52 protein-coding genes (1 of these 52 only partly in view) are annotated in these 56,892 nt (G+C 71.5%); 31 read left to right on the forward strand and 21 right to left on the reverse strand.

The genetic code is table 11. The features are described from left to right. From ACFVTC_RS37845 to ACFVTC_RS37885, 9 genes are all read left to right on the forward strand, one after another. Positions 1-3,405: HAMP domain-containing protein (locus tag ACFVTC_RS37845; protein ID WP_390133567.1), on the forward strand; the 3,405-nt coding region annotated here is incomplete at its 5' end. 301 nt (positions 3,406-3,706) lie between these two features. Beyond that, entirely contained in the window at positions 3,707-4,390 is a 684-nt protein-coding gene (locus ACFVTC_RS37850; protein ID WP_168530517.1) for a two-component system response regulator, read from the forward strand. A 213-nt stretch (positions 4,391-4,603) separates the two neighbouring features. Next, on the forward strand, positions 4,604-7,342 hold the full coding sequence (locus ACFVTC_RS37855) for a DNA translocase FtsK (protein WP_390133571.1): 2,739 nt from the start codon (positions 4,604-4,606) through the stop codon (positions 7,340-7,342). A gap of 278 nt (positions 7,343-7,620) precedes the next feature. After that, complete coding sequence (locus ACFVTC_RS37860; RefSeq protein ID WP_390133573.1) at positions 7,621-8,475, forward strand: helix-turn-helix domain-containing protein; 855 nt, start codon at positions 7,621-7,623, stop codon at positions 8,473-8,475. Between the two features lie 91 nt (positions 8,476-8,566). After that, complete coding sequence (gene rimO / locus ACFVTC_RS37865; protein WP_390133575.1) at positions 8,567-10,042, forward strand: 30S ribosomal protein S12 methylthiotransferase RimO; 1,476 nt, start codon at positions 8,567-8,569, stop codon at positions 10,040-10,042. Next, positions 10,039-10,752: a CDP-diacylglycerol--glycerol-3-phosphate 3-phosphatidyltransferase gene (gene pgsA / locus ACFVTC_RS37870; protein ID WP_390133577.1), complete on the forward strand. Its 714-nt coding sequence runs from the start codon at positions 10,039-10,041 to the stop codon at positions 10,750-10,752. Before rimO ends, pgsA begins: the two co-directional genes overlap by 4 nt. Then, positions 10,749-11,294 (forward strand): CinA family protein, encoded by a 546-nt coding sequence (locus tag ACFVTC_RS37875; RefSeq protein ID WP_390133579.1) that lies wholly within the window; start codon positions 10,749-10,751, stop codon positions 11,292-11,294. Before pgsA ends, ACFVTC_RS37875 begins: the two co-directional genes overlap by 4 nt. Before the next feature lie 109 nt (positions 11,295-11,403). After that, a complete protein-coding gene (locus tag ACFVTC_RS37880; protein ID WP_148010798.1) occupies positions 11,404-11,781 on the forward strand; it encodes a helix-turn-helix domain-containing protein in 378 nt (125 codons plus the stop codon). A gap of 190 nt (positions 11,782-11,971) precedes the next feature. Next, positions 11,972-12,442 carry a Dps family protein gene (locus ACFVTC_RS37885; RefSeq protein ID WP_390133581.1) on the forward strand — a complete coding sequence of 157 codons (471 nt, stop codon included), beginning with the start codon at positions 11,972-11,974 and terminating at the stop codon, positions 12,440-12,442. A 351-nt stretch (positions 12,443-12,793) separates the two neighbouring features. Here the strand turns inward: ACFVTC_RS37885 and ACFVTC_RS37890 are convergent, their stop codons facing one another. The 3 genes from ACFVTC_RS37890 to ACFVTC_RS37900 form a co-directional block, all read right to left on the reverse strand. Beyond that, positions 12,794-13,555, reverse strand: a complete 762-nt coding sequence (locus ACFVTC_RS37890; RefSeq protein ID WP_390133583.1) for an SDR family NAD(P)-dependent oxidoreductase — start codon at positions 13,553-13,555, stop codon at positions 12,794-12,796. 32 nt (positions 13,556-13,587) lie between these two features. Next, on the reverse strand, positions 13,588-14,496 hold the full coding sequence (locus ACFVTC_RS37895; RefSeq protein WP_390133585.1) for an Fpg/Nei family DNA glycosylase: 909 nt from the start codon (positions 14,494-14,496) through the stop codon (positions 13,588-13,590). A gap of 140 nt (positions 14,497-14,636) precedes the next feature. Beyond that, complete coding sequence (locus ACFVTC_RS37900; protein WP_390133588.1) at positions 14,637-19,556, reverse strand: ATP-dependent helicase; 4,920 nt, start codon at positions 19,554-19,556, stop codon at positions 14,637-14,639. Between the two features lie 145 nt (positions 19,557-19,701). On the opposite strand from ACFVTC_RS37900, the gene ACFVTC_RS37905 reads away from it, so the two are divergent. The 3 genes from ACFVTC_RS37905 to ACFVTC_RS37915 are packed head-to-tail and all read left to right on the forward strand — an operon-like array spanning position 19,702 to position 21,658. After that, a complete protein-coding gene (locus ACFVTC_RS37905) occupies positions 19,702-20,697 on the forward strand; it encodes an AraC family transcriptional regulator (protein ID WP_390133590.1) in 996 nt (331 codons plus the stop codon). Then, the gene (locus ACFVTC_RS37910; protein ID WP_390133592.1) at positions 20,694-21,353 is read left to right on the forward strand and encodes an AzlC family ABC transporter permease; all 660 of its coding nucleotides are present in this window, start codon (positions 20,694-20,696) and stop codon (positions 21,351-21,353) included. The genes ACFVTC_RS37905 and ACFVTC_RS37910 overlap by 4 nt, the downstream gene beginning before the upstream one ends. Next, the gene (locus ACFVTC_RS37915) at positions 21,350-21,658 is read left to right on the forward strand and encodes an AzlD domain-containing protein (protein ID WP_390133594.1); all 309 of its coding nucleotides are present in this window, start codon (positions 21,350-21,352) and stop codon (positions 21,656-21,658) included. Before ACFVTC_RS37910 ends, ACFVTC_RS37915 begins: the two co-directional genes overlap by 4 nt. A gap of 88 nt (positions 21,659-21,746) precedes the next feature. Here the strand turns inward: ACFVTC_RS37915 and ACFVTC_RS37920 are convergent, their stop codons facing one another. Further along, positions 21,747-22,703, reverse strand: coding sequence for a hypothetical protein (locus ACFVTC_RS37920; RefSeq protein ID WP_390133596.1), 957 nt, complete (start codon positions 22,701-22,703; stop codon positions 21,747-21,749). Between the two features lie 80 nt (positions 22,704-22,783). Here ACFVTC_RS37920 and ACFVTC_RS37925 point away from each other — a divergent pair, with 80 nt between their 5' ends. Both ACFVTC_RS37925 and ACFVTC_RS37930 read left to right on the forward strand, forming a co-directional pair. Continuing rightward, entirely contained in the window at positions 22,784-22,978 is a 195-nt protein-coding gene (locus tag ACFVTC_RS37925) for a DUF3046 domain-containing protein (protein WP_168530529.1), read from the forward strand. A gap of 92 nt (positions 22,979-23,070) precedes the next feature. Further along, positions 23,071-24,285, forward strand: coding sequence for an AI-2E family transporter (locus ACFVTC_RS37930; protein ID WP_390133599.1), 1,215 nt, complete (start codon positions 23,071-23,073; stop codon positions 24,283-24,285). A 60-nt stretch (positions 24,286-24,345) separates the two neighbouring features. On the opposite strand, the gene ACFVTC_RS37935 is transcribed toward ACFVTC_RS37930, so the two are convergent. Next, positions 24,346-25,215, reverse strand: coding sequence for a hypothetical protein (locus ACFVTC_RS37935; protein WP_390133601.1), 870 nt, complete (start codon positions 25,213-25,215; stop codon positions 24,346-24,348). 402 nt (positions 25,216-25,617) lie between these two features. Here ACFVTC_RS37935 and recA point away from each other — a divergent pair, with 402 nt between their 5' ends. Further along, complete coding sequence (gene recA / locus ACFVTC_RS37940; protein ID WP_390133603.1) at positions 25,618-26,742, forward strand: recombinase RecA; 1,125 nt, start codon at positions 25,618-25,620, stop codon at positions 26,740-26,742. A 3-nt stretch (positions 26,743-26,745) separates the two neighbouring features. Continuing rightward, positions 26,746-27,669 carry a recombination regulator RecX gene (gene recX / locus ACFVTC_RS37945; RefSeq protein WP_390133605.1) on the forward strand — a complete coding sequence of 308 codons (924 nt, stop codon included), beginning with the start codon at positions 26,746-26,748 and terminating at the stop codon, positions 27,667-27,669. Between the two features lie 133 nt (positions 27,670-27,802). On the opposite strand, the gene ACFVTC_RS37950 is transcribed toward recX, so the two are convergent. The 9 genes from ACFVTC_RS37950 to ACFVTC_RS37990 form a co-directional block, all read right to left on the reverse strand. Further along, entirely contained in the window at positions 27,803-27,979 is a 177-nt protein-coding gene (locus ACFVTC_RS37950) for a hypothetical protein (protein ID WP_390133607.1), read from the reverse strand. Positions 27,980-27,984: 5 nt separating this feature from the next. After that, a complete protein-coding gene (locus ACFVTC_RS37955) occupies positions 27,985-28,395 on the reverse strand; it encodes a rhodanese-like domain-containing protein (RefSeq protein ID WP_390133609.1) in 411 nt (136 codons plus the stop codon). Beyond that, a complete protein-coding gene (locus ACFVTC_RS37960; protein WP_390133611.1) occupies positions 28,392-28,919 on the reverse strand; it encodes a cysteine dioxygenase in 528 nt (175 codons plus the stop codon). Before ACFVTC_RS37960 ends, ACFVTC_RS37955 begins: the two co-directional genes overlap by 4 nt. Positions 28,920-28,992: 73 nt before the next feature. After that, positions 28,993-29,079: a putative leader peptide gene (locus tag ACFVTC_RS37965; protein WP_348772510.1), complete on the reverse strand. Its 87-nt coding sequence runs from the start codon at positions 29,077-29,079 to the stop codon at positions 28,993-28,995. Between the two features lie 486 nt (positions 29,080-29,565). Further along, positions 29,566-31,248: an FAD-dependent monooxygenase gene (locus ACFVTC_RS37970; RefSeq protein ID WP_390133613.1), complete on the reverse strand. Its 1,683-nt coding sequence runs from the start codon at positions 31,246-31,248 to the stop codon at positions 29,566-29,568. A 175-nt stretch (positions 31,249-31,423) separates the two neighbouring features. After that, on the reverse strand, positions 31,424-32,317 hold the full coding sequence (locus ACFVTC_RS37975) for an amino acid ABC transporter permease (RefSeq protein WP_390133615.1): 894 nt from the start codon (positions 32,315-32,317) through the stop codon (positions 31,424-31,426). Then, on the reverse strand, positions 32,314-32,979 hold the full coding sequence (locus ACFVTC_RS37980) for an amino acid ABC transporter permease (RefSeq protein WP_390133617.1): 666 nt from the start codon (positions 32,977-32,979) through the stop codon (positions 32,314-32,316). The genes ACFVTC_RS37975 and ACFVTC_RS37980 overlap by 4 nt, the downstream gene beginning before the upstream one ends. A 75-nt stretch (positions 32,980-33,054) precedes the next feature. Beyond that, positions 33,055-33,888, reverse strand: coding sequence for a glutamate ABC transporter substrate-binding protein (locus ACFVTC_RS37985; RefSeq protein ID WP_390133619.1), 834 nt, complete (start codon positions 33,886-33,888; stop codon positions 33,055-33,057). A gap of 131 nt (positions 33,889-34,019) precedes the next feature. Further along, a complete protein-coding gene (locus ACFVTC_RS37990; protein WP_390133621.1) occupies positions 34,020-34,796 on the reverse strand; it encodes an amino acid ABC transporter ATP-binding protein in 777 nt (258 codons plus the stop codon). 435 nt (positions 34,797-35,231) lie between these two features. On the opposite strand from ACFVTC_RS37990, the gene ACFVTC_RS37995 reads away from it, so the two are divergent. Together ACFVTC_RS37995 and ACFVTC_RS38000 are read left to right on the forward strand one after the other, a co-directional pair. After that, the gene (locus ACFVTC_RS37995) at positions 35,232-35,918 is read left to right on the forward strand and encodes a response regulator transcription factor (RefSeq protein ID WP_390133623.1); all 687 of its coding nucleotides are present in this window, start codon (positions 35,232-35,234) and stop codon (positions 35,916-35,918) included. Between the two features lie 8 nt (positions 35,919-35,926). After that, positions 35,927-37,333: an ATP-binding protein gene (locus tag ACFVTC_RS38000; protein WP_390133626.1), complete on the forward strand. Its 1,407-nt coding sequence runs from the start codon at positions 35,927-35,929 to the stop codon at positions 37,331-37,333. A 104-nt stretch (positions 37,334-37,437) separates the two neighbouring features. Here ACFVTC_RS38000 and ACFVTC_RS38005 read toward each other — a convergent pair whose 3' ends face one another. After that, positions 37,438-38,436: a TAXI family TRAP transporter solute-binding subunit gene (locus tag ACFVTC_RS38005; protein ID WP_390133628.1), complete on the reverse strand. Its 999-nt coding sequence runs from the start codon at positions 38,434-38,436 to the stop codon at positions 37,438-37,440. A gap of 65 nt (positions 38,437-38,501) precedes the next feature. On the opposite strand from ACFVTC_RS38005, the gene ACFVTC_RS38010 reads away from it, so the two are divergent. Further along, a complete protein-coding gene (locus tag ACFVTC_RS38010; protein WP_390133631.1) occupies positions 38,502-38,957 on the forward strand; it encodes a MazG nucleotide pyrophosphohydrolase domain-containing protein in 456 nt (151 codons plus the stop codon). Positions 38,958-39,009: 52 nt separating this feature from the next. On the opposite strand, the gene ACFVTC_RS38015 is transcribed toward ACFVTC_RS38010, so the two are convergent. Both ACFVTC_RS38015 and ACFVTC_RS38020 read right to left on the reverse strand, forming a co-directional pair. Continuing rightward, positions 39,010-40,290, reverse strand: coding sequence for a cation:proton antiporter (locus ACFVTC_RS38015; RefSeq protein WP_390133633.1), 1,281 nt, complete (start codon positions 40,288-40,290; stop codon positions 39,010-39,012). Between the two features lie 4 nt (positions 40,291-40,294). Continuing rightward, entirely contained in the window at positions 40,295-40,780 is a 486-nt protein-coding gene (locus tag ACFVTC_RS38020; protein WP_390133635.1) for a cation:proton antiporter regulatory subunit, read from the reverse strand. A gap of 269 nt (positions 40,781-41,049) precedes the next feature. Between ACFVTC_RS38020 and ACFVTC_RS38025 the strand changes: the two genes are divergently transcribed. The 3 genes from ACFVTC_RS38025 (at position 41,050) to ACFVTC_RS38035 (ending at position 43,283) form a co-directional block, all read left to right on the forward strand. Then, positions 41,050-42,093 carry a histidine kinase gene (locus tag ACFVTC_RS38025; RefSeq protein ID WP_390133638.1) on the forward strand — a complete coding sequence of 348 codons (1,044 nt, stop codon included), beginning with the start codon at positions 41,050-41,052 and terminating at the stop codon, positions 42,091-42,093. Then, on the forward strand, positions 42,093-42,758 hold the full coding sequence (locus ACFVTC_RS38030; RefSeq protein WP_390133639.1) for a response regulator: 666 nt from the start codon (positions 42,093-42,095) through the stop codon (positions 42,756-42,758). The genes ACFVTC_RS38025 and ACFVTC_RS38030 overlap by 1 nt, the downstream gene beginning before the upstream one ends. Positions 42,759-42,854: 96 nt before the next feature. Next, positions 42,855-43,283 (forward strand): DUF6234 family protein, encoded by a 429-nt coding sequence (locus tag ACFVTC_RS38035; protein ID WP_390133641.1) that lies wholly within the window; start codon positions 42,855-42,857, stop codon positions 43,281-43,283. Between the two features lie 77 nt (positions 43,284-43,360). Here the strand turns inward: ACFVTC_RS38035 and ACFVTC_RS38040 are convergent, their stop codons facing one another. Both ACFVTC_RS38040 and ACFVTC_RS38045 read right to left on the reverse strand, forming a co-directional pair. Beyond that, positions 43,361-44,395, reverse strand: a complete 1,035-nt coding sequence (locus ACFVTC_RS38040; RefSeq protein WP_390133643.1) for an MBL fold metallo-hydrolase — start codon at positions 44,393-44,395, stop codon at positions 43,361-43,363. A gap of 83 nt (positions 44,396-44,478) precedes the next feature. Continuing rightward, positions 44,479-45,438: a serine hydrolase gene (locus ACFVTC_RS38045; RefSeq protein WP_390133645.1), complete on the reverse strand. Its 960-nt coding sequence runs from the start codon at positions 45,436-45,438 to the stop codon at positions 44,479-44,481. Between the two features lie 44 nt (positions 45,439-45,482). Here ACFVTC_RS38045 and ACFVTC_RS38050 point away from each other — a divergent pair, with 44 nt between their 5' ends. From ACFVTC_RS38050 to ACFVTC_RS38060, 3 genes are all read left to right on the forward strand, one after another. Further along, the gene (locus tag ACFVTC_RS38050) at positions 45,483-46,442 is read left to right on the forward strand and encodes a LysR family transcriptional regulator (protein WP_390133717.1); all 960 of its coding nucleotides are present in this window, start codon (positions 45,483-45,485) and stop codon (positions 46,440-46,442) included. A gap of 151 nt (positions 46,443-46,593) precedes the next feature. Continuing rightward, positions 46,594-48,126 (forward strand): tRNA (N6-isopentenyl adenosine(37)-C2)-methylthiotransferase MiaB, encoded by a 1,533-nt coding sequence (gene miaB / locus ACFVTC_RS38055; protein ID WP_390133647.1) that lies wholly within the window; start codon positions 46,594-46,596, stop codon positions 48,124-48,126. Between the two features lie 35 nt (positions 48,127-48,161). After that, entirely contained in the window at positions 48,162-48,881 is a 720-nt protein-coding gene (locus ACFVTC_RS38060; protein ID WP_390133649.1) for a class III extradiol dioxygenase subunit B-like domain-containing protein, read from the forward strand. A gap of 88 nt (positions 48,882-48,969) precedes the next feature. On the opposite strand, the gene ACFVTC_RS38065 is transcribed toward ACFVTC_RS38060, so the two are convergent. Beyond that, on the reverse strand, positions 48,970-49,230 hold the full coding sequence (locus tag ACFVTC_RS38065) for an antitoxin (RefSeq protein ID WP_168530545.1): 261 nt from the start codon (positions 49,228-49,230) through the stop codon (positions 48,970-48,972). A gap of 24 nt (positions 49,231-49,254) precedes the next feature. Next, entirely contained in the window at positions 49,255-49,638 is a 384-nt protein-coding gene (locus ACFVTC_RS38070; protein ID WP_390133652.1) for a hypothetical protein, read from the reverse strand. A 182-nt stretch (positions 49,639-49,820) separates the two neighbouring features. Here ACFVTC_RS38070 and miaA point away from each other — a divergent pair, with 182 nt between their 5' ends. The 6 genes from miaA to hflX form a co-directional block, all read left to right on the forward strand. Then, positions 49,821-50,759 (forward strand): tRNA (adenosine(37)-N6)-dimethylallyltransferase MiaA, encoded by a 939-nt coding sequence (gene miaA / locus ACFVTC_RS38075; RefSeq protein ID WP_390133654.1) that lies wholly within the window; start codon positions 49,821-49,823, stop codon positions 50,757-50,759. A 108-nt stretch (positions 50,760-50,867) separates the two neighbouring features. Continuing rightward, the gene (locus ACFVTC_RS38080) at positions 50,868-51,434 is read left to right on the forward strand and encodes a hypothetical protein (RefSeq protein ID WP_390133719.1); all 567 of its coding nucleotides are present in this window, start codon (positions 50,868-50,870) and stop codon (positions 51,432-51,434) included. A gap of 61 nt (positions 51,435-51,495) precedes the next feature. Continuing rightward, a complete protein-coding gene (gene dapF, locus ACFVTC_RS38085) occupies positions 51,496-52,365 on the forward strand; it encodes a diaminopimelate epimerase (RefSeq protein ID WP_390133655.1) in 870 nt (289 codons plus the stop codon). Positions 52,366-52,769: 404 nt separating this feature from the next. Continuing rightward, complete coding sequence (locus tag ACFVTC_RS38090; RefSeq protein ID WP_390133657.1) at positions 52,770-54,944, forward strand: RelA/SpoT family protein; 2,175 nt, start codon at positions 52,770-52,772, stop codon at positions 54,942-54,944. Between the two features lie 67 nt (positions 54,945-55,011). Next, a complete protein-coding gene (locus tag ACFVTC_RS38095; protein ID WP_390133659.1) occupies positions 55,012-56,580 on the forward strand; it encodes a M1 family metallopeptidase in 1,569 nt (522 codons plus the stop codon). Positions 56,581-56,771: 191 nt separating this feature from the next. Continuing rightward, positions 56,772-56,892 carry the 5' end (the start) of a GTPase HflX gene (gene hflX / locus ACFVTC_RS38100; RefSeq protein WP_390133661.1) on the forward strand. Its footprint extends 1,373 nt past the window's final position, so only the first 121 of its 1,494 coding nucleotides appear in the window; it begins with the start codon at positions 56,772-56,774; the stop codon falls past the right edge of the window.

Raw genomic sequence — 56,892 nt, forward strand, 5'->3', positions numbered from 1 at the left:
ACGGCGGTGGCGCGGGGTGACCTGTCGCAGAAGATCGACGTGGACGCGCGCGGCGAGATCCTGGAGCTGAAGAACACCCTCAACACGATGGTGGACCAGCTCTCGAACTTCGCCGAGCAGGTGACGCGGGTGGCGCGTGAGGTGGGTACGGAGGGCCGGCTCGGCGGGCAGGCCGAGGTGCAGGGGGTCTCCGGCACCTGGAAGGACCTCACGCAGTCCGTGAACTTCATGGCGAACAACCTGACCATCCAGGTGCGCAACATCGCCGAGGTGACCACCGCCGTCGCCATGGGCGACCTGTCCAAGAAGATCACCGTCGACGCCAAGGGCGAGATCCTCGAACTGGTCACCACCGTCAACACGATGGTCGACCAGCTGTCCTCGTTCGCCGAGCAGGTGACCCGGGTGGCCCGTGAGGTGGGCACCGAGGGCCAGTTGGGCGGTCAGGCGCGGGTGCCCGGGGTCACGGGCATCTGGAAGGACCTGAGCGACAACGTCAACCTGATGGCCTACAACCTCACGATGCAGGTGCGGAACATCTCGCAGGTGGCGGCGGCCGTCGCCAACGGCGACCTGACCCGGACGGTGACGATCGAGGCGCGCGGCGAGGTCGCGCAGCTCGCCGACACCTTCAACACCATGGTGAAGACGCTGAGTTCGTTCGCCGAGCAGGTCACCAAGGTGGCCCGCGAGGTAGGTACGGACGGCATCCTGGGCGGCCAGGCGCACGTTCCGGGAGTCGCCGGTACGTGGAAGGACCTCACGGAGTCCGTGAACGGGATGGCGTCCAACCTGACCGGCCAGGTGCGCAACATCGCGATGGTCACCACGGCCATCGCCAAGGGCGACCTGACGAAGAAGATCGACATCGACGCCCGCGGTGAGATCCTCGAACTGAAGACCACCATCAACACGATGGTCGACCAGCTGTCGTCCTTCGCGGAGGAGGTCACCCGGGTGGCCCGCGAGGTGGGCACCGAGGGTCAGTTGGGCGGTCAGGCGCGGGTCCGCGACGTCGACGGGACCTGGCGCGACCTCACCGAGTCGGTGAACGAGATGGCCGGGAACCTGACCCGGCAGGTGCGTGCCATCGCGCGCGTGGCGACCGCGGTGACCCGCGGTGACCTGAACCTGAAGATCGACGTGGACGCCTCGGGCGAGATCCAGGAACTTCAGGACTACATCAACAAGATGATCGCCAATCTGCGTGACACCACCATCGCCAACAAGGAACAGGACTGGCTCAAGGGCAACCTGGCCCGGATCTCCGCGCTGATGCAGGGGCGCCGGGACCTCGACGACGTGGCCTCGCTGATCATGAGCGAGCTGACGCCGGTGGTCTCCGCGCAGCACGGCGCGTTCTTCCTGTCGATGCCGCTGGTCGACGGGAGGGACGCGAGCGCCGAGGACGAGGAGGCGTACGAGCTGCGCATGCTCGGGTCGTACGGCTACTCGATGGGCTCGATGCCGACGTCGTTCCGGCCCGGCGAGGCGCTCATCGGGACGGCCGCGCAGGAGAAGCGCACGATCCTGGTGGAGAACGCGCCGAGCGGCTATCTGAAGATCTCCTCGGGGCTCGGCGAGGCGCCCCCGGCGCAGGTCATCGTCCTTCCGGTGCTCTTCGAGGGGACCGTGCTCGGTGTGATCGAGCTGGCCTCCTTCACGCCGTTCACGCAGATCCAGAAGGACTTCCTGAACCAGATCGCCGAGATGATCGCGACGAGCGTCAACACCATCTCCGTCAACACCAAGACGGAGGTGCTGCTCAAGCAGTCGCAGGAGCTGACCGAGCAGCTCCGGGAGCGGTCGGCGGAGCTGGAGAACCGGCAGAAGGCCCTTCAGGACTCCAATGCGGAACTGGAGGAGAAGGCCGAGCTGCTGGCTCAGCAGAACCGCGACATCGAGGTCAAGAACACCGAGATCGAGGAGGCCCGCCAGGTCCTGGAGGAGCGTGCCGAGCAGCTCGCGGTGTCCATGCGCTACAAGAGCGAGTTCCTGGCGAACATGTCGCACGAGCTGCGGACACCGCTCAACTCCCTGCTGATCCTGGCCAAGTTGCTCGCCGACAACGCGGAGTCGAACCTCACCCCGAAGCAGGTCGAGTTCGCCGAGACGATCCACGGCGCGGGGTCCGACCTGCTCCAGCTGATCAACGACATCCTGGACCTGTCGAAGGTCGAGGCCGGGAAGATGGACGTGTCGCCGACGCGTATCGCGCTGGTGCAGCTCGTCGACTACGTGGAGGCGACGTTCCGTCCGCTGACCGCGGAGAAGGGTCTCGACTTCTCGGTCCGGGTGTCGCCGGAACTGCCCGCCACGCTGCACACCGACGAACAGCGGCTCCTGCAGGTGCTGCGCAACCTGCTGTCCAACGCGGTGAAGTTCACCGACTCCGGAGCGGTCGAGCTGGTGATCCGGCCCGCGGGCGCGGATGTGCCGGTGGCCATCCGGGAGCAGCTTCTGGAGGCGGGTTCGCTGCGGGACGCCGACGCCGATCTGATCGCGTTCTCCGTGACCGACACGGGCATCGGGATCGCCGCCAGCAAGATGCGGGTGATTTTCGAGGCCTTCAAGCAGGCGGACGGCACGACGAGCAGGAAGTACGGCGGTACGGGACTGGGGCTGTCCATCTCGCGGGAGATCGCGCGTCTGCTGGGCGGTGAGATCCACGCCCAGAGCGAGCCGGGACGCGGTTCGACGTTCACGCTGTACCTGCCGCTGCACCCGAGCGAACTGCCTCCGCAGGGCTACGGGCAGCTGGCGCCCACGCTGGGGGCGGGGGAGCTGCTCGCGTCCGAGGCGGAGCGGGCCGGGGCGGACATCGGGACGCCGGCCGAGGTGAAGTCGTACCAGGAGACCCAGAACGGGCCCGCCGCGCTCTTCAGGAGGCGCCGCAGGGCACTGCCGGTGGCCGAGTCGCGTCCCGGGCTGACGGCGCAGCCGAACGGGGCGGGCGGCCCCGTTCAGGAACAGTGGCCGGTCGCGGCGCAGCAGGAGACGGCGTCGCAGGCGCGTGGAGGCATCCGGTTCGAGGGTGAGAAGGTGCTGATCGTCGACGACGACATCCGCAACGTGTTCGCGCTCACCAGCGTCCTGGAGCAGCACGGTCTCTCGGTGCTGTACGCCGAGAACGGCCGTGAGGGTATCGAGGTTCTGGAGCAGCACGACGATGTGACGGTTGTCCTGATGGACATCATGATGCCCGAGATGGACGGCTATGCGACGACCACGGCGATTCGTCGGATGCCGCAGTTCGCCGGACTGCCGATCATCGCGCTCACGGCGAAGGCGATGAAGGGCGACCGGGAGAAGGCCCTCGAGTCCGGTGCGTCCGACTACGTCACCAAGCCCGTCGATCCCGATCACCTGCTCTCCGTGATGGAGCAGTGGATGCGCGGGGAGTGAACGGGGTGCGGATCACTGTACGGTTGCCGCGTCCAGGACGCGGCGGTGTGCGCGTCGGCGGCTCGCCGCGGCACGCCCGACGTCGGACAACCGGCTGTGGGCGAAGCCGTGTAGAAGCGCTGGATTCGGGGAACCTTCTGGTCCCCCACTACGTTTCTGCTACGTGCACAGTGACATCGCGGTGACAGGGTGTGGCGACAGGCGGGGTGCGGCTACCATGACCGGCACAAGGACGGACGGCGCAAGGGAGCCGTCCCCTGGGGCGGCGCCCGGTGCACTGCCGGGACGAGGAGGGCGGGCCATGGTGCAGAAGGCCAAGATCCTCCTGGTCGATGACCGGCCGGAGAATCTGCTGGCGCTGGAGGCGATCCTCTCCGCGCTCGATCAGACACTGGTGCGGGCATCGTCCGGGGAGGAAGCGCTCAAAGCACTACTCACGGACGACTTCGCGGTCATTCTGCTGGACGTACAGATGCCGGGCATGGACGGATTCGAAACCGCCGCGCACATCAAGCGGCGAGAACGGACCCGGGACATCCCGATCATCTTCCTCACCGCGATCAATCACGGTCCGCATCACACCTTCCGGGGGTACGCGGCGGGCGCGGTGGACTACATCTCCAAGCCGTTCGACCCGTGGGTGCTGCGCGCGAAGGTCTCGGTCTTCGTCGAGCTCTACATGAAGAACTGCCAACTGCGTGAGCAGGCCGCGCTGCTGCGGCTCCAGCTGGAGGGCGGCGGCAAGGTGGCGCTCGGCAGCGCCAAGGAGCCGGCCGGTCTCCTCGCCGAACTCTCGGCGCGGCTCGCGGCCGTCGAGGAGCAGGCCGAGGCGCTGTCCAAGCAACTCGACGACGACTCGGCGGACGCGGCGGCGGTGGCGACCGCCGCCCATCTCGAGCGCAAACTCACCGGACTGCGCCGGGCGCTGGACGCGTTGGAGCCGGGCACGGGCAACGGCGCGGCGTCGGTTCCCTCGCAGAGCTGACCTCCGGTCCCGCGCCGGGCGTACGGCGAACCGGCCTTCGGGCCCGCGAGGTGAGGCGGGCGAAACGCGGAGGCGCCGTCCGGTGGACGAGCGTTCGGGGGCGACGGCGCGCGGTGATCCGGCGTCAGTTCCGTGCCCCGGCAAGGGCGACACGATCGGGTGAAGCTGTGGGCACACGTGTCCCTTGTCGTCTCCACCGGTAACCTCACACCCATGGCCTCACGTCAGTCCGCAGCCCAGAAGCCGCCCGCGAAGAAGGCGGCCGCTCCGACGAAGGCCGCGCTGAAGAAGGCCCCCGCGAAAAAAGCGGTCGCCAAGAAGGCGCCCGCCAAGAAGGCCGCGGCGAAGAAGCCCGTACCCGCGCCGGCGCCCAGCCCGACCACGGGTGTGTACAGGCTCGTACGCGCCGTGTGGCTGGGCCTCGCGCATGCCGTCGGGGCGATGTTCCGCGGCATAGGGCGAGGCGCGAAGGGGCTCGACCCGGCCCATCGCAAGGACGGCCTCGCGCTCCTGCTGCTCGGTCTCGCGCTGATCGTCGCGGCGGGCACGTGGTCGAATCTGCGCGGGCCCGTCGGCGACCTCGTCGAGATGCTGGTGACCGGTGCCTTCGGCCGGCTCGACCTGCTCGTCCCGATACTCCTCGCCGTCATTGCCGTCCGCTTCATCCGGCACCCCGAGAGGCCCGAGGCCAACGGCCGCATCGTGATCGGTCTGTCCGCGCTCGTCATCGGCGTGCTCGGACAGGTCCACATCGCCTGCGGGGCGCCCGCGCGCAGCGACGGCATGCAGGCGATAAGGGACGCCGGCGGCCTCATCGGCTGGGGTGCGTCCACCCCGCTGACGTACACCATGGGCGACGTCCTCGCCGTACCGCTCCTGGTCCTGCTCACGGTCTTCGGTCTGCTGGTCGTCACGGCCACGCCCGTCAACGCGATCCCGCAGCGGCTGCGGCTGCTCGGACAGCGGCTCGGCATCGTCCAGGGCGACCCGGACGAGAGGTTCTTCGACGAGGACGACGAGCGCTACGACGAGCAGTGGCGTGAGGCGCTCCCCGCGCGCTCCCGCAGAGGCCCGGGCGGCCCCGGCGAGTACGACCCCGAAGGCGCCGAGGAAGAGGCGCTCACCAAGCGCCGTGGCCGCCCCCGGCGGGCTCCAGCGCGCCAGCACGACCCGAACCGGCCGATGGACGCGGTGGACGTCGCCGCGGCGGCCGCCGCGGCGCTCGACGGCGCCGTGATGCACGGCATGCCGCCCTCCCCGCTGGTCGCCGACCTGACGCACGGCGTCACCGTGGAACGCGACGGGTACGAGGAGACGACTCCGGTGCCGGCCGCCCGCGCCAAGGCCGTTCCGGGAGCCAAGCGGCCCCGGCAGGAGTCGCCGGCCGTCGACTCCGTCGTGCCCGACCTCACCAAGTCGGCGCCCGAGGCGCCGCGCGACCTGCCGCCGCGCGCCGAGCAGCTCCAGCTCTCCGGCGACATCACCTACTCCCTGCCGTCACTCGACCTCCTGGAGCGCGGCGGCCCCGGCAAGACCCGCAGCGCCGCCAACGACGCGGTGGTCGCCTCGCTCCAGAACGTCTTCATGGAGTTCAAGGTCGACGCCGCCGTCACCGGCTTCACCCGCGGTCCGACGGTCACCCGCTACGAGGTCGAGCTCGGCCCGGCCGTGAAGGTCGAGCGGATCACCGCGCTCACCAAGAACATCGCGTACGCCGTCGCCAGCCCCGACGTGCGGATCATCAGCCCGATCCCCGGCAAGTCGGCGGTCGGCATCGAGATCCCGAACACCGACCGCGAGATGGTCAACCTCGGCGACGTGCTGCGCCTCGCGGACGCGGCCGAGGACGACCACCCGATGCTCGTCGCGCTCGGCAAGGACGTCGAGGGCGGCTACGTGATGGCCAACCTGGCCAAGATGCCGCACGTACTCGTCGCCGGAGCCACCGGTTCCGGTAAGTCCTCCTGCATCAACTGCCTGATCACCTCCGTGATGGTCCGCGCGACCCCCGAGGACGTCCGGATGGTCCTCGTGGACCCCAAGCGGGTCGAGCTGACCGCGTACGAGGGCATCCCGCACCTGATCACGCCGATCATCACCAACCCGAAGCGGGCCGCCGAGGCCCTGCAGTGGGTCGTGCGGGAGATGGACCTGCGCTACGACGACCTCGCGGCGTTCGGCTACCGGCACATCGACGACTTCAACCAGGCCATCCGCGACGGCAAGCTGAAGACGCCCGAGGGCAGCGAGCGGGAGCTGAAGACCTACCCGTACCTGCTGGTGATCGTCGACGAGCTGGCCGACCTGATGATGGTCGCGCCGCGGGACGTCGAGGACTCCATCGTGCGCATCACCCAGCTCGCGCGCGCGGCCGGCATCCACCTGGTGCTCGCCACACAGCGGCCGTCGGTGGACGTCGTCACCGGTCTGATCAAGGCGAACGTGCCGTCGCGGCTCGCCTTCGCCACCTCCTCGCTCGCCGACAGCCGCGTCATCCTCGACCAGCCGGGCGCGGAGAAGCTGATCGGCAAGGGCGACGGGCTCTTCCTGCCGATGGGCGCGAACAAACCCACCCGTATGCAGGGCGCCTTCGTCACCGAGGACGAGGTCGCCGCGATCGTGCAGCACTGCAAGGACCAGATGGCGCCGGTCTTCCGGGACGACGTCACGGTGGGCACCAAGCAGAAGAAGGAGATCGACGAGGACATCGGTGACGACCTCGACCTGCTGTGCGCCGCCGCCGAGCTGGTCGTCACGTCGCAGTTCGGGTCCACCTCGATGCTCCAGCGCAAGCTGCGTGTCGGTTTCGCCAAGGCGGGACGGCTGATGGACCTCATGGAGTCGCGCGGCATCGTGGGGCCGAGCGAGGGATCCAAGGCACGTGACGTGCTGGTGAAGGGCGACGAGCTCGACGGCGTGCTCGCGGTGATGCGCGGGGAAGCGGAAGCGTGAGCCGATGCGGCCCGGGAAACCGGGACGCATCGGTCATCGGACCAGGGGGTACACGACATGTTGATATTCGAACGTGACTCACCCGTAAGGAGCCGCAGGGCAACCGTTTCCCTTCGGCGAACGTCAAGTTGAGCGAGGGGACAGGTACATGTCCCGCATCAGGATGACCGGCCATTCTGATGGCGTACAAAGTCCAACCGCCCGGTTGCCCCACCCTTTCGCACCCCCCCTAAACTGAACCTCCAGCACAGGTGGCTACACGCTCGAAAGGCGCCCCCGTGTCCATCGGCAACTCCCCTGACGGCAACATCCCCGAAGACGAGCGCCCGTTCGAAGAGCACCACGAAGAAGGTCCCTCGGTCGGCCGTGCTCTGCAGCGGGCCCGCATCGAGGCCGGACTGACCGTCGACGACGTCAGCAACGCGACCCGGGTCCGTATCGCCATCGTGCACGCGATCGAACAGGACGACTTCAGCCCCTGTGGCGGTGACGTCTACGCACGCGGTCACATCCGGACCCTGGCCCGCGCCGTACAGCTCGACCCGGTTCCGCTGCTGGCCCGCTACGACGCCGAACACGGCGGGCGTCCCGCGCCGACCCCCGCCGCCCCGCTCTTCGAGGCGGAACGTATCCGTCCGGAGCGTCGCGGGCCGAACTGGACCGCGGCCATGGTCGCGGCGATCGTCGCCGTGATCGGCTTCGTCGGCTTCACCGCGATCAAGGGCAGCTCGGGCGACGGCGCGAAGTCGAACGTCGCCGAGGGTTCCACGCCCACCACCGGCAAGTCGCCCGTCTCGGCCAGCCCCAAGATCAGCAAGCCCGCCGACCCGAAGCCCGATCCGTCCGACAGCGCCATCGCGGCCGCCCCGCAGGACAAGGTGACCGTGCAGGTGAGCGCCCCCGACGGGCGCAGCTGGATCTCCGCCAAGGACCACAACGGCCGGCTGCTCTTCGACGGCCTGCTCAAGAAGGGCGAGTCCCAGACCTTCCAGGACAAGTCGAAGATCGACCTCGTGCTCGGCGACGCGGGCGCGATCCAGCTCTATGTGAACGGCAAGAAGATCGACGACCAGTTCCAGTCGGGCCAGGTCGAGCGACTGACCTACACCAAGGGTGACCCCGTCGTCGGATAACGGGCCCAGGGCGCAGGCGGGGACGGGGTTGGCCAAGATCGGCCAACCCCGTCGACGTGGGCTGTCAGCGAGACAAAGTAGTCTTGAGCCCATGCCTGAACGCCGTACCGTCGCACTCGTCACCCTTGGCTGCGCCCGTAACGAGGTGGACTCGGAGGAGCTCGCAGGCCGCTTGGAGGCGGACGGCTGGCAACTCGTGGAGGACGCCGAGGACGCGGATGTCGCCGTCGTCAACACCTGTGGCTTCGTCGAGGCCGCCAAGAAGGACTCCGTGGACGCCCTCCTCGAAGCCAATGACCTCAAGGGCCAGGGCAGAACCCAGGCCGTCGTGGCCGTGGGCTGCATGGCCGAGCGGTACGGCAAGGAGCTCGCCCAGGCCCTGCCCGAGGCCGACGGCGTGCTCGGCTTCGACGACTACGCGGACATCTCCGACCGCCTCCAGACCATCCTGAACGGCGGGATCCACGCCTCGCACACCCCCCGCGACCGGCGCAAGCTGCTGCCGATCAGCCCGGCCGAGCGGCAGAGCGCCGGCGAGGAGGTGGCCCTTCCCGGCCACGGCGCCCCCTCGGACCTGCCCGAGGGCGTGGCCCCGGTGTCCGGCCCCCGCGCACCGCTGCGGCGCCGTCTGGACGGCTCGCCGGTCGCCTCGGTGAAGCTCGCCTCCGGCTGTGACCGGCGCTGCTCCTTCTGCGCCATCCCGTCCTTCCGCGGGTCCTTCATCTCCCGGCGCCCCAGCGACGTACTGAACGAGACCCGCTGGCTGGCCGAGCAGGGTGTCAAGGAGGTCATGCTGGTCTCCGAGAACAACACCTCGTACGGCAAGGACCTCGGCGACATCCGCCTGCTGGAGACGATGCTGCCCGAGCTGGCCGAGATCGACGGCATCGAGCGGGTGCGGGTCAGCTACCTGCAGCCCGCCGAGATGCGCCCCGGGCTCATCGACGTCCTCACCTCGACGCCGAACATCGCGCCCTACTTCGACCTCTCCTTCCAGCACTCAGCGCCCGACGTACTGCGCTCGATGCGCCGCTTCGGCGACACCGACCGCTTCCTCGAGCTGCTCGACACGATCCGCTCCAAGGCACCGCAGGCCGGTGTGCGGTCCAACTTCATCGTGGGCTTCCCCGGGGAGAGCGAGGCCGACCTCGCGGAGCTCGAGCGGTTCCTCACCCATGCGCGCCTCGACGCGATCGGTGTCTTCGGGTACTCCGACGAGGAGGGCACCGAAGCGGCGACGTACGACCACAAGCTGGACGAGGACGTCGTCGCCGACCGCCTCGCGCGGGTGTCCCGGCTCGCCGAGGAGCTGGTCGCGCAGCGCGCGGAGGAGCGCGTCGGCGAGACCGTGCGGGTGCTGGTGGAGTCCCTCGACGGGGAGGACGGCGCGTACGGCCGGGCCGCGCACCAGGCGCCCGAGACGGACGGACAGGTCCTGTTCACGAGCGGCGAAGGCCTGACCGTCGGCCGTATCGTCGAGGCCAAGGTGGTCGGTACGGAAGGTGTGGACCTGGTGGCCGAGCCCCTCCCGGGTTCGCTTTCCGGTACTGAGGAGGCGGGCAGATGACCGGAGTCCCGGCGTCCGCGGCGGGCGGCTCCCCCAGCGCGAACGGCGCGGCGGGCGCTCCCGGCGCTCCGGGGGACTCCAAGCCGGCGCGGGGCGGGAAGCTGGGCGCTGCGGCCGTCAACCAGGCCAGCCTCTGGAACATCGCGAACATCCTGACCATGATCCGGCTCGTCCTGGTGCCCGGCTTCGTGGCGCTGATGCTGGCCGACGGCGGGTACGACCCCGTCTGGCGTGCCTGGGCCTGGGCGGCCTTCGCCGTCGCCATGATCACCGACATCTTCGACGGTCACCTGGCGCGCACGTACGACCTGGTCACGGACTTCGGGAAGATCGCCGACCCCATCGCCGACAAGGCGATCATGGGCTCTGCGCTGATCTGCCTGTCCTCGCTGGGTGATCTTCCGTGGTGGGTGACGGGCGTGATCCTCGGGCGCGAGCTCGGTGTCACCCTGCTGCGCTTCGTGGTGATCCGGTACGGCGTCATTCCGGCCAGTCGCGGCGGCAAGCTGAAGACCCTGGCGCAGGGCACGGCGGTCGGCATGTACGTCCTCGCGCTGACGGGCGGCCTGGCCACCCTGAGGTTCTGGGTGATGGCCGTGGCGGTCGTCCTGACCGTCGTCACCGGGCTCGACTACGTGAGGCAGGCCATCGTGCTGCGCCGGAGTGGAATCGCCGCGCGCCGGGCGGCGTCCGTGGAGGCCGAGCGGTGAGTCCGGAGGCCGCCGAGGTGCTGCGACTACTCAGGGTGAGGGGCGAGACCCTCGCCGTGGCCGAGTCGCTGACCGGCGGTCTGGTGGCGGCGGAGATCACCGCGACGCCCGGAGCGTCCCGCGCCTTCCGGGGCTCCGTGACCGCGTACGCCACCGAACTCAAGCACCGGCTGCTGGGCGTCGACGCCACTCTGCTGGCCGAGCGCGGGGCGGTGGATCCGCAGGTCGCGTCCCAGATGGCGGCCGGAGTGCGCAAGGCGCTCGGCGCGGACTGGGGGATCGCGACCACCGGTGTCGCGGGACCCGACCCCCAGGACGGACAGCCGGTCGGCACGGTGTTCGTGGCCGTGGACGGCCCCGCCGAAGCGATGTTTCCCGCCATCGGGAGCGGGAAAGTGGTTCGGCTGCGGTTGAACGGCGACCGGGCGGAAATCCGTATGGAGAGTGTACGCAGCGTACTCGCGCTGCTCCTGAGAGAGCTCGCGGGCGAACAGACCGGAAATGAGCGGGCACAGGATACGGAACAGAACGGGGGGACTTGATGTTTGCAGCCCTGAGTGAACACGACATCGCTCCCCGCACGGCCGCGGCGCGAGGCGGTACGGTGGGGCGAGAAGGATGCGGCTACGCGGTCCGAGGAGGGAGCCACCGATGATTCTGCTCCGTCGCCTGCTGGGTGACGTGCTGCGTCGGCAGCGCCAGCGCCAGGGCCGTACTCTGCGCGAAGTCTCCTCGTCCGCCCGAGTTTCACTCGGCTATCTCTCCGAGGTGGAGCGGGGGCAGAAGGAGGCATCCTCCGAGCTGCTCTCCGCCATCTGCGACGCGCTGGACGTACGGATGTCCGAGCTCATGCGGGAAGTGAGCGACGAGCTCGCTCTCGCCGAGCTGGCACAGTCTGCAGCGGCCACCGACCCGGTGCCCGCACCGGTACGCCGTCCGATGCTGAATTCCGTGTCGGTCACCGGTGTGCCACCGGAACGGGTCACCATCAAGGCGCCAGCCGAGGCGGTCGACGTCGTCGCCGCCTGACGCTCACGAGTTCGCGCTCATGAGCTGAGCACGCTTGTGCGAAGGCCCCGGCCGGGGTTGTTCCAGGGAGATCTGGAGCAGGTTCGGCCGGGGTCTTCGTTTTTCTTCGAGTGACCCGAATTGTTCGTTTATGTCATGGTTAGTGGGTTGTGGCGTATCGAGCACGTGTCAGGAGAGCCGGAGGAATCGGATGTACGTCGTGAAGAGCCCGTTGGCGGACGCGGACCTGAAGACGGTGTCCGAGGCGTTGCAGGGAGCGCTGGTCGACCTGGTGGACCTCTCGCTGGTGGCGAAGCAGATCCACTGGAACGTCGTCGGACCGCGCTTCCGATCCGTCCACCTCCAGCTCGACGAGGTCGTGGACACCGCGCGGCTGCACTCCGACACCGTGGCCGAGCGCGCTTCGACGCTGGGTGTACCGCCCGACGGGCGGGCCCGGACCGTGGCCGCCGACAGCGGCATCGGCGCGACCCCGGACGGCTGGGTCAAGGACACCGATGCCGTGGGGACTCTGGTCAACGCGCTGGGTGCCGTGATCACCCGGATGCGGGCGCGGGTGGAGTCGACCGGCGAGGCGGATCCGGTGAGCCAGGACATCTTCATCCAGATCACCGCCGATCTGGAGAAGCACCACTGGATGTTCCAGGCGGAGAACGGGTGAGTGGGGGCAGGCGCGGTCGGCTCCGTATGTGCCCTGGGTGCGCCCCTGTGCCGTTGGTGCGCCCTGTCGGCACATGAGGGCGCGGGTCTAGCTTCGGGCTGGAGGTGAGCACCATGGCAGGGCGGATAGCGCGCTGGGGGGTGGCGCTGGTGCTCGGTGCGCTGTGGTGGTGGGGGGTGCTCCGGCTGGCGCTGGTGCCGGGCGCGGGTGTGCTGGAAGGAGCGGTCGTCGCCGGCGGGTGGGGGCTGAGTCTGCTGCCGGTGCACTGCGTGCCGAAGCCGGGCGTCGCGGTGGCCGCCGATGGTGCGGGGGCGGTCCGGGAACGTGGGCGGTGGCGGTGGCGCCGTGGGGCTACCACGGCATCGCGACCCCGCCGTTGGGGCGGAGGATCTGACCCGTCGTGAACGCCGATGCGTCACAGGCCAGGTACAGCACGGCGTGGGCGACGTCCTCGGCCTCGCCGACCCGGCCCAGCGGTGACAGCCGGGCCATGGCCGCCTCGGTGCGCGCCTGTGCCTCACCGTGGTGGTCGGTCATCGGTGTGCGTGTCCAGCCGGGCGCGACCGCGTTGACGCGGATGCCGTGCGGGCCGATCTCGGTCGCAAGCGTCTTCGTCAACTGCACGACGGCCGCCTTCGCGGCGCCGTAACAGAGCAGTCCGCGCCCGCCGGTGTCCACGGCGCCCGACGCCATGGTGACGATGCTGCCGCGGATGTTCCGCTCGATCATGAGGAGGGCCGCCTCCTGGCAGGAGTGGAGGACCCCCTTGAAGTTGACCCCCAGAACCCGGTCGAGGTCCTCGTCCCGGGTCTCCAGCACTTCGCTGGTGTGCATGATCCCGGCCACCGCGGCCATGACGTCGAGGCGCGGGCACGATCTGACGGCCCGGCGGAGCCGCTCGCGGTCGGTGACGTCGAGCGTGTGCGCGTGGGCCGTGCCGCCCGCGTCCTCGATGAGGGTGACCGTCTTGTGCAGGCCCTCCGGGTCCAGGTCCGCGCAGTGGACGGTGGCTCCCGCCTCCGCGAGCAGCACGGCCGAGGCGCGGCCGATGCCGCCGGCGGCGCCCGTGACGAATGCGGTGCGCCCGGTGAGGTCGTACGCCTTCACGGCCATGTAGGGACGGTACGAGGACTTCTGACGGTCCGTCAATTGCTGGGAGGCGGGGTCCTCGTACGGTGTTCGGTGGCGTTCGGCGTCCGGCCCGGGTCCGGGGCGGTGCCAGGGGGCGTGGTGGAGCCGGGTCCCGGGGTGGGGCCGGATGTCGGGGTAGGGCCCGGCTGGCAGTTCGGGCACCAGTACGTGGGGCGTTCGCGGGAGCCGTCGCCCTGGTCGGCCCGCCGGATCGACGTACCGCAGCGCAGACAGGGGCGGGGCGCGCGTCCGTACACGAAGAGGTTCTGGTCGGGGCGGCCCGTGGTGCTGCGGACCGGACGGTCGCGGTTGGCCTCCAGGAGCCTCTTGGCGAGGACGGGCAGCAGGTGGGCGCGGTCGGTGGGGAGCTCGCCGACGGGGAGCCACGGGGTGACCCTGAGGAGGAAGCAGAGTTCGCTCTTGTAGACGTTCCCGATTCCGGCGAGGTTGCGCTGGTCGAGCAGCGCCTCCCCCAGGGAGCGGGCGGGGTCCTCGAGGAGGTTCGACAAGGCCTTGTCGGGGTTCCAGTCGGGGCCGAGGAGGTCGGGTCCGAGATGGCCGACGGCCCGGTCCTCGTCGGTGGTGCGCAGCAGTTCCAGAACGGGCAGCCGGTACCCGACGGCCGTACGGTCGGCGGTGCCGAGAATGGCCCGGATCTGGTGGGCCGGACCGCCACTCCAGCGCCGGCCGGGGGCGTACACCTTCCAGGAGCCGTCCATCCGCAGATGCGAGTGGAGGGTCAGACCGCCCTCGATCCGGGTGAGCAGGTGCTTGCCTCGCGGGGTGACGTCCAGGACCGTGCGGCCGGTGAGGTCGGCGGTGGCGAACCTGGGGACCCGCAGGTCGGAGCGGGTCAGGACCTTGCCCGCGAGGGCGATGTGCAGCCGTCTCGCGGCCTGCCAGACGGTGTCTCCTTCAGGCATGCGTTCCAGGGTGGCACGGGTGTGGGCGGGATGCTCGGGTGCGGGTGCGGGTGCGGGTGCGGGTGCGGGTGCGGGTGTGGGTGTGGGTGTGGGTGTGGGTCGGGGTGCGGGGTGTGGGGTATGCGGCGGGTCTGTGGTGGTCAGGCGCGCAGGCGCAGTCCGCGGGGGGTCGCGATGAAGCCGGCACCTTCCAGAAGGGTGCCGAAGGGGGAGGTCAGGGCGGAGGCGCCGTTCACGCGCTCCACCGTGACCGTGCCGAGGGAGCCCGCGCGGGCAGCGGCGGCGAGCGCCTCGGCGGCCGCACCCAGACGTGCGTCGTCCGTGACCGCGCCGTCCGGGTCGGAGGGCCAGGCCAGCAGTGTCTTGCCGCCGCGCTCCATGTAGAGGGTCAGCTCGCCTTCGACGAGCACGACCAGGGAACCCGCCTTGCGCCCGGGTTTGTGCCCGGCGTCGGTGGGCGGCTCGGGCCAGGCGAGGGCCGCGCCGTACGCGTTCGCGGGGTCGGCGGCGGCGAGCACCACGGCCTGGACGGTCGGGCGGTGGCGCGGGCGGGTGCGGTTCGGGGGCAGGGTGTGGATGGAGTCGTCCGCGGGGTGGGCGGAGAGCGTCGAGAAGGCGGCGTCGGCCGGGAAGCCGTGGTCGTCGGCGTCCACGGAACCCGGACCGTCCGGGAAGTCGGCGAAGCCGCTGGAGCCGCGCGGGTCGGCGAAAGCGCTGGAGCCGGGGAAGCCGTTCGGGCCGGCGAAGGCGCTGGAGGCCGGGAAGCCGTTCGGGCCGGGGGCGCCGTGCGGGACGTCCAGGCCGCCGAGGGCCTCGCCGCGGTCCCGTGCGTTCGCCGCCGCGCGCAGCCGGTCGACCGCGCCGTCCATCGCGAACTGGGCGGCACCGAGCCCCTCCACGACATAGCCGCGGCGCGCCTGGCCGCTGTCCTCGAAGGCGGACAGGATGCGGTACACCGCGGAGAAGCCGCCCTCGACACCCTCCGCGGCGACCGCGCCCCGGGTCACCACACCGTGCCGGTCCAGCAGGGTGCGGGCCAGGGCGTGGGCGCGCACGGTGGCGTCGGCCTCACGGGCGGGGAGCAGCGACCAGCGGCCGGCCACGGTCGGGGGGCCGGTACGGGACTGGGGGCGGGCGGCGCCGGTCAGGGAGCCGTAACGCCCGCGCGGGACCGTGCGCTTGGCCCGGTGGGCCGTGGAGCCGGCGGTGCGGCCCGAGCCGAGCAGGGAGCGCATCGGTGCGAGCGTGTCGTTCGTGAGCCGTCCGGACCACGCCAGGTCCCAGATCGTGTCGGCGAGTTGGGGATCCGTGGCGTCGGGATGCGTGGTGGCGCGGACCTGGTCGGTGATCTGGCGGAAGAACAGGCCGTAGCCTCCGGAGAGGGCGTCCAGGACCGACTGGTGCAGCGCGGTCGGCTCCAGGGGGTGCGGGGTCGGCAGGAGCAGCGGGGCCGCGTCCGCGAGATACAGCGAGACCCAGCCGTCCTTGCCGGGCAGCGATCCGGCGCCCGCCCAGAGCACCTCTCCGGCGGCGGTGAGCTCGTCGAGCATCGCGGGAGCGTAGCCGGAGACCCGGGAGGGCAGCACCAGCTTCTCCAGGGCGGAGGCGGGCACCGAGGCCCCCTGCAACTGCTCGACGGCGCGCACCAGTCCGTCGATGCCGCGCAGCCCGTGCCCACCGCCGACGTGCTGCCACTGCGGCAGGAACTGCGCGAGCGCGGCGGGCGGTACGGGCTCCAGCTCATGACGCAGGGCCGCGAGGGAGCGGCGCCGCAGTCTGCGCAGCACGGCGGCGTCGCACCACTCCTGACCGATGCCCGCCGGATGGAACTCGCCCTGCACGACGCGGCCGTTCGCGGCGAGGCGTTGCAGCGCTCCGTCCGTGACGGCCGTGCCTAGACCGAAGCGGGCGGCGGCCGTGGTGGACGTGAACGGGCCGTGGGTGCGGGCGTAGCGGGCGAGGAGGTCGCCGAGCGGATCCTTGACGGGCTCCGTGAAGGCCTCCGGGACACCGACGGGCAGCGCCGTGCCCAGCGCGTCGCGCAGACGGCCGGCGTCCTCGATCGCCGCCCAGTGGTCGGCGCCGGCGATCCGGACCCGGATGGCGCGGCGGGCCGCCGCCAGCTCCCCGGCCCATTCAGGGGCGGCGCCCCGCTCGGTCAACTCGGCCTCGGTGAGCGGGCCCAGCAGGCGCAGCAGGTCGGCGACGCCCTCGGAGTCCTTGACGCGCCGGTCCTCGGTGAGCCACTGGAGCTCGCGCTCGAGCTCGGTCAGCACCTCGGCGTCGAGCAGTTCGCGCAGCTCGGCCTGACCGAGGAGTTCCGCCAGCAGACGCGAGTCCAGGGACAGCGCGGCCGCCCGCCGCTCGGCGAGCGGTGAGTCACCCTCGTACAGGAACTGGGCGACGTATCCGAACAGGAGTGAGCGGGCGAAGGGGGAGGGCTCGGGTGTCGTGACTTCGACGAGGCGCACCTTGCGGGACTCGATGTCGCCCATCAGTTCCGTGAGACCAGGAACGTCGAAAACATCCTGGAGGCACTCGCGGACCGCCTCCAGGACGATCGGGAAGGACCCGAACTCGCTCGCCACCTGCAGCAGTTGAGCCGCGCGCTGGCGCTGCTGCCACAGCGGGGTGCGCTTTCCGGGGCTGCGGCGCGGCAGCAGCAGCGCGCGGGCGGCGCACTCGCGGAAACGGGCCGCGAACAGCGCGGAGCCGCCGACCTGGTCGGTGACGATCTGGTTGACCTCGCCCTTGTCGAAGGCGACGTCGGAGGCGCCCACGGGCGCTTGTTCGGTGTCGTACTCCGTGCCCGTCCTGGCGGGTTCCTGGTCGAGCAGGTCCAGGCCCATCAGATCGGCGTCGGGCAGACGCAGCACGATGCCGTCGTCGGCGTGCATGACCTGGGCGTCCATGCCGTAGCGCTCGGAGAGCCGGGCGCCGAGCGCGAGGGCCCACGGGGCGTGCACCTGGGCACCGAAGGGCGAGTGCACGACCACCCGCCAGTCACCCAGCTCGTCGCGGAACCGCTCGACGACGATCGTGCGGTCGTCCGGGATGTGGCCGCACGCGTCGCGTTGTTCGGCGAGGTACGACAGCACGTTGTCGGCGGCCCAGGCGTCGAGTCCGGCGGCGAGCAGCCGGAGCCGGGCGTCGTCCTTGGGCAGCGAGCCGACCTCGCGGAGGAACGCGCCGACCGCACGGCCCAGTTCGAGCGGGCGGCCGAGCTGGTCACCCTTCCAGAAGGGGAGCCTGCCAGGCACACCGGGGGCGGGCGAGACCAGGACGCGGTCGCGGGTGATGTCCTCGATGCGCCAGGAACTCGTGCCGAGTGTGAAGACGTCTCCGACGCGGGACTCGTAGACCATCTCCTCGTCGAGCTCGCCGACCCGGCCGCCGCCCTTCTTGGGGTCGGCCCCCGCGAGGAAGACCCCGAAAAGCCCTCTGTCGGGGATGGTGCCGCCGGAGGTGACGGCGAGGCGCTGCGCTCCCGGGCGGCCGGTGACCGTGCCGGCGACGCGGTCCCACACCACGCGGGGCCGGAGCTCGGCGAAGGCGTCGGAGGGGTAGCGGCCCGCGAGCATGTCGAGCACGGCGGTGAACGCCGACTCGGGGAGCGAGGCGAAGGGGGCGGCACGCCGGACGGTGGCGAGCAGGTCGTCGACTTGCCAGGTGTCGAGCGCGGTCATGGCGACGAGCTGCTGCGCGAGCACGTCCAGGGGGTTGGCGGGGACCCTGAGGGACTCGATGGAGCCGGTGCGCATCCGCTCGGTGACGACCGCCGCCTGGACGAGGTCGCCGCGGTACTTGGGGAAGACCACACCGGTGGAGACCGCGCCGACCTGGTGGCCCGCCCGGCCCACGCGCTGGAGACCGGAGGCGACGGACGGCGGGGACTCGACCTGGATCACGAGGTCCACCGCGCCCATGTCGATGCCGAGCTCCAGGCTGGAGGTGGCGACCACGGCGGGCAGGCGCCCCGCCTTCAGGTCCTCCTCGACCAGGGCCCGCTGCTCCTTGGAGACGGAGCCGTGATGGGCGCGGGCGATGACGGGGGGAGCCCCCTGGGCCGCGCCGGAGCCCCCCATCAGCTGGGCCGGGGCGTGGGCTTCCTCGAGGGGTTCGCCGGTCGCCCGCTCGTACGCGATCTCGTTGAGCCGGTTGCAGAGGCGCTCCGCCAGGCGGCGGGAGTTGGCGAACACGATCGTGGAGCGGTGGGACTGGACGAGGTCGGTGATCCGCTCCTCCACGTGCGGCCAGATCGAGGGCTTCTCCGCGCCCTCCTTGCCGTCGGCGACCGGGGAGCCGCCCAGCTCGCCCAGGTCCTCGACCGGGACGACCACCGACAGGTCGAACTCCTTGCCGGAGGGCGGCTGGACGATCTCCACCTTGCGGCGGGGGGAGAGATAGCGCGCCACTTCGTCGACCGGACGGACCGTCGCGGACAGGCCGATGCGGCGGGCGGGCCGGGGCAGCAGTTCGTCGAGGCGCTCCAGGGTCAGCGCGAGATGGGCTCCGCGCTTCGTACCGGCGACCGCGTGCACCTCGTCCAGGATCACCGTCTCGATGCCCGTCAGCGCGTCGCGCGTCGCCGACGTCAGCATCAGGAACAGGGACTCGGGGGTCGTGATCAGGATGTCCGGCGGGCGGGTGGCCAGCGCGCGGCGCTCGGCGGGCGGGGTGTCACCGGAGCGGATGCCGACCTGCACCTCGGGCTCGGGAAGCCCCCGGCGCACCGACTCCTGGCGGATGCCGGTCAGCGGGCTGCGCAGATTCCGCTCCACGTCGACCGCGAGGGCCTTCAGCGGTGACACGTACAGCACCCGGCAGCGCTTCCTGGGGTCGGCCGGAGGAGGTGTCGAGGCCAGCTGGTCGAGCGCGGCGAGGAAGGCGGCCAGGGTCTTGCCGGAGCCGGTCGGGGCGACCACCAGCACGTCCGAGCCCTCACCGATGGCTTTCCACGCCCCGGCCTGGGCCGCGGTGGGCGCGGAGAACGCCCCCGTGAACCAGCCGCGGGTCGCGGGGGAGAAGCCGTCGAGGGCCCGGTGTGCGGAGCTGACCATGCGTCCATCCTGCACCCCGCCACTGACAACCGCCCTGACCTGCGCGAATGTGGCCGCTGGGAAATCCGGCACGGCCGGACCGGGACGGGCCGAGGGGCGAACCGAGTGGTCGGCGTCCGGCCGTGGCGTCGCGGAGAATGAGGAGGTGGCAGGTTCGGGACAGGAGCGGGCACGGCACTGGCAGTACGCGGAACTGCCCGGTGTCGACCTGCTGCGCGCCCGCTTCGTCGAGAAGGTCTTCGTGCGGCACACCCACGAGAACTTCGTGATCGCCGCCATCGCCGACGGCGTCGAGGTCTTCCACCACGGCGGCGCCGACCAGTACGCGGGTCCGGGCACCCTCGCGCTCGTCAACCCGGACACCCCGCACACGGGCCGGGCGGGTGTCCCCGAGGGCTGGCGGTACGGGGCGGTGTACCCGTCCCCCGAGCTGATGGCGGAGATCGCCGCCGAGACCACCACGATCCGCGGCACCCCCGGGTTCACCCGCCCGGTGCTCGACGACCCGTACGCCGTGAGCCTGGTCCACGAGGTGCTCCGGGCCGCCGAGGAGGGCAACGCGCTCGCCGCCGACACCCTGCTGAGGGTCGCCGTGACCCGGCTGCTCCGTCTGAACGGGGGCCCTCTGCCGCGGCGGGCCGTGCACACCGCCGGTTCCCGCGTCGCCGCTCGCGCGCGTGCCGTGCTGGAGGAGCGGATGGCCGAGCCGCCGACCCTGGAGCGGCTCGCCACCGACCTGGAGACCAGCCCGTTCGCCCTGCTGCGCGCCTTCCGTGACACCTACGGCATGCCGCCGCACACCTGGCTCACCGACGCCCGGGTCCGCAGGGCCCGCCGGCTCCTGGACACCGGTTCCGCGCCCGCGGACGCGGCCGTCACCGTCGGCTTCACCGACCAGCCCCATCTGAACCGCCACTTCACGCGGATCGTGGGCGTGCCCCCGGGCGCCTACCAGCGTGAGCGCAAGAACGTACAAGACGCCGAGCCGGGGCCGTACCTACCGTCCGGGGTGTGGCAGAACAGACAGCTCACGCAGCGACACACAGGAAAGAAGACGGCGGAAGACCCGACGCCGCCGTCGTCCGGGACGCCCTGGGAGTCGGGATCGCCGTCGGACTGTCCGGCTTCGCCTTCGGGGTGACCTCGGCCGGCAGCGGACTCACGGTGCCGCAGACCTGCGCGCTCAGCCTCCTGGTGTTCACCGGCGCCTCCCAGTTCGCGCTCGTGGGCGCCCTCGCGAGCGGCGGCAATCCGCTCACGGCTGCCGCGGGCGCCTTCTTCCTCGGAGTGCGCAACGCCTTCTACGGACTGCGTCTGTCGCAGTTGCTGGCCCTCCCGCGCGCGGTGCGTCCGTTCGCCGCGCAGTGGGTGATCGACGAGACCACGGCCGTGGCGCTGGCCCAGCCGAACCGCCGCAGCGTCCGGATCGGCTTCACCGTCACCGGGCTCACCCTCTACGTCCTGTGGAACCTGACCACGCTCCTGGGCGCCGTCGGGGCCGACGCCATCGGGGACACCGACGCGTGGGGGCTGGACGCCGCCGGGCCCGCCGTCTTCCTCGCACTGCTCGCACCGATGCTGACGACCACCACGGAGCGCGCGGTCGCCGGTGCCGCCGTCCTCCTGGGGCTCGGTCTGCTCTCCGTGCTGCCCGCGGGAGTCCCGGTACTGGTGGCCGCGCTGGCCGCTCCCGCCGCCCTCTACCTGGAGGGACGCCGGCGCCCGGGGACCGACGGACGGCCGGGGACCGACGGACGGCCGGGAACCGGCCATCACGCACCGGGGGAGGACCGTTGAACATCTGGATCGCGATCGGTGCGACCGCCGTCGGCTGCTACGTGGTCAAACTCACCGGGCTGCTCGTTCCGGCGGGCGTCCTGGAGCGCCCGCTCGTCAAGCGCCTCGCCGCCCTGCTGCCCGTCGCCCTGCTGGCCGCGCTCACGGCCCAGCAGACCTTCGCCGACGGGCGCGTCCTGGTCGTGGACGCGAAGGCCGCCGGACTCGCCGCGGCCGCCGTGGCACTGCTCCTGCGGGCCCCCTTCCTGCTCGTGGTCGGCGCCGCGGTGGTCGTGACGGCGGGGGTGCGGGCCATGACCGGCTGAGGGCGCGGGCGACGACCGGCGGCACCGGAGGCGGGCGGCGGGGAAACCCGGCCCGTGACGGCCGGCGGACCGGATCCGTGCCCCGGGGTCAGCCGATGGCCCGCCCGTGGGCCCGCAGGGTGCGCAGTGCCTCGATCGTCACCATGGGACGGCACTCCAGGGCGGTGCCCGGTGCCCAGGTCCGCCAGCGGACCGGCCAGCCGCCGTCGTTCCGCTGTTCGTCCGCGAGGAAGTCGAGGGAGCGGGCCATCTCCTCGTCGGTGAACCACGCGCGCGCGAGTGAGCCCGGCGTCTTCACGTAGTCGTACGGGAAATGGTGCTCGCCCGGCGCGTAGCCGGAGGCCACCGGGAACGCGTCGAGGCGCTCCGGGTCCAGCGCGGCGAGCCGTTGCTCGCGCACCAGTCGGCCGAGCCGGTCGGCGGCGGCCTCCGCGCGCGGGCGGTCGGGCGCGGAGTCCAGGAAGGCCACGGCCGCCTCGACCTCGTAGGGATGGGACTTCTCCAGGGAGTCCACCGCCTGCCAGCAGAAGTCGGTGGCCCGGAACAGCCAGGCGTGCCAGACCTCGTTGCGGTGCAGCAGACCCACCACGGGCCCGGTGGCCAGCAGTTCGCTCGGCGGATCGTCGACGACCGGCACGAAGGGGGCGTGAGGATACCCGCGCTGACTGGGGCGGACGGCCGGCAGCGCGCCGTCCGCCGTCGAGACGGAGGTCAGATAGCGGCACACGCGGTCCACGCGCTGCCCGCCGCAGCGCCCGATCGAGTCGAGCACACGCAGGGCGTGCGCCGTGTGCAGTGGCTGGCTGACCGGGCCGCGCAGATCGGGTTCGAGCGCATGACCGTATCCCTCGTCGTCGTTGCGGTAGGCGGCCAGCGCGGTCTCGACCGCGTCGGCGCCGCCGTCGTCGTCGCCGTTCAGGAAGTGGTACACGAAGCGGCGCTGCTCCAGCACGCGAGCGGTGAGCCAGACGAAGTGCTCGGCGCGTGAGAGCGGGGTGTGCGCCGGGGGCGTCGGGGGGAGTGGGGATGCTCCGGTTTCGGCCATGCCTCAGACCGTAGGACGGAAAGCGGTCTCGGCAAGGGGTCCCGGCCGGGACCCACTCTCAGGGGCGGGATACTGGAGTCATGCGGTTGACGGTCTTCTGGCAGCGGATGGCGGAGCACTTCGGTGCGGGGTACGCCGACACCTTCGCGCGCGATCATGTGATGACGGATCTCGGCGGCCGGACGGTGCACGAGGCCCTGGACGCCGGCTGGGAGGCCAAGGACGTGTGGCGCGTGGTGTGCGCGACCATGAACGTTCCGTACGAGAACCGCTGACGGGACGGGAACTTCCGGGCGAAAGCCGCTGACCGGCCACGAAGGTCCGGGGCCGGGCACCGATTGTCGGTGGCGTGGGCGAGACTTGCACCGTGGCCCCGACAGACGAGACCGCACAGGTCCACCAGCAGACATCACCGTTCGGCACGACGCCGCCCGCGCCGCCTCCCGGCAGCGACGCCGCGGGGCAGGGCGCCCGCATGCCGCGGTGGCTGCCGCGCGCCATGGTGCTCGCGCTCACCCTCATCGCGGTCTTCCAGCTCGGCAGTTGGGCGTTCCACCAGCTGATAGGCCTGTTGATCAACATTCTCATCGCGTTCTTCCTGGCGCTCGCGATCGAGCCCGCGGTGAGCTGGATGGCCTCCTACAACATGCGCCGGGGGATGGCCACCTTTCTCGTCTTCTTCGGCCTGCTCATCGTGACCGCCGGATTCGTCGCCCTGCTCGGCTCGATGCTCGCGGGCCAGATCATCAAGATGATCGAGGGTTTCCCCGAGTACCTGGACTCGGTGATCAACTGGATCAACTCGACCTTCCACACCGACCTGAGACGGGTGGACGTCCAGGACAGCCTGGTCCACTCCGACTGGCTGCGGAAGTACGTGCAGAACAGCGCGACCGGCGTCCTGGACGTGTCCGCGCAGGTGCTCGGGGGCCTCTTCAAGCTGCTGACGATCACGCTGTTCTCGTTCTACTTCGCGGCCGACGGGCCGCGGCTGCGGCGCGCGCTGTGCTCCGTGCTGCCGCCCGCGCGGCAGGCCGAGGTGCTGCGGGCGTGGGAGATCGCGGTCGACAAGACCGGCGGCTACCTGTACTCGCGCGGTCTGATGGCGCTGATCTCCGGCATCGCGCACTACATCCTGCTGGAGTCCCTGGGCGTGCCCTACGCGCCCGTGCTCGCCGTCTGGGTGGGCCTGGTCTCGCAGTTCATCCCCACCATCGGCACGTATCTCGCGGGTGCCCTGCCGATGCTGATCGCCTTCACTGTCGATCCCTGGTACGCGCTCTGGGTGCTGGTCTTCGTCGTGATCTACCAGCAGTTCGAGAACTACGTACTGCAGCCGAAGCTGACCTCCAAGACCGTCGACATCCACCCCGCGGTCGCCTTCGGCTCGGTCATCGCGGGCACCGCGCTTCTCGGTGCCGTGGGCGCCCTGATCGCCATTCCCGCGGTCGCCACGCTGCAGGCATTCCTGGGCGCGTACGTGAAGCGGTACGACGTCACGGACGACCCCCGGGTGCACGGGCGGCGGATCAGGCGACCCACCCCCTTCCGCGCGCGGCTGCGCGGGCTGTTCGGCGGATGAGGCCCAGCGGCGGGCGAGCCCGGCCGGGACCGTCCCGCGGGACCTGCGGCGCGCCGGGCCTCACCAGGTGAGGACCGCCCAGGCCGCGGCGCCCAGGACCGCCGCCCACCAGCAGCCGACCGCCGCGTACATGATCCGCAGCCGCGTCCGGCCGCTCCACGAGGTGCGTGACAGCAGCCCGGCCAGTGCGGGCAGGACCAGCACCGCGTGCAGGCTCACTCCGTGCAGGGGCTTGAGCGGGGCGGTCGAGTGATACGCCGCCTCCTGGTGGCCGGTACGGGTGAGGACGACACCGCGCGCGATCATCGCGGCACCCGACAGCAGGGCGACGAGCAGGATCGCGAACCCGGAGCGCACCGCGAGCGGCATTCCCGTGGGGCCCGCGGGCCGGTTCCGGAAGGAGGCGACCGCGAACACGGTGAGCAGCACCACCAGGACCCCGCCGCCCACCGCGAGCGTCATCGACACCGCCGTGTCGAAGGAGGTCCCCATGTTGAGGTGCGAGGGCACCCGGCGCCACGCCTGAAGGGTGATCCCGCCGACCTCCACGGCACAGTCCGCGGCGAACACGACGAGCAGCGCGGTGCGCAGACGCGCTCCGACGCGCAGGTACGACGTGACCCAGGTGAGCGCGATCAGCGTCAGTCCGAAGGAGAGCCCGAACGTCACGGGCTTGCGCCAGGAGACGGGCCCGTCCCAGGGCCCGCCGTCCACGGCGAGGACGACCAGGTGCGCCAGCCCGGAGAGCGTCAGCACGGCTCCGGTGCCGTGGCAGAGGCGCTCGGAGGGACGGACCGCGCGCCACGCGGCACGGACACCCCTGCCCTCGCGGTGACCCGGGCGCGGCGCGGGGGCGGTGGCCGGTGGAGTGGTGAGGGTGGGCGGGTGTGTCCCGCCGCGGTGTTCCGCGAGGCTCTCCGGATGGTCCATGGGTTCAGCTTCGACGGCCCGGAGCACGGGGTCGTCGTACCGCCGAAGACTCCCGCCGTACGCCGCGGAGAGTATGCGGAGGACACGACCGGGCCGGTGGGGCCGATATCCCGACGTCCGTCGCGTCGCATCCCCGCCCGGACAGGGCTCGGTGCCGGGGCCCGGCCGTTGTCAGACCGTGACCGTAGTCTCGGAGGTGCCGCGTGGTGCGCTTGACACCGAAATCGAACATCCATTCTTATGGAATCTCCGGCGGGGCTCATGGCGGGGATTCCGGCAGGGCTTTCGTGGAGATGTGCCCGAGTTATCCACAGGTCGGGCGGGCGTCGGGGCGCATTGTCAGTGGCAGGCGTTAGCGTCTTTGACGTGAAGCGATCGACTCAAGCAAATCGGGTGGAACCCATGGCAGGTACTGACCGCGAGAAGGCGCTCGACGCCGCGCTCGCACAGATTGAACGGCAATTCGGCAAGGGCGCGGTGATGCGCCTGGGCGAGCGCCCGAACGAGCCCATCGAGGTCATCCCCACCGGGTCGACCGCGCTCGACGTGGCCCTCGGTGTCGGCGGCCTGCCGCGCGGCCGAGTGGTGGAGGTGTACGGCCCGGAGTCCTCCGGCAAGACGACGCTGACGCTGCACGCGGTGGCGAACGCGCAGAAGGCCGGCGGCCAGGTGGCCTTCGTGGACGCCGAGCACGCCCTCGACCCCGAGTACGCGAAGAAGCTCGGCGTCGACATCGACAACCTGATCCTGTCCCAGCCGGACAACGGTGAGCAGGCTCTGGAAATCGTGGACATGCTCGTCCGCTCCGGCGCGCTCGACCTCATCGTCATCGACTCCGTCGCCGCCCTGGTGCCGCGCGCGGAGATCGAGGGCGAGATGGGCGACTCGCACGTGGGTCTGCAGGCCCGTCTGATGAGCCAGGCCCTGCGCAAGATCACCAGCGCGCTCAACCAGTCGAAGACCACCGCGATCTTCATCAACCAGCTGCGCGAGAAGATCGGCGTGATGTTCGGGTCCCCGGAGACCACGACGGGTGGCCGGGCACTGAAGTTCTACGCCTCGGTGCGTCTCGACATCCGCCGCATCGAAACGCTGAAGGACGGCACGGACGCGGTCGGCAACCGCACCCGCGTCAAGGTCGTCAAGAACAAGGTCGCGCCCCCCTTCAAGCAGGCCGAGTTCGACATCCTCTACGGGCACGGCATCAGCCGTGAGGGCGGCCTGATCGACATGGGCGTGGAGCACGGCTTCGTCCGCAAGGCCGGCGCCTGGTACACGTACGAGGGCGACCAGCTCGGCCAGGGCAAGGAGAACGCGCGCAACTTCCTGAAGGACAACCCCGACCTCGCGAACGAGATCGAGAGGAAGATCAAGGAGAAGCTGGGCGTCGGCGTGAGGCCGGCGGAGCCCACCGTCGAGCCGGGCGCGGACGCGGCGGCCCCGACCGCCCCGGACGAGGCCGCGAAGACGGTCCCGGCCCCCGCGGTCAAGACCACCAAGTCCAAGACCGCGGCGGCCAAGAGCTAGTCCATGACGCGACGAACCGACTGGGCCGAGTACGCCGACCCCGTGCCACCTGAGGGGCGGGGGTACGGGGGGCCCGGCGATGCGGTCGGAGACAGCGGAGGAGCCCACGGCGGGGCGTACGGCTCCGACGGGTTCCCCGGCGGGAACCCGGACGGACCGGACGGCGAGGGCCGTTGGAGCGGAGGCCCCCGCGGCCGTGTCGGACGCGGCGGCACGGACGGTCCGGCGGGCCACGGCGACGTTCCGGCGGACCCGCACGGTTCGCCGGCCGACGGTTCACGCCGTGGCGGTGCCGGCCGGCGCGGCGACGGAGGGCCGCGCGGTGGACGAGGGCGTCGGAGAAGCGGCGGTTTCGGTGAGCCGTCCGGCGATCCACAGGATGGAGGCACTCCCACCTCGTCGAGGGCCGAGAAGGGGGAGCCCCCAGGGGACCCGGCTGAGCGGGCGCGGGCGATCTGTCTGCGCCTGCTCACCGGGACCCCGCGTACGCGGAAACAGCTCGCGGACGCGTTGCGCAAACGTGAGATCCCCGACGAGGTCGCGGACGAGGTCCTGTCACGCTTCGAGGAGGTCGGTCTGATCAACGACGGCGCCTTCGCGGACGCCTGGGTGGAGTCCCGGCACCACGGCCGGGGTCTGGCCCGGCGGGCCCTCGCACGGGAACTGCGGACCAAGGGCGTGGACTCGACGCTCATCGACGAGGCCGTCGGACAGCTCGACTCCGAGCAGGAGGAGACGACGGCGCGCGAACTCGTGGCCCGCAAGCTGCGCTCCACGCGTGGCCTCGACCGCGACAAGCGGCTGCGCCGCCTCGCGGGCATGCTCGCCCGCAAGGGCTACCCCGAGGGCATGGCCCTGCGGGTGGTCCGCCAGGCCCTGGAGGAAGAGGGCGAGGACACGGAGGGGCTCGGGGACGAGGGGTTCTGACCCGACGGGGTCGCGGGCACCGAGGGCTCCGGCCCGGCGGGCATTCCGGACGGGGGGTTCGGACCTGACGGGATTCCGGGCATCCGGTTCCGAACGACGGGAGCGAGGGCCGGTACGCCGACGCGGCCGCCTCTTACAGCAGAGGCCGCCCACCCTGGCGGAACGGAACCACCTGACCCGCGCCCGGAACCACCTGACCCGCGAGATCTGCCTGGCCCACGGCGCCCACGGCGCCCACGGCGCCCACGGCGCCCACGGCGCCCACGGCGCCCACGGCGCCCACGGCGCCCACGGCGCCCACGGCGCCCACAGCGACTACGGTGACGGCGCCGTCACCGGTAGACCGGCCGCCTTCCATGCCTGGAATCCTCCGACCAGGTCGGTCGCCCGGCGCAGTCCCACCTGGCGCAGGGACACGGCCGCGAGACTGGACGCGTACCCCTCGTTGCAGATCACGACGACCCGCAGATCGTGGCTGGTGGCCTCGGGGACGCGATGGCTGCCCCGGGGGTCGAGCCGCCACTCCAGTTCGTTGCGTTCGACGACGAGGGCACCGGGGATCAGCCCGTCGCGGTCACGCAGGGCGGCGTACCGGATGTCGACGAGAAGGGCTTCGCCCGCGCGTGCGGCGTCGTGTGCCTCCCCGGCCTCCACCCGGTCGAGTCCGGCGCGGACCTCCTCCAGCAACGCGTCGATGCCCACCGGGGCTTGGGTGCGGTCGCTCACTGCCAGTCCTCCGGTCGTTCGACCTGCTCAAGTCGGAGGATCTGCCCGGTACGGCTGTAGCGGCGGATCCGGGGCAGCGGCGGGTAGTACGCGTGGACGGAGATCGCGTGCTCCTCGGTGGAGTCGTTGAGCACCTCGTGCACATGGTGGCGGCCGAAGGAACGGCCCTTGCCGGCCGGCAGCCGCCGCTCGCGGTCGACGCCCTCGGTCAGTTCGAGGGTCTTCCAGCCGTCCGTGGGCAGCCGTGCGGCGAGCGAGTACTCCCTGAGCCCGCCGGCCGCGGTGACGAAGGCGCCGACCGAGTCGGCGTGGTCGTGCCAGCCGGTTCCGGTACCGGGGGGCCAGCCGATGAGCCACGCCTCGCTGCCCCCCGGACCTTCCAGGCGGACCCAGGTACGGCCATGGGGGTCGAGCGGAAGGGAGGCGACCAACCCGGTGTCGGCGGCGGCGCGGCGCACGAAGTCGAACAGGTCGGCCTGCGAGGGAGCTCGTGGGGGCGCGGAGACAGAGGGGGACACAGACACTTGTACCGTCCTGAGGGTTCGCGTGGGGCGCGCGTCAGCACGGAGGGCGCGCACGGGAAGAGGGGAAGCGAATTCAGCAGGACGGTCGACACACGCAGCCCGCATAGCGGAGGAGGTCCATATGGACCCTCCGCCACAGGCGCACACAGGTGTCGGTCACGATCCGGAGTACACCATGACGGTTCGGACCGGTCAACTCACTGTCACTATGTGGACCAGCCAGTCACCCGGGGTGGCTCGACGGATTCCGGGCCGGCGGGACACCGGCCCTCGGGTGCGGCGGACACGGACGAGGCCGGTCCGGGAGCTCACGGGCGACGGTGAGCCGGAAGAACGCGAGGTCCGGGCCGCTCCGGCAGTCGGCCCAGCGTCCGCGCGATCGACCACGCGGGCGTACGGGCACCACCCCGGGGGTGTTCGGGCGGCGGCCGTGCCGACGGCCGTCCGCGGGGTACACCTCGTCACTGCGTGCGATCCATCACGTGTGCGGTGCGTCACGATGGCGTCGTCGAGGCCCGGGACCGTACCGGCGAGGCGGGCCCGGGAGGCCCGCCTCCGCCCATGGGCACCGCGAGTGCCGGCTGCCCGTCAGATTCGGGCGGGTTCGGGCGGGTTCGGGCGGCTGCGCGGGAGAACGGCCCGGCCGTCAGCCCGTACGCACCGCGTTCTCCGCCCTCGCCTCCCGCTCCGCTTCGGCCGCCGGCCCGGCCGGGCCGCCGAGTGCCGCTTCGGCCGCCGAGTAGAGGTCGGCCGGGCGCACTCCGCTCAGCGCGGTGACCAGGTGACCGTCGGGCCGCACCAGCAACACGCTGTGCGCGGCCGCGCCGGGATAGCTCTCGGCCACCAGGAGCTCGGCGGGGTGGGGCAGCGCGGTCACGGCGGCCGCGAGCCGGGGCATGATCCCGGCCGTCACCCAGTGCTTCCGCTCCCACACGCCCGTGCCGGGTGCGATCAGGACGACGAGCAGCACGCCGCGCCCGAGCCGGTCCCGCAGGGGTACGAACGTGCCGTCCTCCGCGGTCACCCGTACGTCGACGACCGGCGCGCCGGGCGCCGTGTCCACCGGAGTCCGCGACTCGGAGGGGCGCGGTGCGAGGGGTGAGTCGGCGTACGTCCCCGGCCTGCCCAGCGGGCCGCGTCCCAGGTGGCCGTCCGTGAGCAGGACGTCGTGGCCGCGGGCCGATCCGGGCACGTACGCCCGCAGCCCTCCGCCACCGCGCAGCACCGGAAGCGCCTGGTCGGCGGCGCGCAGCCGGGCGGCGACGACGGCGCGCCGCTCCACCTGGTAGCTGTCGAGCAGCGCCTCGTGCGGGCCGTGGTGCCAGGCCACCGCCAGCTTCCAGGCGAGGTTGTCGGCGTCCCGCAGACCCTCGTCCAGACCTTGGGTGCCGAGTGCGCCGAGCAGGTGCGCGGCGTCCCCGGCCAGGAACACCCGGCCGGACCGCCACCGGCGCGCGAGGCGGTGATGGACGGTGTGGACGCCGGTGTCGAGCAGTTCGTACGGGGGTGTGGGGCCGCCGCTCCAGCCCGCGAGGGTCTCCCGGATACGCGTCACCAGCAGGTCGGGGGTGACCAGGTCCTTGCCCGGCGGCAGCAGCCAGTCCAGGCGCCACACGTCGTCGGCGAGGGGGCGGGCGGTGACCTCACCGGCTGAGGGGCCGGAGGTCCGCCACGGTGGCATCCGGTGCAGCAACGCTTCGCCCGGCCAGGGCAGTTCTGTCCGCAGCGCGGCCACGGCGTGCCGTTCGACGGCCGTGCGTCCGGGGAAGCGGATGTCCTGGAGCTTGCGCACGGTCGAGCGCGGACCGTCGCAGCCCACTAGGTAACTGCCCCTCCACCAGGTGCCGTTGGAGCCCCGAGTGTGTGCGGTGACGCCCGAGGTCTCCTGCTCGATCGAGTCGAGGCGGCTGTTGACGGCGAGTTTGATCAGCCGCTGGGTGGCGATGGCCTCGCGCAGGGCGGTCGTGAGGGTGTGCTGGGCGAGATGCAGCGGAGGCGCGAGCACCTCGTCGTCGCCGGGCTCCCCAGGGCTCCCGGTACTTCCCGGCCCGCTGGACTCGCTCGCGTCGAATCTGATCTCGCGCATCACCTGCTTGCGCCGCATCGACCGCCATCCGGCCCAATGGAAACCGGCCGCGGAGAGGGGGAGATCCGTCAGGCGCTCGACGAGCCCGGCGGTGTCCTCGCGCAGTACCACCGTCCGCGCGAGCCGCTGTTCGTCCTTGCCCGGTCCCTCGTCGAGGACCACGGAGGGGACTTCCTGGCGGGCCAGCGCAAGGGCCAGCGTGAGGCCCACGGGCCCCGCGCCGACGATGATCACCGGGTCCACGGCGCGGCGCCCCCTGCCCGCAGCGGTGCCCCGAGGGACGTAGGTGAACAGGAAGACGGAGCAGGGTGCACGATCACAGAACGTATGCAACCTATTGCCGCTGCTTGCGTCAAGTGACGGGGGCAGCGGCGATCATGCCGCTTCCCCCGTCGCGCCGAGCCAGGGTGAGGCTCCGTCAGATGAAGGTGCCGCCGCCCGTCCCGGTCGCTTCCGTGCCCGCGACCGCGGCCGGCGGCAGTACCGTGCCCGTCGACTTCCTGCCGCGCCGCAGCCGTCCCTCCAGCCAGCTCGCGAAGCTCGTGAGGCTGAAGTTGATCGCGATGAAGATCAGGGCCGCGACGGCGAAGCTGGCGATGGTGTTCGCGCCGTAGTACGCGCTCATCGGACCGACGGAGGCGAGCAGGTCGGGGAAGGTGAGGACCGCGCCGCCGATCGCGGTGTCCTTCACGATCACGACGACCTGGCTGACGATCGCCGGGAGCATCGCGGTGACCGCCTGCGGAAGCAGGATGAACCGCATGACCTGGTTCTTGCGCAGGCCCACGGCCAGGGCCGCCTCGGACTGGCCCTTGGGGAGCGACAGGATGCCCGCGCGGACGATTTCCGCGAGCACCGAGGAGTTGTAGAGCACCAGTCCGGTGACGACCGCGTAGAGCGAACGGTCGTCCGAACTGACGGTCGTGTACTCGGAGTACGCGGCGACGGCGAAGATCATGAGGACCAGCACCGGGATGGCGCGGAAGAACTCCACGACCGCCGCCGCCGGTATCCGGATCCAGACGTGGTCGGAGAGCCGGGCTATGCCGAAGAAGGCGCCGAGCGGAAGGGCGATGACCATGGAGAGGGCCGCGGCCTTCAGCGTGTTCTGCAGCCCCGGCCACAGGTACGTGCTCCAGGCCTCACCGTGGACGAAGGGCTTCCACTTCTCCCAGGCCAATTGGTCCTTGTCGTCGAGGCTGGTGATCACCCACCACAACAGGGCCGCGAAGGCGACCAGGAACAGTGCCGAGTAGAGGATGTTGCGCCGCTTGGCACGGGGGCCCTGGGCGTCGTAGAGGACGGACGTCATCGCTTCACCGCCACCTTCTTGCCCACCCAGCCGAGAAGGAGGCCGGTCGGCAGCGTCAGACACATGAATCCGAACGCGAAGACAGCGGAGATCGCGATGAGTTGTGCCTCGTTCTCGATCATGCTCTTCATCAGGGTCGCCGCTTCGGCGACACCGATCGCGGCCGCGATCGTCGTGTTCTTCGTCAGGGCGATCAGTACGTTGGTCAGTGGACCGACGACCGAACGGAACGCCTGCGGCAGCACTATCAGCGTCAGCACCTGGGTGAAGTTGAGGCCGATCGCGCGGGCCGCCTCCGCCTGGCCGACAGGCACGGTGTTGATGCCGGACCGCAGTGCCTCGCAGACGAACGCCGAGGTGTAGGCGGTCAGACCGAGCACGGCGAGCCGGAAGTTGATGGTGTCGAAAGTGTCCGCGCCGAGACTGACGCCCAGGGTCTGGTTGAGGCCCAGGGACGTGAACAGGATGATCACGGTCAGCGGGATGTTCCGCACGGTGTTCACGTAGGCGGTACCGAAACCGCGCATGAGGGGCACCGGGCCGACCCGCATGGCGGCCAGCATCGTTCCCCAGATCAGGGAGCCGGCGGCTGAGAGGACGGTGAGTTTCACCGTCACCCAGAAGGCTCCCAGCAGGTCGTAACCTTGAAGAAAGTCGAACACGATCTCCCGCGCTTCCGCGTGTGGTGGTGCCCGGGTGCGCCGCCCCCCGAGGGCGGCGCACCGGCGGGCCCTTCATCAGCTGACGATGTTGCCGATCTTCGGCGCAGGCTCGTTCTTGTACTGCGCCGGGCCGAAGTTGGCCGTCACGGCCTTCTCCCACGAACCGTCGGAGACCATGGACTCCAGAGCAGTGTTGATCTTGGCCTTCAGGGCGCTGCCCTTCTTCACGCCGATGCCGTAGTTCTCGTTGGACATCTTGAAGCCGCCGAGCTTGAACTTGCCCTTGAAGGTCGCCTGTGAGGCGTAGCCGGCGAGGATCGAGTCGTCCGTGGTCAGGGCGTCGATCGCCTTGTTCTGCAGACCGGTCAGACAGGCCGAGTACGTCGGGTACTTCTGGAGCTGGGCCTTGGGCGCCAGCTTGTCGTGCACGTTCTGTGCCGAGGTCGAACCGGTCACCGAACACAGCTTCTTGCTGTTGAGGTCCGAAGGCGACTTGATCGTGTCGTCGTCCGCCCGGATCAGGACGTCCTGGTGCGCGAGCAGGTAGGGGCCTGCGAAGTCGACCTTCGCCTGGCGCTCCGGGGTGATGGAGTAGGAGGCGGCGATGAAGTCGACGTCACCGCGCTTGAGCGCGTCCTCGCGGTCGGCGCTCTTCGTCTCCTTCCACTGGATCTGCTTGGCGCTGTAGCCCAGCTTCTCGGCCACGTACGTGGCGACGTCGACGTCGAAGCCCGAGTAGCCCTGGGGCGTTTTCTGCCCGATGCCCGGCTGGTCGAACTTGATACCGACGGTGATCTTCTTGCCGCCGCCGGAGTCGCTGTCCTTCTTGTCGCCCGAACCGCATGCCGTGGCGGTCACGGCGAGCGAGAGCGCGACGGCCGCCGCGGCGGTGACCTTACGGAGCTTCATGGTGAACGTCCTTCGTGTGGGGAGGAGTCGCAGGTCTTCGGTCAGGGTCTTCAGGGAGGGGTTTCGAACAGGGGCTTCGCCGAGGACCGTCAGTTCGGAAGTGAACCTCGGTGGTGAGGAAGCGCGGGCCGTCAGTGGTGCAGGATCTTCGACAGGAAGTCCTTGGCGCGCTCGCTGCGCGGGCTGCTGAAGAACGCGTCGGGCGCGGCCTGTTCGACGATGCGGCCGTCCGCCATGAAGACCACGCGGTTCGCGGCCGAGCGTGCGAAGCCCATCTCGTGGGTGACGACGATCATGGTCATGCCGTCGCGCGCGAGTTGCTGCATGACCTCGAGCACCTCGTTGATCATCTCGGGGTCGAGCGCCGAGGTCGGCTCGTCGAAGAGCATGACCTTGGGGTCCATCGCCAGCGCCCGCGCGATCGCGACGCGCTGCTGCTGGCCGCCCGAGAGCTGGGCGGGGTACTTGTCCGCCTGCGTGCCGACGCCCACCCGGTCGAGCAGGGTCCGGGCCTTCTCCTCGGCCTGCTTCTTGTCCGCCTTGCGGACCTTGATCTGCCCCAGCATCACGTTCTCGAGCACCGTCTTGTGCGCGAAGAGGTTGAAGGACTGGAAGACCATGCCCACATCGGCGCGCAACCGGGCGAGCGCCTTGCCCTCCTCGGGCAGCGGCTTGCCGTCGATCGCGATGTCGCCCGAATCGATCGTCTCCAGGCGGTTGATGGTGCGGCACAGGGTGGACTTCCCGGACCCGGAGGGCCCGATGACCACGACGACCTCGCCACGGGCGATCGTCAGGTCGATGTCCTGGAGCACGTGCAACGCGCCGAAGTGCTTGTTGACGCTCTTCAGGACGACCAGGTCCTCGGTCGCGGCCACGGCATCCTTGGCCACCGATACTTCGGTCATCGCTCTGGGGCTCCGTCCTCCTCGGTTTCGGTGGACAGTAGTGAGCCCGTGCGACCAGCGTCATTACATCTGAGGGGAACTTGAGCATCACGATCGGATAGCAATCGGACACGTGTCGTAGCCGCACGCGGACACCCGGTGCGCGCCCGGCGGGCGGCAGGGTACCGGCTGGGTAACGGAAGCCCTCCGCAACCGGAACCCCCTTGACGCCGTCCTTGTCCATCGGCGTGACTTCCAGGGGGCACGCGCGTGTGCCCTGGTTGTACAGAACGAGACTGTTTGAAGTTGTACAAGTTGGGCCCGTCCGCGGCTGTCCGGGCCGCTGTCCGGGCCGCGACCGCACGAGCGAAAGACACGAACGAAAGAACCGTGCGAACGAAGCACCGTATGAGCGAAGAACCGGGGCGGACGACCGATGGACCGGAGGGGGCCGGAATGAGACTGCTGCTCGTCGAGGACGACAACCACGTCGCCGCCGCCCTGTCCGCGGTGCTGGCACGGCACGGCTTCGAGGTCACGCACGCCCGCAGCGGCGAGGAGGCTCTGCGGGCACTGGTCCCGGAGAGCGACTGCTTCGGTGTCGTCCTGCTCGACCTGGGCCTGCCCGACCAGGACGGCTACGAGGTCTGCGGCAAGATCCGCAAGCGCACCGGCACCCCGGTGATCATGGTCACGGCCCGCTCCGACGTACGCTCCCGCATCCACGGCCTCAACCTCGGCGCCGACGACTACGTGGTGAAGCCGTACGACACCGGGGAACTGCTCGCCCGTATCCACGCCGTCAGCCGCCGCAGCGTCCACGACGACGCCGGAGTGGCCGGCGACGGCGCCCTGCGGCTCGGCCAGGTCCGCATCGAACTGGCCACCCGCCAGGTCAGTGTGGGCGGTTCGGTCGTCCAGCTGACCCGTAAGGAGTTCGACCTGCTCGCGCTGCTCGCCCAGCGGCCCGGAGTGGTCTTCCGCCGGGAACAGATCATCAGCGAGGTCTGGCGCACCAGTTGGGAGGGGACCGGGCGCACCCTGGAGGTGCACGTCGCGTCCCTGCGCTCCAAACTGCGGATGCCGGCGCTGATCGAGACCGTGCGCGGTGTGGGGTACCGCCTCGTCGCCCCCACGTCGTAGCGTGCACCGTGCGCACCCGCCTGCTTCCGCTGCTCATCGTCCTGATGGCCGCCGTGCTGCTCGCGCTCGGCATCCCGCTCGCCGGGAGCGTCGCGGCCGCCGAGCAGCAGCGCGTGGTCGTCGACCGCATCGACGACACGGCGCGCTTCGCCGCCCTCGCGCAGTTCGTCACCGACCAGCCGACGGGCCCCAGGGAGAGCGCCGTCGACGAGCGCCGGCAGACCCTGATCAAGGAACTCGCCGCCTACTACGACGTGTACGGCATCCGCACGGGCGTCTTCTACCGCAACCTCGCCGTCATGGCCAACGCGCCGGAGACCTTGTACCTGCCCGCGCAGGGCGAGGGCCGCGAGGCATTCAACGAGGCGCTCCTCGGCCGCCGCAGCCACGACCCGGAGCAGGTCTGGCCCTGGCAGCGGCACCGGCTCGTCGTCGCGTCCCCGGTCATCCGGGACGGTGACGTCATCGCCGTCGTCGTCACCGACTCGCCCACCGGGCAGATGCGTTCGAAGATCCTGCACGGCTGGCTGATCATCGGCGCGGGCGAGATCGCCGCGATGCTCCTCGCCCTCGGCGCGGCGCTGCGGCTGACCGGCTGGGTGCTCAGGCCGGTACGGGTCCTCGACGCCACCACCCACGACATCGCGACCGGCCGCCTGAAGTCCCGGGTGGCGGTCGCCGGCGGGCCGCCGGAACTCAGGCGGCTGGCAAGGTCGTTCAACGAGATGGCGGACAACGTCGAGGACGTCCTGGAGCAGCAGCGGGCCTTCATCGCCGACGCCTCGCACCAACTGCGCAACCCGCTCTCGGCGTTGTTGCTGCGCATCGAGCTGCTCGCCCTCGAACTGCCGGAGGACAACGAGGAGATCGCCTCCGTCCGCACCGAGGGCAAGCGGCTCGCCGAGGTCCTGGACGACCTGCTCGACCTGGCGCTCGCCGAGCACGCGGAGGCGGATCTGCGGCTCACCGACATCGGCGAGCTGACGGCCGAGCGTGTCGCCTCCTGGTCGCCCCTCGCCGACAGCGTGGGCGTACGGCTGACCGGTACGTGTCCGGCCACCACTGCCTGGGCCGATCCGATCACGCTCTCCAGCGCCCTGGACGCGGTGATAGACAACGCCCTGAAGTTCACGCCGGAGGGGGAGACCGTCGAGGTGGTGGTCTCCTCGAACGGCGAGGTCTCGAAGGTCGTCGTCGCCGACCGCGGTCCGGGCCTGAGCGACGAGGAACTCGCCCGCATCGGCGACCGCTTCTGGCGCAGCGCCGGCCACCAGAACATCAAGGGGTCGGGGCTCGGTCTGTCCATCTCACGGGTGCTGCTCTCGGTCGGCGGCGGCTCCCTCTCGTACGCCCATCACGAGCCGCGCGGGCTCAAGGTGACGGTGACGGTGCCGAGGTCCGGACCGGCGTCCTGACACTTGACACTTGGCGCGTGACACTTGGCGCGTGGCGCGTTCGAGTGCCACGACGCATGTCGGCTTCCGGCGGGATGTCCTTCCCCGGCCGGTGCCGGCGTGGCCTACGGCTTGACGGAGCGGTAGTAGCGCCGGGCGCCCTCGTGCAGGGGCAGCGGGTCCGTGTAGATCGCCGTCCGCAGGTCCACCAGCTGGGCCGCGTGCACCTGGGAGCCGATGTGGTCACGGCTGTTGATCACCGTTCGGGTGAGTTCCTCCGTGAGCCGCGCGTCCGTGTCTTTCCGGGTGATCAGGAAGTTCGCCACCGCCAGTGTCTGCACGGAACCGCCCTGCTGTGCCGCGGGATAGGCGTCGGCGGGCATCACGGCGGCCCGGTAGTAGCGGGAGGCGCCCCCCTGCTCGTGCAGCTTCGCGACCAGGCCGCTGCTGATCGGCACCAGCCTGACGTCGAAGTCCTTGGAGAGCTTCTGGACAGCGCTGGTCGGCAGGCCGCCCGACCAGAAGAAGGCGTCGATCTTGTGGTGTTCGAGCAGGTCGGGCATGGTTCCGATGCCGTCGGAGAAGGGCGAGATGTCGTTCTTCGGATCGAGGCCGGCCGCCTGGAGCACATGCTCCGCTATCAGCCGTACCCCGGAGCCGTCCGGCCCCACGGCGACCTTCCTGCCCCGCAGGTCCGCCACCGACCGCACGGACGAGGTGCGCGCGACCACCAGGTGCACGTAGTCGTCGTAGAGCCGCGCGCAGCCGCGCAGCCGGTCCGCGCCCGGCCTGTTCCCCAGCAGGTACGTCTCCACGGCGTCGGCCGCCGCGATGGTGAAGTCGGCCTGTCCCGTGGCCACGCGGCGCACGTTCTCCTGCGAACCGTCACTGTTCTTCAGGCGTACGTCCAGGCGTGGCATGTCCTTGGCGATCGCGCTCTGCAGGAGCACGCCGTACTTCTGGTAGACCCCCGTCGGTGTGCCCGTGCTGAAGGTGATCGATCCGCCCGGCGACTCCTCGCCCAGTGGCAGCAGCCACCAGAGCAGCAGCCCGCACACCGCGAACGCGGCCGCCGAGCCGAACAGCGCGCGGCGCCTGCCGATACGGGGGAGTGCCTGGAACATGCGCGCGATCCTGCCAGCCCGGAGACCCTTCTGGCCAGGGCGGGTCAAGTCGGTAGGGTCGGACGATGCAGTCCTCCACACCCGACTCCCCCGCCGTTTCATCCGACTCCCCCTCCGTGGTTCCCTCGCCCGCCGCCCTGGTCCGCGCGTTCCATCTGGCCTTCGGTCTCGCCGCCCGCAGCACACCGACGGAGGTCTCCCCGGCGCTCGCCGCCCACCGGGGCGAGCTGCTCGCAGAGGAGGCCGCCGAAGTGGCCGAGGTCTCGGTCACGGGTCCGCTGGACCGGCTGGCGCACGAGCTGGCCGACGTCGTGTACGTGGCGTACGGCACCGCACTCGTCCACGGCATCGACCTCGACGAGGTGATCGCCGAGGTCCACCGGTCGAACATGACCAAACTGGGGCCGGACGGTCACGTCGCCCGCCGCGCCGACGGCAAGGTGCTCAAGGGGGAGCACTACCGCGCGCCGGACGTGACGGCGGTGCTGCGCGGGCAGGGGTGGCGGGGCGCGGACGCGTGAGGCGTACGGCCTCGGTGCGGACGCGTGAGCCATCGGCCCTGTCGCGGACGAGTCAGCCCTCCGGGACGGCCGTGCGCCGGCGTAGGCCGTCCTCGCGCTCCGCCTCGGCCTCCGGTGTCGTCCACTCCTCCGTCTCTGCGGGGCGCCCGGTGGCGCTCGCGCGTGCGGGGCTGCCGCCGAACCGGGCGGTGAGACGTGCCGCCAGCGGCTGCGTGTAGCGGGCGGTGAGCGGGCCGAGTACGACCAGGATCAGCACGTACGCCGTGGCCAGCGGGCCGAGTGACGGCTCGATACCGGCGGTGACCGCGAGTCCGGCGATGACGATGGAGAACTCGCCGCGCGCGACCAGCGCACCACCCGCCCGCCAGCGGCCCTTGACGGAGATACCGGCCCGCCGTGCGGCCCAGTACCCGGTCGCGATCTTCGTCAGTGCCGTCACCGCGGCCAGCGCCAGCGCGGGCAGCAGCACGGGTGGAATGCTCGCCGGGTCGGTGTGCAGCCCGAAGAAGACGAAGAAGATCGCCGCGAACAGGTCCCGCAGCGGGCTCAGCAGCGTGTGCGCGCCCTCCGCGACCTCGCCGGACAGGGCGATGCCGACCAGGAACGCCCCCACCGCGGCGGACACCTGAAGCTGCTGCGCGAGGCCCGCGACGAGGATCGTCAGGCCCAGCACGACCAGCAGCAGCTTCTCGGGGTCGTCGCTGGAGACGAAGCGGGAGATGACACGGCCGTAGCGGACGGCCACGAACAGGACGAGTCCCGCGGCCCCCAGCGCGATCGCCAGCGTCACGCTCCCGGCGGCCAGTCCCACCCCGGCCACCAGCGCGGTGACGATGGGCAGGTAGACCGCCATCGCCAGGTCCTCCAGGACCAGGATGCTCAGGATCACCGGGGTCTCCCGGTTGCCGACCCGCCCCAGGTCGCCCAGCACCTTGGCGATCACTCCGGACGACGAGATCCAGGTGACACCCGCCAGGACCACGGCGGCCACCGGACCCCAGCCCAGCAGGAGCGCGGCGGCGGCTCCCGGCAGGGCGTTGAGCGTGAAGTCGACCAGACCCGACGGATAGTGGGCCTTGAGGTTCGAGACCAGATCGCTCGCCGTGTATTCCAGGCCGAGCATCAGCAGCAGCAGGATGACGCCGATCTCGGCGCCGGTGGCGACGAACTCCTCGCTCGCGCCGAGCGGGAGCAGCCCGCCCTCGCCGAAGGCGAGACCCGCCAGCAGGTAGAGCGGGATGGGGGAGAACCGCAGCCGGGCCGCGGCGCGGCCGAGCAGGCCGAGACAGAGGATGATGGCGCCGAACTCGATCAGCAGGACCGCAGAGTGCACGCGCTCACTCCCGTCCGAGTATCGTCGCGGCGCCGTCGACACCCTCACGGGTCCCGACGACGATCAGGGTGTCCCCGCCCGCCAGCCGGAAGTCCGGGGTGGGGGAGGGGATCGCCTCGGCTCGCCGCAGCACCGCCACGACCGAGGCGCCGGTCTCGGTCCGTATCCGGGTCTCACCGAGCACCCGCCCGTTCCACCGGGCCGTCGCGGCGATCTCGATGCGCTCGGCGATCAGCCCGAGGTCGGTGGTGTACAGCAGGCTCGGGCTGTGAGGGGAGGGCTTCAGGGCGTTGATCAGCGAGGCGGCCTCGCCGCTCGACAGCCGCAGTGACTGAGCGCAGGAGTCGGGGTCGTCGGTCTGGTACACGCTGACGGTGCGGGCGCCGTCGCGGTGCGCCACCACGGACAGGTGGCGCTGTTCACGGGTCACGAGGTCGTACTGCACCCCGATACCCGGCAGTGGCGTCGCCCGCAGGCGTGGAGCCGACATGATTCTCCCCTTGTTCGTTGCTCGGTTCTTGTTGCTTGTTGCGCGTCGGCACGATGCGGCCCGCGAAAAAGCCCACCCAAAACGGTCATGCTGCCATCTCGCCGTACCGTTGCGACATGGGTGCTGGCACGGATGGACAGGGCCGCCCGGCTGTTGCGAGGCTGTTGGGAGCGGTGGCGCGGCCGCGGGTCGGGAAGGGCGGGGTGTCCGCCGCGGGGCGGGCGAATACAGCCGGGAGGAAGCCGACCGGAAGGGACGGACAGAGGAACGTGTCGCTGTTCCGGCGGATCTTCCTGCTCAATGCCGCGGGCCTGACCGTGGCGACCGCGCTGTTGCTGGGACCGGTCACCGTCTCGACGCCGGTGCTTCCCGGCGAGGCACTCGTCGTGGTGCTGGGACTGGCGCTGATGCTCGTCCTCAACGCGGTCGTCCTGCGGATCGGCCTCGTCCCGCTGCAACGGCTGGGGCGGGCCATGGCCACCGCCGACCTCACCCATCCCGGAACCAGGGCGCCCGTCACGGGCCCGGCCGAGGTGGCCGAGCTGATCACCACGTACAACACCATGCTCGACCGGCTGGAGACCGAGCGCGCCACCAGTTCGGCCCGCGCGCTGTCCGCGCAGGAGGGCGAACGCCGGCGCGTCTCCCAGGAGCTCCACGACGAGGTCGGCCAGACCCTGACCGCCGTCCTGCTCCAGCTCAAGCGGGTCGCCGACCGGGTGCCTGGGGAGCTGAGGGAGGAGGTGAGCCAGGCGCAGGAGGCCACCCGCGGCAGCCTGGACGAGATCCGCCGCATCGCCCGGCGGCTGCGCCCGGGGGTGCTGGAGGAGCTCGGACTGCACAGCGCGCTGCGCTCCCTCGCGGGCGAGTTCACCACCCACGGGCTGTCGGTGGTCCACCACCTCGACGCCGATCTGCCTCCGCTCAACGACGAGGCCGAACTCGTGGTCTACCGGGTGGCGCAGGAGGGGCTGACCAACACGGTCCGGCACGCGGGCGCCGACCGCGCGGAACTCCGGCTGCGGCGCGTCACGGACGGCGTCGAACTCCTCGTACGGGACAACGGCAGGGGACCGGGCCGGGCGCGGGAGGGAGCGGGCATCACCGGGATGCGCGAGCGGGCGCTGCTGGTCGGCGCCGCGTTCTCGCTGGGCCCGGCACCCGGGCGGGGCACCGACGTACGGCTGCGCGTCACGGCGAACGGCGGGCAGCCGCAGCCGCAGCCACGGCCGGGCGCCGCCACCGCCGTCGACACCGCGTCCGACACCGCGTCCGGCACCGCGTCCGGCACCGCTTCCGAGGGAGACCGATGATGTCCGCGCCCGCCGGGAGGCCCACGCGCGTCCTGCTCGCCGACGACCACACACTCGTGCGCCGCGGTGTGCGGCTCATCCTCGACGGTGAACCCGATCTGAGGGTGGTGGCGGAGGCCGGAGACGGTGCCGAGGCCGTCGCCCTGGCCCGCGAGACGGAGGTGGATCTCGCCGTCCTCGACGTCGCCATGCCGCGCATGACCGGCCTGCAGGCGGCTCGCGAACTGTCCCGGCGCCTGCCCGACCTGCGCATCCTCATCCTGACGATGTACGACAACGAGCAGTACTTCTTCGAGGCGCTCAAGGCCGGCGCCTGCGGTTACGTCCTGAAGTCCGTCGCCGACCGGGACCTGGTCGAGGCGTGCCGGGCGGCGATGCGCGACGAGCCGTTCATCTATCCGGGCGCCGAGACCGCGATCGTACGCACCTACCTCGAACGTCTGCGCCGCGGCGAGGGACTGCCCGCGCGGGCCGTCACCGACCGGGAGGAGGAGGTGCTGAAGCTGGTCGCCGAGGGGCACACGACGAAGGAGATCGGCGAGCTGCTCTTCATCAGCGCCAAGACCGTGGAGAGCCACCGTGCGAACCTCCTGCAGAAGCTCGGTATGCGCGACCGACTGGAGCTCACCCGGTACGCGATCCGCGCGGGGCTCATCGAGCCGTGATCCGGCGGCCGCCTCCTGCTCGGGCGCCGCGTACTCAGAACCGGGCTGGGTATTTTCGCTCAGGACCCGGACGCCCCGGGGCGCGACGCTTGTCGTATGACGTCTTCCCCGGAGTCCGCCCGGCGGCTGAGTCCGTTCGCCGATGTCGCGCTGGCCGTCACCCTGCTCGTCGTGGACGTCGTCGCCGCGGTCGTCGCGCTCGTGACCGGTCTGAACGCGGCCGGGTACGCGTTCTTCGACACGGGCGCCGACCGGGAGGCCGTCAGCGTCGTCGAACCGGTCGTGCACGTCTCGGTCGTCGGCGCGCTCGTGCTGGCCTCCGCGCTCCTGGCCCACCGGGGCGGGGCGATCGGCACCACCTGCGTACAGACGTTCGTCGGCCTCGCGCTCGTGCTCGGTGCGGTGACCGGCCTGACCGCCGGACACGGTGGCGGCGGCCGTCCGCCCGCACCGAGCCCGAGCTCCAGTGGCCCGCAGTCGCAGTGCCGGTCCGGCGGCGACAACAGTGAGTGCCTAGGTTCCTGACAACAGCGAGTGGCTCGGTTCCTGACGGGAGCGAGTGGCTCGGTTCCTGACTGAGGTGAAGCCTTGGTCGCCTTCGGTCAGTCGACCGGCCGCATGTCGCCCCCGTACACCGTGCGGTAGTCCGGGACGACGATCCGGCTGTCCGGGGACGCCTGGCGCACCTTGGCCACGAACGCGTCCAGGTCCATCGACGGGTCGCGGCGCGGGGGAGCGGTCAGGGGCTCCTCGAAGTTGTCCCAGTGCACGGGCACCACGACCCCGGGCCGGTCCAGGGCCCGCAGCAGCCTGGGCACGTAGTCGTGGGTCGCGGTGCCGGCCGGCACCGCGACCATGGCGAGATCGGGGCGCAGCCCCCGCACCGCTCGTTCGCTGAAGTCACTGGCGCCCATCAGGAACGCCGACGGACCGCCGCTCCCGGCCGTCACCAGGAAGGCGAGCGTGTCGCCCTCCGGCAGGTCCGAGATGGTCCTCGGAGGTGTCGCCGGCGGCGCGTTCAGGGTGCCCGGGGCGAAGTAGGAGTACTTCTTGTTGCGGCTGTGCAGACTCGCCACGACCTCGACGGTGAGTCCGCCGCCGAAGTCCAGCACCTCGCCGCCCTTCACCACGGAGATCTGCCCCGGGTCGACGCCGGACGCGACCAGCAGGTGGTACGTCGTCTCGGTGCCGACGACACGGGCGCCGGTGGTTTCGGCGATGTGCGGCACATCGGCGAGGTGGTCCCAGTGGGCGTGGCTGACCAGGACGAGTTCCGGATGTCCCACGTGTTCCCGCACCAGGTCGGGATCGGTGCGCAGTTCCGTGCCGGCGTCGAAGGCGCCGTCGAACAGGCCGGTCCTGAAGCGGGTGAGGTACGGGTCGAAGAGCACGGTCCGGCCGTCGACGTCGATGCGCCAGCCGGAGGTGCCGAACCAGCGTAGGGAGGTCGCCCCCGACGCCGCCCCCGGTGACGGTGACGGTGATGGTGACGATTCGGGCGTGGGCGTTACCGGGGGAGTGGCCGCCTCGGCGGCTGCGGCGGACAGGAGCGGGGCGGCCGTGCCGAGCGCGGCGCCTCGCAGCACCGTGCGGCGGCCGAGCAGGGGGGAACCCTGGGGGTTGTCGTTGTCGCGCATGGCGTCAGGAGATCAGGGGCCGGCCACCCCCGTCCAAGATCAGTACCATGCCCTGCTGATACGCGGACGCATATGAGACCTGGTCACAGCCCCGCGCTCCGCAGGAAGTCGACGGCGATCCTGGCCGCGGCGCCGATCGCCGCGTCCACCTCCGGCCCGGTGGCTGCGAGTTCGCGGGTGCGGGCGAAGACGGCGACGGCGTAGCACCCGCCGTCGGGATACCGGACGACTCCCGCCTCCGTGTGCAGCCCCGGAAGGGTCCCTGTCTTCGCCGCGACCACCGTGCCGCCGGGAAACCCCGACACGAGCCGGTGCCGGAACAATTGACGGCTCATCAAGTCGCGTACCTGGGCGCAGACTTCCGGTGGACCCGCCTCGTCGCGCCAGATGAGACGCAGCAGTTCGGTGGTCTCGCGGGGTGTGCCGGAGTTGGTCCGAAGGGGGTCCAGGACCGCCATCCGCCGCTTGCGGTCCTCCGGCAGGGCCGGGTAACGGGCGGCGAACTCGGTTGCGTCGCGTGCCCCCACCTCGGCGAGCATCGACTCGAGGACGTCCCTCGGTCCGCCCACGACGCGGGTCCGGTCGAGCCCCAGTTCCTTGGCGAGCAGCCGTACGGTGTCCAGCCCGACCCGGTCGAGCAGCAGATCGGCCGCCGAGTTGTCGCTGACCGACATCGCGAAGAACGCCAGGTCGCGCAGCGACAGTTCGACGTCGTCCGCGCAGCCCGCCGTGCCCCAGCCACCGAGCCTGTCGGCCGCCGTCACCCGTACCCGCTCCCGGGGATCGAGCTGCCCGGCCGCCACCTGCCGGGCGAACTCCAGGACCAGCAGCACCTTGAACACCGAGGCGAGCACGACGGGTTCGTCGGCACCGACGGCCACCTCGCACCCGCGCGGCTCCACGCGGACGGCCGTCCCGGGCACGCCGGGGTCCGCCCGCGCGACACCGGTGGGATCCGCCCGTCCGGCGCCGATGGGGACCGCGTGCAGGAGGCCCTCGGCGCCCGCCTCCGCGAAAACCGCGCGGATCTGTTCCTCGGCCATCGGCCGGCCCGCCTCCTCGCGTAAGGTCCATGGTCGTGGATCTCTTGCGCCACCTGCGTCTGTTCGTCACCGTAGCCGAGGAACTGCACTTCAGCCGGGCCGCCGACAGGCTGGGCATGGCTCAGCCGCCGCTCAGTCAGGCGGTGCGGCGACTGGAGAGGGAGCTCGGCGCCGAGCTGTTCGACCGGTCGCACCGCCGGATCGGACTGACCGCCGCCGGGGTGTTGTTGTGGGACGAGGCCCGTGAACTCCTCGCCCGCGAGGACCGGTTGCGGATGCTGGCCCGGCGTGCGGGGGACGGCGGCCTGGGCACCCTGCGCGCGGGCGTGCCCCCCGACACCGCGGCCGCCGTGCTGACCGCGCTGCTCGCCGCCTGCGCCGAGCGTGCCCCGGGGCTCTCCGTCGACCTGCGGGAGGTCACCACCGGGGAACAGGTGACGTTGCTCGCCTCCGGCGGACTCGACGTCGGACTGGTGCACCGTCCCGCCGACACCACCGGCCTGCTGCTCGGTCCGGAGGTCTCGGTGGACCTCGGTGTCGTCCTGCCCCGCACCTCGCCGCTGGCCCGGCGGCCGGAGGTCGCGCTCGGTGAACTGTCCGGCCACGACCTGGTGCTCTTCCCGCGAGCCCACGCCCCGGGCCGGTACGACGAGGTCCTCGACGTCTGCCGCGCCGCGGGCTTCGTGCCGGGCCGGGTACGGCACGCCTCCAGTTCCGAGTTCCTGTTCGGCCTGGTGACGGCCGGGCGCGGCGTCGCCTTCGACCAGGGGCCGGTGGCCCGTAAGGAGCCCCGTGTCGCCTGGCGGCCCCTGGCGGGGCGCCCCCTCGTCCAGCGGCTGAGCGGCGCGTGGCCCGCCGGACGTACCGCCCACCCGGCCGCCCGGACCTTCGCGGAACTCGCCGCCGAGGTGCTGGCCGGCGACCGCGCGGCGGCCCCGAACCGCACCGAGGGTGCGGGCCCCACCGCGGGAGGGCCCCGCCCCTGGACGGTCGTGTACGGCTAGCGGGGCGGGCCCCTCCGTGGCCGGTGGTGTGCCGCGGCCGACGGGGCGGGGACAGGCCCGCGCATGTCCCCGCGCCACCGCCTGGCGCCGGCCCGAGCCGGAGACTCCGGTGCCGGGACGACGTACTCCCGGCACCGCCTACCCTTGTCGCATGAGCAGCAGCGACCGGAGCCACGCGGTGGACGTTCAGGATTCGAAGACCTACGAGGTGCGCACCTACGGGTGCCAGATGAACGTCCACGACTCCGAACGGCTCTCCGGGCTCCTCGAAGGCGCGGGCTACGTACGGGCGCCCGAGGGGTCCGACGGCGACGCCGACGTCGTCGTCTTCAACACCTGCGCCGTGCGCGAGAACGCCGACAACCGGCTGTACGGCAACCTCGGCCGCCTCGCCCCGATGAAGACGAAGCGTCCCGGGATGCAGATCGCGGTCGGCGGATGTCTGGCGCAGAAGGACCGCGACACCATCGTGAAGAAGGCCCCCTGGGTGGACGTCGTCTTCGGCACGCACAACATCGGCAAGCTGCCCGTCCTGCTGGAGCGCGCCCGCGTGCAGGAAGAGGCGCAGGTCGAGATCGCCGAGTCGCTCGAGGCGTTCCCCTCGACGCTGCCGACCCGCCGCGAGAGCGCGTACGCGGCCTGGGTGTCGATCTCCGTCGGCTGCAACAACACCTGCACGTTCTGTATCGTCCCCGCGCTGCGCGGCAAGGAGAAGGACCGCAGGACGGGCGACATCCTCGCCGAGATCGAGGCACTGGTCGGCGAGGGCGTCTCCGAGATCACGCTGCTCGGACAGAACGTCAACGCGTACGGCAGTGACATCGGCGACCGGGAGGCCTTCAGCAAGCTGCTGCGCGCCTGCGGGCGGATCGAGGGCCTGGAGAGGGTCAGGTTCACCTCCCCGCACCCCCGCGACTTCACCGACGACGTGATCGCGGCCATGGCGGAGACGCCGAACGTGATGCCGCAGCTGCACATGCCGATGCAGTCCGGTTCGGACACCGTCCTGAAGGCGATGCGCCGCTCGTACCGCCAGGACCGCTACCTGGGCATCATCGAGAAGGTCCGGTCCGCCATCCCGGACGCGGCGATCACCACCGACATCATCGTGGGCTTCCCCGGTGAGACGGAGGAGGACTTCGAGCAGACCCTGCACGCGGTCCGCGAGGCCCGCTTCTCGGCGGCCTTCACCTTCCAGTACTCCAAGCGCCCCGGCACCCCGGCGGCCACCATGGAGGGGCAGATCCCCAAGGAGGTCGTCCAGGCGCGCTACGAGCGTCTCGTCGCCCTCCAGGAGGAGATCTCCTGGGACGAGAACAAGAGGCAGGTCGGCCGGGTCCTGGAGCTGATGGTCTCCGAGGGCGAGGGCCGCAAGGACGGCGCCACCCACCGCCTCTCCGGCCGCGCCCCCGACAACCGCCTGGTCCACTTCACCAAGCCCGACCAGGATGTACGCCCCGGTGACGTCGTCACCGTCGAGATCACCTACGCGGCCCCGCACCATCTGCTCGCCGAGGGCGCCGTCCTCGCCGTGCGCCGCACGCGGGCGGGGGACGCCTGGGAGAAGCGCAACGCGGCTCAGGCGGCGAAGCCGGCCGGCGTGATGCTGGGTCTGCCGAAGATCGGCGCTCCGCAGCCGCTGCCCGTCGTGACCGGCAGCGGCAGCGGCTGCGGCTGCGACTGACCCCGCTCGCGCGGCGAAGGGCTACGCTGCCGATCATGCTTGTAGCCGCCGCAGCCTGCCCCTGTCCGCCGCTGCTCGTGCCCGGGATCGCCGCCGGGGCGGCGCCCGAGCTGGCCGCCGCGCGAGACGCGTGCGCGGACGCGCTCGGCGTGCTCGCGGCCTCCCGGCCCGACGTGCTGTTCGTCGTCGGCCCCGCCGAGGACGACCAGCACGGGACGTACCCCGAGGGGACACCGGGCTCGTTCCACGGGTTCGGCGTGGACCTCGGCGTCCGTCTCGGGCGGGGCGGCACGGCGCCGGCGTCCGCGCAGCGCGCGCTTCCGCCCTCGCTCGCCGTCGCCGCCTGGCTGCTGGAGCGCACGGACTGGTCCGACGCCCCGGTCGCCGGTCTCGCGGTGGCGGAGACGTTCACGGCCGAGCGGTGCCGGAGTGCCGGAGCGGAGGCCGCGGGACGGGCGGCGCGGGTGGCCCTCCTGGTGATGGGCGACGGCAGCGCGTGCCGGACGCTGAAGGCGCCCGGTTACCTCGACGAGCGCGCTGCCGGCTTCGACGCGGAGGTCGCCCGAGCGCTGGGGACGGCGGACGTCGCCGCCCTGCGGACGCTGGACGCAGGGCTCGCCCGCGAGCTGAAAGCCTCCGGACGCGCCCCCTGGCAGGTCCTCGCGGGCGCGGCCGAGGACGCGGAGCTGGGCGGCGCCCTGCTGTACGAGGACGCGCCCTACGGGGTGGGGTACATGGTGGCGGCCTGGTCGTAGCGCCGCACCGGAACGGCCGCCCGCCCGCGGACACGGCGGACGGCCGGGAGCCCTGGGCGCTCCGCGGCCGTCCGCCGATGTGTGCCGTTCAGAACGTGGGGGGCGGTGGTGGTGCGTCCGGCGGAGGCATGGTGCCGCCGTCCTTGTGCGCCAGCCGGTCCATGGCGCCCTTCGCCTTGCCCGTGCCCGTCTGGATCTTGTCGCTGTACTTGCCCTTGGTCTTCTCGTCGACCACCCTGGCGGCCTTGTCGAGACCGTGGGTGACCTTGTCCCCGTGCTGCTGCGCGAGGTCCGAGACCTTGTCCTTGGCAGGTGCGAGCTTGGCTTTCAGATTGTCCAGGAGACTCATGGTCCACCTTCCCTCGCGGGACAGTTACTTACGGGCGCCCTCGCCGGCCCCGTTGTCGGCGGCCTTCTCGGCGGTCTGCTGCTGAGGGATCTCGACGTCCTCCGAAGCCGTGGCCCCCGTCGCCACGTGAGCCGCCTCGGCCTTGCGGCCGCACTCGACCGTGTTCTCGCCCTCGGGCGATCCCGCGGCCTCCTCCGTCACCGGCTCCGCCACGCCGTCGGCGTCCGCCGGGGGCTCGGCACCGGCCGTGACGTCGGCGTCGGTCGTCGTGACCTCGGCGTCGGTCGTCGTGACGTCGGCGTCGGTCCCGGCATCGGATTCGGCCGTCCGGGTGCCGGCCGGCACCTCGGCGGTCGACGCCTCCTCCGCAGTCCTCGACCTCCTGAGAAGTCGTGCAAAAACGCCCATATCCACTCCATACGTTACTCGTGAGGACGAAATTCCGCGTCACCCGGTGCGTCCCATTGCGCCGCCCGGGGCGCCGGTCCTCGAAAACCGGCGGCCGGAACCTCGCAACAGGCAACGACCCCGAACCTGTGGCGTCACGCGGCTCGTCGGAGGAGGGCCCCCGGGTTTGCGAGACTGGGGCGGTGAGCAGCGCACCCCCCGCCCCCCGAGTCATCGCCGTCGTCGGACCGACCGCGGCAGGAAAGTCCGACCTGGGCGTTTTTCTCGCCCGCCGTCTCGGAGGCGAGGTCGTCAACGCCGACTCCATGCAGTTGTACCGAGGGATGGACATCGGCACCGCCAAGCTGACGTCCGAGGAGCGGGCCGGGATTCCCCACCACCTGCTGGACATCTGGGACGTGACCGTCACGGCCAGCGTCGCCGAGTACCAGCGGCTCGCCCGCGCCCGAATCGACGCCCTGCTCGCCGAGGGCCGCTGGCCGGTCCTGGTCGGCGGCTCCGGGCTGTATGTGCGCGGCGCCGTCGACAAGATGGAATTCCCCGGCACCGACCCCGAGGTGCGTGCGCGCCTGGAGGAGGAGCTCGGGCTGCGCGGCTCGGGCGCGCTGCACGCGCGACTGGCCGTTGCCGACCCCGAGGCCGCCCAGGCGATCCTGCCCAGCAACGGCCGCCGCATCGTGCGCGCGCTGGAGGTCATCGAGATCACCGGCAAGCCCTTCACCGCCAATCTCCCCGGCCACGACTCGGTGTACGACACCGTCCAGATCGGTGTCGACGTCACGCGGCCCGAGCTGGACGAGCGGATCGCCCGCCGCGTCGACCGGATGTGGGAGGCCGGCCTCGTCGACGAGGTGCGGGAGCTGGAGGCGCGGGGCCTGCGCGAGGGGCGCACGGCGTCGCGCGCGCTCGGGTACCAGCAGGTGCTCGCGGCGCTCGCCGGGGAGTGCACCGACGCCGAGGCGCGCGCCGAGACCGTACGCGCCACCAAGCGCTTCGCACGACGTCAGGATTCATGGTTCCGGCGCGATCCCCGGGTGCACTGGCTCAGCGGTGCCGCGGCGGACCTCACGGAACTTCCACAACTCGCGCTGGCGTTGGTCGAACGACCGGTCACAGCCTGATCACGTCATGGCATCGGGACGCTCCGGCCGCCATCGGGGCCTCCGGCGCCGTGCCATCATCGAGCTTCGATCGACAATGTGGAGTCCGAGTTGGGAGGGCGCGTGGCGATGGAGGCCGGCCCTCGCAACACCGCACAGGACGCGGAGCAGGACACCGCGCAGGAGCAGCAGCGACCGCGGGGCCTCGACGGGGACCTGCTGAGCCTCGACGGGGACCCGGTGGGCCACGACGAGCGGCCGCTCTCCGACGGCGATCCGCTGATCTCCGACGGACCCGAGGAACCTCCGGGCGGTGTCACCGCCGACGGGCCGGGGCCGGACGAGATGTCCCCGGGACCCGAGGTCGAGGTCGAACTGCGTCCGCAGCGCCTGCTGCGTATCTGGCAGCTCGCGCCGATCGTCGTCCTGGCCGCGACGGGCTCGCTGATGTTCGCGTTCCCGCTGGCCTTCGAATTCGGCGACGGCGGTGCCGTGGTCGCCATGCTCGGCCTGCTGATCTGTCTGTGCGCCGCCGGCTGGGGCATGATGGCCGGCCGCCGCGTGGGCTACACCCTGCCTGGTTTCCCCGCGCGCGGCTCCGGCCGCCGCCTGGACTGGCGCGTCGTGCTCGCGTACGTCGTGGTGGTCGCCGCGGTGGCGGTGCTCGCCGTGGGACGCGTGGCCCGGCTGCGCTGATCCGCCGGGGGCGGGTACCCGGCGCGGACGGAGCGCCGGACCGACCCCGTACGATCGAGGAATGAGCACGCGGATCGCCTTCCTCAAGGGCCACGGGACCGAGAACGACTTCGTGATCGTCCCCGACCCGGAGAACGCCGTCGACCTGCCCCCGGCCGCCGTGGCCGCCCTGTGCGACCGCCGCGCGGGCATCGGCGGCGACGGTCTGCTGCACGTCGTACGGTCCGCCGCGCACCCCGAGGCCGCGGAGATGGCGGCCGAGGCGGAGTGGTTCATGGACTACCGCAACGGCGACGGCTCGGTCGCGGAGATGTGCGGCAACGGAGTGCGTGTGTTCGCGCACTACCTCCAGCGGGCCGGACATGTGGCCGAGGGGGACATCACGGTGGCCACGCGCGCGGGCGTGAAGCGCGTGCACCTCGCCAAGAACGGGGACGTCACCGTCGGCATGGGCAAGGCGGTCCTGCCCGCGGGGGACGTCACCGTGAGCGTCGGCGAGCACAGCTGGCCCGCGCGGAACGTGAACATGGGCAACCCGCACGCCGTCGCGTTCGTCGAGGACCTCGGCCAGGCGGGCAACCTGTTCACACCGCCGCCCGTCACGCCCGCGTCGGCCTACCCGGACGGGGTGAACGTCGAGTTCGTGGTCGACCGGGGCCCGCGCCATGTCGCCCTGCGCGTCCACGAGCGCGGCTCCGGCGAGACGCGTTCGTGCGGCACGGGCGCCTGCGCGGTGGCCGTCGCCGCGGCCCGCCGCGACGGCGCCGACCCGGCCGTCACCGGGACTCCGGCGACGTACACCGTCGACGTGCCCGGCGGACGCCTGGTGATCACCGAGCTTCCGGACGGCGGGATCGAGATGACCGGCCCCGCGGTGATCGTGGCCGAGGGCGAGATCGACGCGGAGTGGCTGGCCGCCGTCCGGCTCTGACCGAACGCCTCGTCACCTCGTCGCGCGAGCTGCCGCACGCCCGCGGGACGCGCCCGCGGGACGCGCCCACGGGACGCGCCCACGGGACGCGCCCGCGTCTGGTCCGACGAGGTGTCGCACAACTCCGCGCGGTCCACTGCCGTGACCCCTGGTCCGACGCGCTGCCGTGACCCCTGGTCCGACGCGGTGTCGCGTCGCCCGGCCCCTCCCGGAACCTCGAAACCGCAAACCCCTGAACCTTCGCTCGAATGGGTGATCCGTTTCACGCTCGGCGAGAGGTGGTCAGCCGGGCGTGGTGGGCTCGGTAGCATCAAGCACCGGCCCGGACGGGGGATCGACACCAACCCCTGAGCCGAGTACGCCATGGGCACCCCGTCCGCCGGTCTACGCAGCCGGAGGTGCCCATGAGTGCGGAGGCGACGAATCCCGCGACGCCAGGCCCTGCAACGCCCTCCCCCCAGCGCGCGGTTCCGCTGGAGCAGGGGGGATCGGCGGCGCGCAGGAAGGGCCGCCCGCGGATCGACCTGCGCCGCCTCGGCCGGGCCGCGCTGCTCGGCCCCACCGCTCGTGACCGGCTGCCCGACGCGATCGGCCACGTCGCCGAGGCCCACCGCGCCCACCACGCCGACGCGGACATGGAACCGCTGCGCCGGGCGTACGTGCTGGCGGAGTCCTCGCACCGGGGCCAGATGCGCAAGAGCGGAGAGCCGTACATCACCCACCCGCTCGCGGTGACCCTGATCCTCGCCGAACTCGGCGCGGAGACCACGACGTTGACCGCGTCCCTGCTCCACGACACCGTCGAGGACACGGAAGTGACGCTCGATCAGGTGCGTGCGGAGTTCGGTGACGAGGTCTGCTATCTCGTGGACGGCGTCACCAAGTTGGAGAAGGTCGACTACGGAGCCGCCGCCGAACCCGAGACCTTCCGCAAGATGCTCGTCGCGACCGGCAACGACGTCCGCGTGATGTCGATCAAACTCGCCGACCGGCTGCACAACATGCGGACCCTCGGTGTGATGCGCCCCGAGAAACAGGCCCGGATCGCCAAGGTGACCAGGGACGTCCTGATCCCGCTCGCCGAACGCCTCGGTGTCCAGGCGCTGAAGACCGAGCTCGAGGACCTCGTCTTCGCGATCCTGCACCCCGAGGAGTACGAGCACACCAGGGAGTTGATCGTCGACAACGCGTCGCGTGCCGGCGACCCGCTCGCGGCGATCGCCGAAGAGGTGCGCGGTGTCCTGCGCGAAGCCGGGATCCAGGCCGAAGTCCTCATCCGGCCAAGGCACTTCGTCTCCGTGCACCGCGTGTCGCGCAAGCGCGGGCCCATGCGCGGCGCGGACTTCGGGCGAATCCTGGTGCTCGTGAACGAGGACGCCGACTGCTACGGCGTCCTCGGTGAACTGCACACCTGTCTCACGCCGGTGGTGTCGGAGTTCAAGGACTTCATCGCGGTCCCCAAGTTCAACCTGTACCAGTCGCTGCACACGGCCGTGGCGAGCGGCGACGGCCAGGTGGCCGAAGTCCTCATCCGCACGCACCAGATGCACAAGGTCGCCGAGGCCGGCGTCATCGCCCTCGGCAACCCCTACACCGCTCCCGCGGAGGAGCAGACGGACGGCGACGGCGAGCGGGCGGCGGACGGCGAGCGGGTCGACCCCACCCGCCCCGGCTGGCTCTCCCGGCTCCTCGACTGGCAGCAGGGCGCCCCCGACCCGGACACCTTCTGGTCCACCCTGCGCGAGGACCTCGCCCAGGACCGCGAGATCACCGTCTTCCGCGCCGACGGCGGCTCGTTGGGCCTGCCCGAGGGCGCCAGCTGTGTGGACGCCGCCTACGCGCAGTACGGCGAGGACGCGCACGCCTGTATCGGCGCCCGGGTCAACGGGCGGCTCGCGACGCTGAGCACGGTGCTCAAGGACGGCGACACCGTGCAGCTCCTCATGGGGCAGGACCCGGCCTCGGAACCCTCCAGGGAGTGGCTGGAGCACGCCCACACGCCCGCCGCCCGGATCGCCATCCAGCGCTGGCTGGCCGCGCACCCCTCGCCCCCCGACAAAGCGCCGCCCGAAGAGCCCGCCGCGGCGCCCAGACCGGCCGCCGAGGCACCCGCGGCCCGCCCCGCCGCGAACGCCGTCGTCGAGCAGCCGGGCGCCTCCGTACGCCTCGCGGGCTGTTGCACCCCCGTACCGCCCGACCGCGTGACCGGATTCGCCGTACGCGGGGGAGTGGTGACCGTGCACCGCGTCGAGTGCGCCGGGGTGGCGCGGATGAAGGGCGCGGGACGCGCGGAGGTCGAAGTGAGCTGGGGCGACACCACCGAGTGCCGTGTCACGCTGGTCGCCGAGTCCTTCGGGCGCCCCCATCTCCTCGCCGACCTCACCGAAGCCATCGCCCTGGAGGGCGCCGCGATCGTCTCCGCGACCGTCGAACCCCCCAGCCAGCAGCGCGTACGCCACACCTACACGCTCCAACTCCCGGACGCGGCCCGCCTCCCCAGGCTGATGCGGGCGATGCGGAACGTGCCGGGCGTGTACGACGTGAGCAGGGCGCAACACGCGGCGGCCGCCGCGCAGTAGCACACGTTCGGGTGGGCCCGGAGCGCGTCGCCACCGCGACGGCGACGACCGCTGGTAGCGGTGGTCCATGCTGCTCACCCCCCGCCCCAGGACCGACCACCCCAGCACGTCCGGCGCCCCGGGCACGACGACACCCGCCCCCACCGCACCCGGCGCCACGCCCCCCGGCTCCCGGAGCCGCCGCGTCCGGGCGGCACTGCTCGCCTCCGCCGTCTCCGTCTGCCTGGTCGCCGCGAGTGCCCCGTCCCCGGTGACGCCCCTGGGCATCGGCGACCGGCTCTTCCCGCACCTGGGCAATCCCGGGTACGACGTCACGTCGTACGACCTCTCCTTCGACTACACCGGCAAGAACACCGAACCGCTGGCGGCCGTCACGACGATCGACGCCGTGACGTCGCGCCGCCTCGAGCGCGTCAACCTCGACTACGCGCACGGCACGGTGGGATCGGTCGAGGTCAACGGGGAACCCGCGGCGTTCACGAACGCCGGGGAGGATCTGGTGGTGACCCCCGCACGACCGGTGCCCGCCGGCGGCTGGATGCGGATCACCGTGCGCCACCACAGCGACCCGGCGGTCCGCGGCAACCAGGACGGCGGCTGGGTGCGGACCAAGGACGGGCTCGCCATGGCCAACCAGGCCGACGCCGGCCATCTCGTCTTCCCGTGCAACGATCACCCCTCCGACAAGGCGATGTTCACCATCCACGTCACCGCGCCCGAGGGATACACGGCCGTGGCCAACGGTCTGCCCACCGGGGTGGTCCGCGCCCCCGGGGCCACCACGTGGACGTACCGCACCCAGCACCCCATGGCCACCGAGCTGACCCAGGTCTCCATCGGCCGCTCCACGGTCCTGCACCGCACCGGCCCGCACGGACTGCCGGTGCGCGACGTCGTCCCCACCAAGGACCGCGAGCGGCTCGAACCGTGGCTCAGGAAGACTCCCGGCCAGATCGCCTGGATGGAGCGCAAGGTCGGCCGGTACCCCTTCGAGACGTACGGCCTGCTGATGGCCCAGGCGCAGACCGGCTTCGAACTCGAGACACAGACGCTCTCCCTCTTCGAGCGGGAGCTCTTCACCCAGCCCGCCTACCCCAAGTGGTACGTCGAGTCGATCATGGTGCACGAGCTGTCGCACCAGTGGTTCGGCGACAGTGTCACTCCGCGTGACTGGTCGGACCTGTGGCTCAACGAAGGGCATGCCACCTGGTACGAGGCCCTGTACGCGCAGGAGAAGGGCAAGAAGCCCATGGAGACCCGGATGAAGGCGGCCTACCGCGCGTCAGACGCCTGGCGTGCCGCCGGCGGCCCGCCCGCGGCACCGAAGGGGCCCAGGCCGGGCCAGAAGATCAGCATCTTCCGGCCGAACGTCTACGACGGCGCCGCGCTCGCCCTGTACGCGTTGCGCCAGGAGATCGGACAGTCCGCCTTCGAACGCCTGGAGCGGGCCTGGGTCGCCGTCCACCGGGACGGCACGGCCTCGACCGCGGACTTCGTGCGGCTCGCCTCCAGCATCGGCAACCGCGACCTGAGCGGCTTCTTCCAGGCGTGGCTGTACGGAAAGAGGACACCCCCGATGCCCGGTCACCCGGACTGGAGGAGTGACGCCCCGAAGGCCCCCAAGGGCGCCCGGTAACTCGCATGACGAGACGGGCCGTGCCGTGCGACCATCTCCAGGTCGGCGGCGCGGCCCCCGCGGAGGGTCGGCCCGGTGGAATCGGGGAATCTCCCGGTCGCGCCGGACGTTGTTCCCACAGACGGGCGCTGTCCGTCGCCGACCCGGTGTCGCCAGTGACGCACCGGAGCACCCATCGACGTAAGGATCCAATGACCTCCTCTTCTTCCCCTTCCCAGGACGCGCAGAGCCTCGCGCAGAACTACCCCGAAGGTCTTCGGGCCGATGCCCTGATGGAAGAGGACGTCGCCTGGAGCCACGAGATCGACGGAG

This window comes from Streptomyces sp. NPDC057950 (assembly GCF_042887295.1).
GTDB classification, from domain to species: Bacteria; Actinomycetota; Actinomycetes; order Streptomycetales; family Streptomycetaceae; genus Streptomyces; species Streptomyces kaempferi.

What these genes read in the sequence shown, in the direction of transcription:
- ACFVTC_RS37850 (WP_168530517.1), top strand. Translation starts at nt 3,707, where the DNA reads ATGGTGCAGAAGGCCAAGATCCTCCTGGTCGATGACCGGCCGGAGAAT.
- ACFVTC_RS37855 (WP_390133571.1), top strand. Translation starts at nt 4,604, where the DNA reads ATGGCCTCACGTCAGTCCGCAGCCCAGAAGCCGCCCGCGAAGAAGGCG.
- rimO (WP_390133575.1), top strand. Translation starts at nt 8,567, where the DNA reads ATGCCTGAACGCCGTACCGTCGCACTCGTCACCCTTGGCTGCGCCCGT.
- pgsA (WP_390133577.1), top strand. Translation starts at nt 10,039, where the DNA reads ATGACCGGAGTCCCGGCGTCCGCGGCGGGCGGCTCCCCCAGCGCGAAC.
- ACFVTC_RS37880 (WP_148010798.1), top strand. Translation starts at nt 11,404, where the DNA reads ATGATTCTGCTCCGTCGCCTGCTGGGTGACGTGCTGCGTCGGCAGCGC.
- ACFVTC_RS37885 (WP_390133581.1), top strand. Translation starts at nt 11,972, where the DNA reads ATGTACGTCGTGAAGAGCCCGTTGGCGGACGCGGACCTGAAGACGGTG.
- ACFVTC_RS37890 (WP_390133583.1), bottom strand. Translation starts at nt 13,555, where the DNA reads ATGGCCGTGAAGGCGTACGACCTCACCGGGCGCACCGCATTCGTCACG.
- ACFVTC_RS37895 (WP_390133585.1), bottom strand. Translation starts at nt 14,496, where the DNA reads ATGCCTGAAGGAGACACCGTCTGGCAGGCCGCGAGACGGCTGCACATC.
- ACFVTC_RS37900 (WP_390133588.1), bottom strand. Translation starts at nt 19,556, where the DNA reads ATGGTCAGCTCCGCACACCGGGCCCTCGACGGCTTCTCCCCCGCGACC.
- ACFVTC_RS37920 (WP_390133596.1), bottom strand. Translation starts at nt 22,703, where the DNA reads ATGGCCGAAACCGGAGCATCCCCACTCCCCCCGACGCCCCCGGCGCAC.
- ACFVTC_RS37925 (WP_168530529.1), top strand. Translation starts at nt 22,784, where the DNA reads ATGCGGTTGACGGTCTTCTGGCAGCGGATGGCGGAGCACTTCGGTGCG.
- ACFVTC_RS37935 (WP_390133601.1), bottom strand. Translation starts at nt 25,215, where the DNA reads ATGGACCATCCGGAGAGCCTCGCGGAACACCGCGGCGGGACACACCCG.
- recA (WP_390133603.1), top strand. Translation starts at nt 25,618, where the DNA reads ATGGCAGGTACTGACCGCGAGAAGGCGCTCGACGCCGCGCTCGCACAG.
- recX (WP_390133605.1), top strand. Translation starts at nt 26,746, where the DNA reads ATGACGCGACGAACCGACTGGGCCGAGTACGCCGACCCCGTGCCACCT.
- ACFVTC_RS37975 (WP_390133615.1), bottom strand. Translation starts at nt 32,317, where the DNA reads ATGACGTCCGTCCTCTACGACGCCCAGGGCCCCCGTGCCAAGCGGCGC.
- ACFVTC_RS37985 (WP_390133619.1), bottom strand. Translation starts at nt 33,888, where the DNA reads ATGAAGCTCCGTAAGGTCACCGCCGCGGCGGCCGTCGCGCTCTCGCTC.
- ACFVTC_RS37990 (WP_390133621.1), bottom strand. Translation starts at nt 34,796, where the DNA reads ATGACCGAAGTATCGGTGGCCAAGGATGCCGTGGCCGCGACCGAGGAC.
- ACFVTC_RS37995 (WP_390133623.1), top strand. Translation starts at nt 35,232, where the DNA reads ATGAGACTGCTGCTCGTCGAGGACGACAACCACGTCGCCGCCGCCCTG.
- ACFVTC_RS38005 (WP_390133628.1), bottom strand. Translation starts at nt 38,436, where the DNA reads ATGTTCCAGGCACTCCCCCGTATCGGCAGGCGCCGCGCGCTGTTCGGC.
- ACFVTC_RS38010 (WP_390133631.1), top strand. Translation starts at nt 38,502, where the DNA reads ATGCAGTCCTCCACACCCGACTCCCCCGCCGTTTCATCCGACTCCCCC.
- ACFVTC_RS38020 (WP_390133635.1), bottom strand. Translation starts at nt 40,780, where the DNA reads ATGTCGGCTCCACGCCTGCGGGCGACGCCACTGCCGGGTATCGGGGTG.
- ACFVTC_RS38030 (WP_390133639.1), top strand. Translation starts at nt 42,093, where the DNA reads ATGTCCGCGCCCGCCGGGAGGCCCACGCGCGTCCTGCTCGCCGACGAC.
- ACFVTC_RS38035 (WP_390133641.1), top strand. Translation starts at nt 42,855, where the DNA reads ATGACGTCTTCCCCGGAGTCCGCCCGGCGGCTGAGTCCGTTCGCCGAT.
- ACFVTC_RS38040 (WP_390133643.1), bottom strand. Translation starts at nt 44,395, where the DNA reads ATGCGCGACAACGACAACCCCCAGGGTTCCCCCCTGCTCGGCCGCCGC.
- ACFVTC_RS38045 (WP_390133645.1), bottom strand. Translation starts at nt 45,438, where the DNA reads ATGGCCGAGGAACAGATCCGCGCGGTTTTCGCGGAGGCGGGCGCCGAG.
- miaB (WP_390133647.1), top strand. Translation starts at nt 46,594, where the DNA reads ATGAGCAGCAGCGACCGGAGCCACGCGGTGGACGTTCAGGATTCGAAG.
- ACFVTC_RS38060 (WP_390133649.1), top strand. Translation starts at nt 48,162, where the DNA reads ATGCTTGTAGCCGCCGCAGCCTGCCCCTGTCCGCCGCTGCTCGTGCCC.
- ACFVTC_RS38065 (WP_168530545.1), bottom strand. Translation starts at nt 49,230, where the DNA reads ATGAGTCTCCTGGACAATCTGAAAGCCAAGCTCGCACCTGCCAAGGAC.
- ACFVTC_RS38070 (WP_390133652.1), bottom strand. Translation starts at nt 49,638, where the DNA reads ATGGGCGTTTTTGCACGACTTCTCAGGAGGTCGAGGACTGCGGAGGAG.
- ACFVTC_RS38080 (WP_390133719.1), top strand. Translation starts at nt 50,868, where the DNA reads ATGGAGGCCGGCCCTCGCAACACCGCACAGGACGCGGAGCAGGACACC.
- dapF (WP_390133655.1), top strand. Translation starts at nt 51,496, where the DNA reads ATGAGCACGCGGATCGCCTTCCTCAAGGGCCACGGGACCGAGAACGAC.
- ACFVTC_RS38090 (WP_390133657.1), top strand. Translation starts at nt 52,770, where the DNA reads ATGAGTGCGGAGGCGACGAATCCCGCGACGCCAGGCCCTGCAACGCCC.
- ACFVTC_RS38095 (WP_390133659.1), top strand. Translation starts at nt 55,012, where the DNA reads ATGCTGCTCACCCCCCGCCCCAGGACCGACCACCCCAGCACGTCCGGC.